Origin of the sequence: Fibrobacter sp. UBA3629 (assembly GCF_002374005.1) — a bacterium.
GTDB lineage: Bacteria > Fibrobacterota > Fibrobacteria > Fibrobacterales > Fibrobacteraceae > Fibrobacter.
On record NZ_DFLC01000042.1, the window covers coordinates 1 to 57,671 of the forward strand.

Annotated in this window: 48 protein-coding genes; 17 read left to right on the forward strand and 31 right to left on the reverse strand. The window is 56.2% G+C overall.

Annotated features, from left to right (window positions below; genetic code table 11):
- The coding region (locus tag B2310_RS12695) for a 2-oxoacid:acceptor oxidoreductase family protein (RefSeq protein ID WP_290732216.1) at positions 1-350 on the forward strand (350 nt) is incomplete at its 5' end.
- Between the two features lies 1 nt (position 351).
- Here B2310_RS12695 and B2310_RS12700 read toward each other — a convergent pair.
- Entirely contained in the window at positions 352-1,473 is a 1,122-nt protein-coding gene (locus B2310_RS12700) for a glycosyltransferase (protein ID WP_290732219.1), read from the reverse strand.
- Positions 1,474-1,475: 2 nt separating this feature from the next.
- Positions 1,476-2,678 (reverse strand): CDP-glycerol glycerophosphotransferase family protein, encoded by a 1,203-nt coding sequence (locus B2310_RS12705; protein ID WP_290732222.1) that lies wholly within the window; start codon positions 2,676-2,678, stop codon positions 1,476-1,478.
- Positions 2,679-2,707: 29 nt separating this feature from the next.
- On the opposite strand from B2310_RS12705, the gene B2310_RS12710 reads away from it, so the two are divergent.
- The 5 genes from B2310_RS12710 to rpoN all read left to right on the forward strand — a co-directional run bounded on the left by B2310_RS12710 (position 2,708) and on the right by rpoN (position 8,790).
- Positions 2,708-4,183, forward strand: coding sequence for an oligosaccharide flippase family protein (locus B2310_RS12710; RefSeq protein ID WP_290732225.1), 1,476 nt, complete (start codon positions 2,708-2,710; stop codon positions 4,181-4,183).
- 70 nt (positions 4,184-4,253) lie between these two features.
- Positions 4,254-5,021 (forward strand): LPS export ABC transporter periplasmic protein LptC, encoded by a 768-nt coding sequence (gene lptC / locus B2310_RS12715; RefSeq protein ID WP_290725201.1) that lies wholly within the window; start codon positions 4,254-4,256, stop codon positions 5,019-5,021.
- Positions 5,018-6,370: a hypothetical protein gene (locus B2310_RS12720; protein WP_290732228.1), complete on the forward strand. Its 1,353-nt coding sequence runs from the start codon at positions 5,018-5,020 to the stop codon at positions 6,368-6,370. The genes lptC and B2310_RS12720 overlap by 4 nt, the downstream gene beginning before the upstream one ends.
- Positions 6,367-7,104 (forward strand): LPS export ABC transporter ATP-binding protein, encoded by a 738-nt coding sequence (lptB, locus tag B2310_RS12725; RefSeq protein WP_173365098.1) that lies wholly within the window; start codon positions 6,367-6,369, stop codon positions 7,102-7,104. Before B2310_RS12720 ends, lptB begins: the two co-directional genes overlap by 4 nt.
- A 9-nt stretch (positions 7,105-7,113) precedes the next feature.
- Positions 7,114-8,790 (forward strand): RNA polymerase factor sigma-54, encoded by a 1,677-nt coding sequence (rpoN, locus tag B2310_RS12730; protein WP_290732232.1) that lies wholly within the window; start codon positions 7,114-7,116, stop codon positions 8,788-8,790.
- A gap of 5 nt (positions 8,791-8,795) precedes the next feature.
- Here rpoN and B2310_RS12735 read toward each other — a convergent pair whose 3' ends face one another.
- From B2310_RS12735 to B2310_RS12765, 7 genes are read right to left on the reverse strand one after another with little or no spacing between them, the layout of a single operon-like run.
- Positions 8,796-9,641, reverse strand: coding sequence for a ribosomal protein L7/L12 (locus B2310_RS12735; protein WP_290732235.1), 846 nt, complete (start codon positions 9,639-9,641; stop codon positions 8,796-8,798).
- Between the two features lie 3 nt (positions 9,642-9,644).
- Entirely contained in the window at positions 9,645-10,628 is a 984-nt protein-coding gene (locus B2310_RS12740; protein WP_173365095.1) for a hypothetical protein, read from the reverse strand.
- A 23-nt stretch (positions 10,629-10,651) separates the two neighbouring features.
- Positions 10,652-11,731, reverse strand: a complete 1,080-nt coding sequence (locus B2310_RS12745) for a hypothetical protein (RefSeq protein WP_290732238.1) — start codon at positions 11,729-11,731, stop codon at positions 10,652-10,654.
- The gene (locus B2310_RS12750; protein ID WP_290725214.1) at positions 11,728-12,687 is read right to left on the reverse strand and encodes a hypothetical protein; all 960 of its coding nucleotides are present in this window, start codon (positions 12,685-12,687) and stop codon (positions 11,728-11,730) included. Before B2310_RS12750 ends, B2310_RS12745 begins: the two co-directional genes overlap by 4 nt.
- A 2-nt stretch (positions 12,688-12,689) precedes the next feature.
- Positions 12,690-14,879 (reverse strand): zinc-ribbon domain-containing protein, encoded by a 2,190-nt coding sequence (locus B2310_RS12755; RefSeq protein WP_290732240.1) that lies wholly within the window; start codon positions 14,877-14,879, stop codon positions 12,690-12,692.
- Positions 14,880-14,899: 20 nt separating this feature from the next.
- On the reverse strand, positions 14,900-15,706 hold the full coding sequence (locus tag B2310_RS12760) for a hypothetical protein (RefSeq protein ID WP_173365092.1): 807 nt from the start codon (positions 15,704-15,706) through the stop codon (positions 14,900-14,902).
- A gap of 2 nt (positions 15,707-15,708) precedes the next feature.
- Complete coding sequence (locus B2310_RS12765) at positions 15,709-16,944, reverse strand: SPFH domain-containing protein (protein WP_173365091.1); 1,236 nt, start codon at positions 16,942-16,944, stop codon at positions 15,709-15,711.
- Between the two features lie 271 nt (positions 16,945-17,215).
- Between B2310_RS12765 and hpf the strand changes: the two genes are divergently transcribed.
- The 4 genes from hpf (at position 17,216) to B2310_RS12785 (ending at position 20,071) form a co-directional block, all read left to right on the forward strand.
- The gene (hpf, locus tag B2310_RS12770) at positions 17,216-17,533 is read left to right on the forward strand and encodes a ribosome hibernation-promoting factor, HPF/YfiA family (RefSeq protein WP_173365090.1); all 318 of its coding nucleotides are present in this window, start codon (positions 17,216-17,218) and stop codon (positions 17,531-17,533) included.
- A 3-nt stretch (positions 17,534-17,536) separates the two neighbouring features.
- Complete coding sequence (gene hprK, locus B2310_RS12775; protein ID WP_173365089.1) at positions 17,537-18,562, forward strand: HPr(Ser) kinase/phosphatase; 1,026 nt, start codon at positions 17,537-17,539, stop codon at positions 18,560-18,562.
- 27 nt (positions 18,563-18,589) lie between these two features.
- The gene (locus tag B2310_RS12780; RefSeq protein WP_290732244.1) at positions 18,590-19,507 is read left to right on the forward strand and encodes an MlaD family protein; all 918 of its coding nucleotides are present in this window, start codon (positions 18,590-18,592) and stop codon (positions 19,505-19,507) included.
- A 90-nt stretch (positions 19,508-19,597) separates the two neighbouring features.
- A complete protein-coding gene (locus tag B2310_RS12785) occupies positions 19,598-20,071 on the forward strand; it encodes a TraR/DksA family transcriptional regulator (protein WP_173365087.1) in 474 nt (157 codons plus the stop codon).
- 9 nt (positions 20,072-20,080) lie between these two features.
- Here the strand turns inward: B2310_RS12785 and B2310_RS12790 are convergent, their stop codons facing one another.
- The gene (locus tag B2310_RS12790) at positions 20,081-21,172 is read right to left on the reverse strand and encodes a serine hydrolase domain-containing protein (RefSeq protein ID WP_290725223.1); all 1,092 of its coding nucleotides are present in this window, start codon (positions 21,170-21,172) and stop codon (positions 20,081-20,083) included.
- A gap of 65 nt (positions 21,173-21,237) precedes the next feature.
- On the opposite strand from B2310_RS12790, the gene B2310_RS12795 reads away from it, so the two are divergent.
- The 3 genes from B2310_RS12795 to B2310_RS12805 all read left to right on the forward strand — a co-directional run bounded on the left by B2310_RS12795 (position 21,238) and on the right by B2310_RS12805 (position 23,583).
- Entirely contained in the window at positions 21,238-21,780 is a 543-nt protein-coding gene (locus B2310_RS12795) for an NUDIX hydrolase (protein ID WP_173365085.1), read from the forward strand.
- Between the two features lie 17 nt (positions 21,781-21,797).
- On the forward strand, positions 21,798-22,037 hold the full coding sequence (locus tag B2310_RS12800; protein WP_173365084.1) for a DUF1653 domain-containing protein: 240 nt from the start codon (positions 21,798-21,800) through the stop codon (positions 22,035-22,037).
- A gap of 76 nt (positions 22,038-22,113) precedes the next feature.
- On the forward strand, positions 22,114-23,583 hold the full coding sequence (locus B2310_RS12805; RefSeq protein WP_173365083.1) for an amidophosphoribosyltransferase: 1,470 nt from the start codon (positions 22,114-22,116) through the stop codon (positions 23,581-23,583).
- Between the two features lie 3 nt (positions 23,584-23,586).
- Here B2310_RS12805 and B2310_RS12810 read toward each other — a convergent pair whose 3' ends face one another.
- Positions 23,587-24,492 carry a protein BatD gene (locus B2310_RS12810; RefSeq protein WP_290732247.1) on the reverse strand — a complete coding sequence of 302 codons (906 nt, stop codon included), beginning with the start codon at positions 24,490-24,492 and terminating at the stop codon, positions 23,587-23,589.
- 58 nt (positions 24,493-24,550) lie between these two features.
- On the opposite strand from B2310_RS12810, the gene B2310_RS12815 reads away from it, so the two are divergent.
- The gene (locus B2310_RS12815) at positions 24,551-25,573 is read left to right on the forward strand and encodes a histidine phosphatase family protein (protein WP_290732250.1); all 1,023 of its coding nucleotides are present in this window, start codon (positions 24,551-24,553) and stop codon (positions 25,571-25,573) included.
- A 91-nt stretch (positions 25,574-25,664) separates the two neighbouring features.
- Here the strand turns inward: B2310_RS12815 and B2310_RS12820 are convergent, their stop codons facing one another.
- The 10 genes from B2310_RS12820 to B2310_RS12865 form a co-directional block, all read right to left on the reverse strand.
- The gene (locus B2310_RS12820; RefSeq protein ID WP_290732253.1) at positions 25,665-27,539 is read right to left on the reverse strand and encodes a glycosyl hydrolase family 8; all 1,875 of its coding nucleotides are present in this window, start codon (positions 27,537-27,539) and stop codon (positions 25,665-25,667) included.
- Positions 27,539-29,734, reverse strand: coding sequence for a cellulase family glycosylhydrolase (locus B2310_RS12825; RefSeq protein ID WP_290732256.1), 2,196 nt, complete (start codon positions 29,732-29,734; stop codon positions 27,539-27,541). Before B2310_RS12825 ends, B2310_RS12820 begins: the two co-directional genes overlap by 1 nt.
- A 164-nt stretch (positions 29,735-29,898) precedes the next feature.
- Positions 29,899-31,323 carry a glycosyl hydrolase family 8 gene (locus tag B2310_RS12830; RefSeq protein ID WP_290732259.1) on the reverse strand — a complete coding sequence of 475 codons (1,425 nt, stop codon included), beginning with the start codon at positions 31,321-31,323 and terminating at the stop codon, positions 29,899-29,901.
- Positions 31,324-31,416: 93 nt separating this feature from the next.
- Positions 31,417-32,433, reverse strand: a complete 1,017-nt coding sequence (locus B2310_RS12835; RefSeq protein ID WP_290732263.1) for a T9SS type A sorting domain-containing protein — start codon at positions 32,431-32,433, stop codon at positions 31,417-31,419.
- Positions 32,434-32,577: 144 nt separating this feature from the next.
- Entirely contained in the window at positions 32,578-33,624 is a 1,047-nt protein-coding gene (locus B2310_RS12840; RefSeq protein ID WP_290732266.1) for a glycoside hydrolase family 18 protein, read from the reverse strand.
- Positions 33,625-33,634: 10 nt separating this feature from the next.
- Entirely contained in the window at positions 33,635-34,696 is a 1,062-nt protein-coding gene (locus B2310_RS12845) for a hypothetical protein (protein ID WP_290732269.1), read from the reverse strand.
- Between the two features lie 9 nt (positions 34,697-34,705).
- Positions 34,706-36,901, reverse strand: coding sequence for a hypothetical protein (locus tag B2310_RS12850; RefSeq protein WP_290732272.1), 2,196 nt, complete (start codon positions 36,899-36,901; stop codon positions 34,706-34,708).
- Positions 36,902-36,913: 12 nt separating this feature from the next.
- Positions 36,914-39,262, reverse strand: coding sequence for a hypothetical protein (locus tag B2310_RS12855; RefSeq protein WP_290732275.1), 2,349 nt, complete (start codon positions 39,260-39,262; stop codon positions 36,914-36,916).
- 12 nt (positions 39,263-39,274) lie between these two features.
- On the reverse strand, positions 39,275-41,794 hold the full coding sequence (locus B2310_RS12860) for a hypothetical protein (protein WP_290732278.1): 2,520 nt from the start codon (positions 41,792-41,794) through the stop codon (positions 39,275-39,277).
- A 9-nt stretch (positions 41,795-41,803) separates the two neighbouring features.
- Entirely contained in the window at positions 41,804-42,544 is a 741-nt protein-coding gene (locus B2310_RS12865) for a sugar-binding protein (RefSeq protein ID WP_290725254.1), read from the reverse strand.
- Between the two features lie 249 nt (positions 42,545-42,793).
- Between B2310_RS12865 and B2310_RS12870 the strand changes: the two genes are divergently transcribed.
- Positions 42,794-44,017 (forward strand): glycoside hydrolase family 5 protein, encoded by a 1,224-nt coding sequence (locus tag B2310_RS12870; protein ID WP_290725256.1) that lies wholly within the window; start codon positions 42,794-42,796, stop codon positions 44,015-44,017.
- A gap of 13 nt (positions 44,018-44,030) precedes the next feature.
- Here B2310_RS12870 and lpxA read toward each other — a convergent pair whose 3' ends face one another.
- Complete coding sequence (gene lpxA / locus B2310_RS12875) at positions 44,031-44,798, reverse strand: acyl-ACP--UDP-N-acetylglucosamine O-acyltransferase (RefSeq protein WP_173381071.1); 768 nt, start codon at positions 44,796-44,798, stop codon at positions 44,031-44,033.
- 34 nt (positions 44,799-44,832) lie between these two features.
- Here lpxA and B2310_RS12880 point away from each other — a divergent pair, with 34 nt between their 5' ends.
- Positions 44,833-45,936, forward strand: a complete 1,104-nt coding sequence (locus tag B2310_RS12880; RefSeq protein WP_290732282.1) for a glycosyltransferase — start codon at positions 44,833-44,835, stop codon at positions 45,934-45,936.
- On the opposite strand, the gene B2310_RS12885 is transcribed toward B2310_RS12880, so the two are convergent.
- From B2310_RS12885 to B2310_RS12900, 4 genes are read right to left on the reverse strand one after another with little or no spacing between them, the layout of a single operon-like run.
- Positions 45,911-47,236 carry a CCA tRNA nucleotidyltransferase gene (locus B2310_RS12885; RefSeq protein WP_290732284.1) on the reverse strand — a complete coding sequence of 442 codons (1,326 nt, stop codon included), beginning with the start codon at positions 47,234-47,236 and terminating at the stop codon, positions 45,911-45,913. The two genes, B2310_RS12880 and B2310_RS12885, sit on opposite strands and share 26 nt — an antisense overlap.
- Before the next feature lie 13 nt (positions 47,237-47,249).
- The gene (locus B2310_RS12890; protein ID WP_173381068.1) at positions 47,250-47,663 is read right to left on the reverse strand and encodes a hypothetical protein; all 414 of its coding nucleotides are present in this window, start codon (positions 47,661-47,663) and stop codon (positions 47,250-47,252) included.
- 15 nt (positions 47,664-47,678) lie between these two features.
- Positions 47,679-49,793 carry a gliding motility-associated C-terminal domain-containing protein gene (locus B2310_RS12895; protein WP_290732289.1) on the reverse strand — a complete coding sequence of 705 codons (2,115 nt, stop codon included), beginning with the start codon at positions 49,791-49,793 and terminating at the stop codon, positions 47,679-47,681.
- A gap of 39 nt (positions 49,794-49,832) precedes the next feature.
- Positions 49,833-50,567: a sigma-70 family RNA polymerase sigma factor gene (locus B2310_RS12900; RefSeq protein ID WP_173365067.1), complete on the reverse strand. Its 735-nt coding sequence runs from the start codon at positions 50,565-50,567 to the stop codon at positions 49,833-49,835.
- Here B2310_RS12900 and B2310_RS12905 point away from each other — a divergent pair.
- Positions 50,557-52,281, forward strand: coding sequence for a protein-disulfide reductase DsbD family protein (locus tag B2310_RS12905; RefSeq protein WP_290732292.1), 1,725 nt, complete (start codon positions 50,557-50,559; stop codon positions 52,279-52,281). The two genes, B2310_RS12900 and B2310_RS12905, sit on opposite strands and share 11 nt — an antisense overlap.
- A gap of 71 nt (positions 52,282-52,352) precedes the next feature.
- Here the strand turns inward: B2310_RS12905 and B2310_RS12910 are convergent, their stop codons facing one another.
- The 5 genes from B2310_RS12910 to B2310_RS12930 are packed head-to-tail and all read right to left on the reverse strand — an operon-like array spanning position 52,353 to position 57,507.
- The gene (locus B2310_RS12910; RefSeq protein WP_290732295.1) at positions 52,353-54,077 is read right to left on the reverse strand and encodes a DUF4832 domain-containing protein; all 1,725 of its coding nucleotides are present in this window, start codon (positions 54,075-54,077) and stop codon (positions 52,353-52,355) included.
- 22 nt (positions 54,078-54,099) lie between these two features.
- The gene (locus B2310_RS12915; protein ID WP_173381065.1) at positions 54,100-54,774 is read right to left on the reverse strand and encodes a hypothetical protein; all 675 of its coding nucleotides are present in this window, start codon (positions 54,772-54,774) and stop codon (positions 54,100-54,102) included.
- Positions 54,775-54,798: 24 nt separating this feature from the next.
- Positions 54,799-55,872 carry a hypothetical protein gene (locus B2310_RS12920; RefSeq protein WP_290732298.1) on the reverse strand — a complete coding sequence of 358 codons (1,074 nt, stop codon included), beginning with the start codon at positions 55,870-55,872 and terminating at the stop codon, positions 54,799-54,801.
- Positions 55,873-55,889: 17 nt separating this feature from the next.
- Entirely contained in the window at positions 55,890-56,681 is a 792-nt protein-coding gene (locus B2310_RS12925; protein ID WP_290732301.1) for a hypothetical protein, read from the reverse strand.
- On the reverse strand, positions 56,668-57,507 hold the full coding sequence (locus tag B2310_RS12930; protein ID WP_349679649.1) for a TIGR02147 family protein: 840 nt from the start codon (positions 57,505-57,507) through the stop codon (positions 56,668-56,670). Before B2310_RS12930 ends, B2310_RS12925 begins: the two co-directional genes overlap by 14 nt.
- Between the last annotated feature and the right edge of the window lie 164 nt (positions 57,508-57,671).

A 57,671-nucleotide genomic window follows, 5' to 3' on the forward strand; every position in this document is an offset into this window, starting at 1 on the left:
TGAGCCAGCGCGGCGGTTCCATCGCTTCTGACGTCCGCTTTGCGAAGGGCGAAGAAGTCCAGTCCCCGATGATCCCGACGGGCGAGGCCGACTACCTGGTGGTATTCGACGAGACGCAGGTCGTGGTGAACGAGGCCTTCCTCAAGCAGGGCGGCGTGCTCCTCACTCCGGCGGACATCGATGTCTCGAAGCTCGAAAACGTGAAGGCCCTGAACGTCGCGATGCTCGGCAAGCTCAGCAAGCATTTCGACTTCACGGTGGACCAGTGGACGGTCGCCCTGAACAAGCTCTTCGCCGAAAAGTTCCACGAAGGCAACAAGAAGGCCTTCATGCTCGGCCGCGAAGGGTAAACTACATTCCGCGAAGGATGGTGTCGAAGATTTCTTCGAGCCTTTCGTTCTGCTTCACGGTGTCGTAATCGCTTTCGATCTTGGCCCGTGCGGCGGCACCCATCCGCGTCCGCAAACTGTAATCGCTCGCCAGTGCGTCCATGCATTCGGCGAGCTTTTCTGTATCCCGCTGGCCGACAAGCATCCCGGTCCTGCCGTCGTCGATGATTTCGGGAAGGCCGCCACAGAACGTGCCGATGCTCGCCATCGCGCTCGCGCCCGCTTCCTTGAGCACGATGAGGCCTGAATCGCGGTCGTTGTTCTTCGCGACAATGCAGGGCGCCACGAGCACGTCGTAGTTTTCGAGCAGGGCGGGCATCAGCTGCGCATTGACGCTTCCCTTGAAAATTACCTTGTCCTGGACACCGAGTTCTGCGGCGAGGCTTTGCAGCTGTTCCTGCAGCGGGCCCTTGCCAATGAGCGTGAGGGTCGATTCCTTGTGTTTGCCTGCAATCTTTGCAAATGCGCGGATGCCGTACTCGAATCCCTTCTTTTCGACCTGGCGGCCTATCATCAGGAATTGCGCGGGGCGTTCGGGACGTGTGAAGGGCGTGAAAGCCGACGTGTCGACACCAAGCCTGTGAATCTGGATTTTGCTTTCGGGTGCGCCCAGCTGCACGAGACAGTCGGCAAGTTCCTGCGAGGCGGGCAGCAGCAGCTGAGCCGTCTCGAACATGCGCTTGTAAGTGCGCTTGTAGAAAAGGTAGTCAACCGGGATCCGCTCGTTGAGGAGGATTCCGACATCGACTCCGTGGAGCGTCACGACAAGCGGGACATCCGCCTTGTTCGCGGTCGCGGCGACAAGCGCCCCGTTGGTGCCGAAATGCGCATGCACGAACTTCGCGCCGCTCTCGCGGATGGTACGGACAAACTTGCCGCTCGGCAGTGCCGCATAGTAGAGCGCACGTTCCAGGGCGCCAAGCGAAGTCACATGGTCGTAGGGGAAATTTTCCCTCGCGGGGTTGAGACCGCGGGCGAGCACGTAGGGTTCGTATCTACGGGCATGCTTCACCTGGTCGTAGATAAAGGTCTCGCTGTAAGGGAGCCAGTTGCCAATCGCCATCGCATAAGGAATCTTTGCCATGCTTACGTCGCCTGCCTTTGATGGAGAAGTTCGCGGATTTTTGCAACGCAAATTTCGGTGTGGGTCGGTTCCAGGTTCGGGAAAATCCTGTTCTTGTAGTATTCAATCTTCGGGATGTACGGGCTTCTGTCCTTCCATGCACCCGACGATATAAATTCCGCAAGCTCATCGACGGTCTTCACATCCTTCCCCAGAACAAATTCATCAAGCGGTATGTAGAAGGATCGCTTGCGGGTGTACCGCTCGATATCGAAGGCGAACCTCACGAACGGGCGGTCAAACAAAAGCCAGTCGATGATGATGCCGGAGTAATCCGATATAAAACATTCAGCTGTCGGCAAAATGCTCCCGATTTCTTGTATGTCGCGAATTTCAAAACAAGGCGCAATGCCTTCAAAGGATTTCTTCCCCGAATTGATGTGCCTTACCAGCGTAAACGTCGTGCCCGTACTTTCGAGATACTGCCGGAGTTTCGCATTCTGCAGCATCTCTATTTCCATGCGGTCAAGCTGTTCGGCATCTACGGGGTCGTCGCGGAATGTCGGAAACCAGAGAATCCTCTTCTCGGGCTTGCCTCGCGCAGCGAGAATGAACTTGTCCACATGGGGGCACCCGCAATTCGCGATAAAAGCATCTGGCGACCTGAAGGGCATCGACATGATGAGCATCTCGCGCTCGTATTCGGAACCGAGAAGCATGTAGTCGAAATTGACTACTTTCTTTTGCATCTGGCGGCGTTTCTTTTCGCTCCAGGTGGCGGCGGCGGGGACGGCAAAATAGCCCGTCTTGGTAAATGAATGCCCGTGGTTCAGGTAGAGCCGCAAACCGGCGCACTTCCTGAAGTATCTGAAGAACTGGTCGATATCGTCTTCGCCGTGGGAATACATCACGACAGGCGCCTTTATCATGGCAAGCCTCGCCTTCCAGGAATTCCTGCGCAATACCTTGTAGCCCTTGCCCTCGAGTTCCCGCGTCAACGACTTGTTTCCAGAAATCCAGACGATTTCCTGGTCCGTCGACCCGGCTACGTACTTGTGCACGGCGGCAGAATTGTCTTCGTAGATTCTTCCGCGGTGGCCGCCGATGACCCATGGGCATGCAGCCTTGGCCCTGCACTCCGCAAAAAGGGGCGCAAGCATCCTGAAGAACATGGCATGCAGGAAATCGAACGGATAGCCGACAAGGAACGACCAGGAATATTTCATACGTGCTAAAAATATTAAATTTGATTCCGATGTCGGACATCAAGACAGACCAAAAATACCTTGTCAAAAGCGCGTTCCTCAATCTGGCGGGTACGGCGCTCAAGGTCATCGCCCCGCTTTTGATGATCGTGGTGGCGCGGGTCTTCGACAAGGCGCTCTTCGGCGTCTATGTCTCCACCCAGCTGTGGGTGCTCACGATGAGCCGCGTGGCGGTTCTCGGCCTCGACAAGGGCCTCCACCGCTACATTCCGCAGAATATCGTGCAGGGGCGCGACAGGTTCGAGGGCATCATGGAATCCGTCAAGCGCACGGTGCTCTTCTCCGTCATCCTCACGGCAGCCGTGCTGATTGCCGCCTATTTCGGCCTGCACAAGCTCTCGAGCGGCCTTGCCATGCTCTCTTCCACGGAAATTTCCATCTACATCCTCTCACTCGTACCCTGGTCCATCCTCCACATTTTCGCGGGCGCCTCCGAAGGAAACCGGAATCCGCAATACAAGATTTTCATCAACGACTTTGCTGTATCGGCTCTTGCGCCGGTCATCGGGCTAGTCCTCTTCTACGCATCGTTCCCGCAGACGCTCGCCCTGCCGGTGGGCCTCTTCGTCGCAAACTGCCTCGGCGTAGTCTGCTACCTTTACCTTATCCGCAAACAATTCCCCGAGATGCCGTGGCGTCCGCGCAAGGGCCTTTCCAAGGACCTGCTGAACTATTCCATCCCGCTCGGGTTCTCGGAAGTCGTGACGTCCTTCCTGCTCCGCATGGACCTGTGGATGGTGCTTGCGCTGCTCGGGCCCGAAGCGGCGGGCATCTACGCCGTGATGGTCACCATCTCGAACGGCCTCAAGACCATACGCCAGAGCTACAACCCGATCCTCCTCCCCGTTGTCGCGGGGATGACTCCCGAACGCCTCAAGACAGACCTCAAGCCCGTTTTCAGCTACTGCGTCTCGATGGTGACGCTGATACAGCTCGGAATCGGATTTTTCATCGTGCTCTTCCCGGAACAGACGATGATGATTGCGGGCAAGTCATTCATTACCGAAGAAAACCCCGTCGCCGTGCTCGGCATCCTCATGATCGGGAACCTGATCAACGGCATGTTCGGCCTTGCAGGGCCGGTCATCAACGGGCTCGGACGCAGCAAGTTCATGCTCCTCATGAACGTGGTCTCGCTCGTGTTCGCCATCGCCATGAACTACCTCCTGATTCCGCGGCTCGGAATCGCGGGCGCGGCGCTTTCCTCGATGGGCTACCAGATCCTACAGGCAGTATGGATGAACATCTACGTCTACCGCATGATAGGTTTCTGGCCCTACAGATGGACCCTCTGGATTCAGGGAATCTGGATCGCCCTCCTCACGGCGCTTTACGTTGTTCTAAATAACGGTTTCGAGCCCGGCCTCCTGGCGAAGGGCGTCTTCTACGGCATCGCCCTCCTCCTTATCCTCGCGACCTTCTACTTCCAGGGATTGGGCGGCAAGAACCCCAAAAAGAACCGGTAATGCCGGATTCCGGCCTTCCCGGGCCAAAATTATGCAATCCGGGGCCCCAAATATTTATACTTTGTGCACGATGGCACGGTTTTTGCAACAATTATCGCGACTGCTCTTGCAACAGCTCCCGGCACGGCTTCTGCATCACCCTCAGAAGGCCGTTTCCGCCCTCCTGATGGCGGCGTGCTTCGCCATGCTCATGGGCTGCGAAGAAATCGAAGAGGAGAAGCCGTGGATCCATGTGGACCGTCCGCAGATGCTCTTTACCGACACGACGCTTTTGGACTGCTACGACAAGGATGTCCTCTCCTGGAAAATGAAGACGGCCTACCTCGAACGCTGGGCCGACAAGGAAGTGGTTTTCGTGCGCCCGGTGCTCGTGGATATCTACGATTCGGTCGGCGAGCGCGTCGCGTTCCTGCGCGCGGATTCCGGACGCATGGACATGAAGTTCACCTACGTGTACGCCTACGGCCACGTGTATGCACTGACCCCGAAGGGAGCTTCCGTCCGTGCGGATTCGCTCCTCTGGAACAAGGGCGACAACCTGGTCAAAACCGACAGCTACGTGCGCGTGGTTTCCGAAGATGGCGACGTGCTGCAGGGCAAGGGATTCGTGAGCGACGCGCACATGGACAACTGGAGGATACTCTCGAACGTGACGGGCATATTCCAGGACGCGGCGAAGCGCATGAAGGAAGAAGACAAGAAGCAGGCGGAAGAACTCGAGAAGAAGCCTCCCGCGCCGCCTCCTGCCGCGAGGGGCCCTGTGCCCGGAGCAGGCGGTGCCTCCCCCGCCACGAAGGGAGCGTCCGCAATCCAGTCGCCGCCGCGGGGGAACAAGTGAAGCGCCTCCCCCTCATATTCCTGATGCTGTTGCTGCTCGCCACGGCGGATGTCTTCGCGCAGAGTTCCCCGCTCATCATGAAGCACGCGGACAGCCTCGCTGTCGCCCGCAAGCGGGGGTCCCTGCTGTTGCAGGGCCGCGTGCTCTTCGTGCACGACAGCGTCCGCTTCCGCACGCAGCGCGCCACCTGGAACAAGGATTCCGAAGTCGTGCAGTGCGACGGCGGGTTCCTCTTCACGCACCCTTCCGGGTACATACAAGCTAGCAACGGAATCTACCGCAAGAAACAGGCTCTCGCGACCGCTTCCGGGAATGTCGTGTCCGGGGATTCCCTCAACACCTACCTTTTCAAGGGCGAGATGCTGGAATACGACCGCGAAAACGAGATCCTCACGATGCCCGTTCAGCCGAAACTTTTCCAGTTCGAGAAGCAAAAGGACGGCACCGTCGATACGACTACCATCGAGGCGCGCAAAATCATCTACAACAAGAAATACTCCTTTGCCGAGGCCTACAACAACGTAAAGGTGACGCAGAAGGACATGGTCGTCACCTGCGACACGGGCTATTTCGACCGCGCGAACGGATGGCTCTCGATGAAGGGCAACCCGACGTTCGACATGAAGAACTACCACCTCACGGGCGATTCCATCTTCCTCGTGATCGACGAGGCGAAAAAGACGCTCAAGTCGGCACTCGTCATCAGGAACGCGTACGGCATATCGAAAGAGGACCCGAAGAGAAACGCCCCCGGCAACGTGACCGAAGCCTTCGGCGACACGCTCTTCTGCGAATTCAAGGACAACAAGATCGAACGCCTCTACGTGAACCTGAACGCGAAGGGGTTCTTCTACGAGACCGACCTTCCCGACTATCGCAACCTCATGGACGGCAACCGCCTCGACCTCTTCTTCAACAAGGGCAAGATGGACCACGCCATCGTTTCGGGCAAGGCGCAGAGCACCTACTTCTACATCAAGAAAGACCGCACCGTCTCGGGCAAGAACGAGGCGGCGGGAGACACCATCAACATCGTTTTCGACCCCCTCAAGAACGCGGTAAAGACGCTCCGGCTGCTTGGCCGCGGCACCATGGCGAGCGGACGCTACGTGGACCTCGAGAAGGAACAGCGCAACAAGGCCGCCAAGGAGCGTGTGACGCGGGATTCGCTCGCAAAGGCGGGCATCACTGCGGATTCCACAGCGACAGCCCGGCAGAAGCCGCACATGCGGACCATGACGCGCGAAGAGAGGAAGGCGGAAACCGACGCCCGCAACGCTCGACGCGCAAGGCGCGCCGCAAAAGGCCGGCAACCCACAACCGAAAATGCGGAGGAAAAGAAGCCATGAAGAACCTGGTAAGCACAATCCGTACAGACAAACTGCGGAAGGTCTACGGCGGACGTCAAGTCGTAAGCGACGTCTCCATCAGCGTTTCGCAGGGCGAGATCGTAGGCCTCCTCGGCCCCAACGGAGCCGGCAAGACGACATCGTTCTACATGATCGTGGGCATGGTTCGCCCCGACGCGGGCCACATTTTCCTCGACGATATCGAGATGACCGACAAGCCCATGTACAAGCGCGCACGCCTCGGCGTGGGCTATCTCCCGCAGGAAGCTTCCATCTTCCGCAAGCTCTCGGTCGAAGACAACATCATGGCCATCCTCGAAACGCAGGGGCTCAAGCGCCGCGAACGCAAGATGCGCCTGGAACAGCTACTCGAGGAATTCAAAATTACGCACATCCGCAAGACGAAATCCATGAGCTGCTCCGGCGGTGAACGCAGGCGCCTCGAAATCGCACGCGCGCTCGCGAGCGACCCCTCGTTCCTGCTTCTCGACGAGCCCTTCGCAGGCATCGACCCGATTGCCGTCGCCGACATCCAGTCCATCATCTCCGGGCTCAAGGAAAAGGGCATGGGCATCCTCATTACCGACCACAACGTCCGCGAGACGCTGTCCATCACCGACCGCGCCTACATCATGTACAAAAGCCAGGTGCTGACGGAAGGTTCCTCGGAATACCTCGCTAACGACCCCGAGGCAAGGCGCATCTACCTGGGTGACAGTTTCCGCCTGGATTAGGAGCACGCGATGAATATGGGAATGCAGCTGGGACAATCCCAGCGACTCGAACAGACGATTTCGCCGCAGATGCTGCAGTCGGCGACCATCCTCCAGAAGACCTCGCAGGAACTGGAGAGCGCCATCGTGCAGGAAGTGGAATCGAACCCGCTCCTGGAACTCGACGACGAAATCCCGGAAAGCCTGCCCGAAACCCGCGACTCCGAGAACCAGGGCGAAGACGAATACGCCTCGGGTTCTTCCGACGACATGGCGAAAGAAGTCGAGTTCGAGTCGGGATCCCTCGAAGACAGCGCCGACATGGACTACGACATCCTCGAGAACACGACGAATTCCGACATGGAACGCCGTCTCTCCGACGGCACCGCCGATACCGATGCCCCGTTCAAGGACCTGAACAGCGCCCCCGCCGACCCCGACGAACTCTGGGACCGCCCGCAAAAAGACCGCGACCAGAGCCTCCAGGACAACCTGAGAAACCAGCTGCGCGACTGGAACGGCACAAGGGAACTCTTCAAGCAGCTGAAGCAGGCGGGCTGTTCGGAGCAACGGTTCCGCGACCTGGTGCAGTACCTTATCGACAGCCTCGACGAGAACGGATTTTTGCAGAGCGCCCCCGACGAGGCCATGGTAAAAATCCTTTCGGACAACGACAAGTTCGTCGTGGAGGCAGAACGCGTCATCCGCGGCGAAATCCCGCTCGAAAACGCGAGCCTCCCCGTGGCCGAGGCGATACACGTGCTGCAGACGTTCAAGCCGCTCGGCATCGGCGCGCGCAACCTCCAGGAATGCTTCCTCATCCAGGCACGCGCCTGCGACAACTTCCCGAAAGTCGCACTCGAAATCGTCGAGAACCATTTCGAGGACCTCATGGCGCTCCGCTACACAAAGATTGCGAAGAGCATGGCGCGGAGTACGGAAGAAGTGCAGAAGGCGATAACGTCGCTCTCGAAATTCTCGCCGCATCCGGGACGCCAGATTTCGAACGCGCCGCTTCAAATCAAGAATGCCGACATGAGCGTCGTCGAAAAGAAGGGGCGCTTCGAAGTCGAATGCACCAAGGCCGCATCCCGCATTACCAAGCGGCTGCACGTGAACAAGCTTTACGCCGACATGCTGAACGACAAGGAGCTGGACAAGGATACCCGCGAATACATCAGCAACAGCAAGCGCAAGGCCGAGGAATTCATCAGCGCGGTCAACGGCCGCTTCAGCACCATGGAACAGGTGATGCGCGCCATCGTCAAGCGCCAGGAGGCCTTCTTCAGGGGTGGCCCCGCGTTCCTCAAGCCCATGATCCTCCAGGATATCGCCGACGAGGTGGGGCGCGACCTTTCGACCATCAGCCGCGTCACCAACGGCAAGTACGTGGACACCCCCTACGGAATCTACGAGCTCAAGCAGTTCTTCACTTCGGGCGTGCGCAAGCAGGCGACGCAGGCCGCAGACATTCCGGCAGCGGACGGCGGCACCCAGGCGGCAGGAGAAGAAATCATCGGCTCCGCGCAGATTCTCGACGCCATCAAAAAGCTAATCGACAACGAGGACAAGAAGAAACCGCTTTCGGACCAGGCCATCGCCGACGCGCTCAACTCGATGGGGCTCGGGGTCGCACGCCGCACCGTGGCAAAATACCGCGAGACAGAACTGAAGATTCTGCCCGCGCGTTTCAGAAAAAGCGTGTAGAAAAACTAAAGGACGAACTTGATAACGACGTTTATCACCACGATGGCGATAACGGTCAGACAGCCGCAGCCGAGGCAGGTATCCTTAAAGCTGGTCTTCTCCTCTACGACACGCGGCTGGGTATTGGGTTGACGGAATACGCCATCAGGCACTTCCTCGCCACCTTCGTCGGGAACGTCATCGTCCTCGCCTTCCCCATCTTCCTCATCTTCATCATCACCTTCATCATCGCCGTCATCTTCGGCAAGCTCGATTGTCACCTTTGCCCCGTAAATATCCTCGAAGACACTCTTCATTGTTTCTGCTTCGTTTCTGGAAACCGATTCTGCAACGACACTGCCCGGATTGTCGACGCATTCTTCGGCTTCATCGGAATCCATTCCAATGTCTGCTCTTGTGAGTTCCTCGATAATTTCCTGCCTATTGTCAGGATTGACTTCCATTAGGAATACGTCGTAGAGGTTGTCGTCGCGTTCGGGCTCCTCGAATTCCTCTATGGAAACAGTCGCGCCGCTCGCCTCGATTTCCCTTTTCGCCTTTTGCGCCTCTTCCAAGGTAAGCCTTGCCGCAACAAGGGCATTCGGGGTCTCGACGTAGTACTTGGCTTCGGAAAGGCCCATTCCAAAGAGAACGCGAATTTTCTTGAGGACCTCCATCTTCCTTGCCGGATCCACCGACTTTATGTAGACGGCGTAGAGGACGTCTTCCTCTTCTTCATCGTCGTCTTCGACCGCTTCCACATTTTCTGTGGCGGCGGCACTTACCTCGGCAACGTCCTGCTTTGCGCCGCACTTGGGGCAGAACTTCGCTCCGTCCTTTATAGTGGCTCCACACTGGATACAAAAGGCCATACTCTACTCCTTCATGATTTTCGACTTGAGTTCTTCAAAGGAAACATGTGCGTCAAGGACAGGGATATCGATCTTGCCGCTCAGGATGTTGAAGAAGAACGGTACGATATGCGCGAGGTTCAGCGGGTCGGAAGCGCTTCCGTCTTCCTTGATGAGGGAATACGACTTCAGCAGCTGGGGGCCGAGGCTCGCCGCGGTAATCAGGAAATGATTTTCCATCTTCTCGAAGTTCACGAGGTCGGCGACAATAATACGGGCCGCCACGGAGTAGCTGTTGACCACGTACTGGTTGCCGTCCTTGTCCGACAGGTTCATGTACTGGGCGTCTTCCTGGAGGTTCATCTCGATGCGACCCGTGTTCGGCTTGGAAGCTTCTCCCTTGAAGAGGGAACCGAGATCAGCCAGGGAGATGTTGTTGAAGATGGTGCCCGGAATCTGTTCGATGGGTTCCACCGAGAACGATGTCGGGTACAGCATGTAGTTGATGCCTTCCGCCTTCACGTGCGACGAATTGAAGAGCCCGACGATGGAATTCTTGATAGTCAGGTTCTTCGAGGCAAAGACGCCACCGAGCACGACCGAGTTCTCGAGCGTCACCGTCTCGGCGAAAATGCTACCGGCGACAAAGCAGTTTTTCAGCGACACCTTGGGAGCGTTCACATCCGAGCCGAAAACGACGCGGCCCGAATTGACGAGGGCCGAGATACGGTCGGAACTTCCGACCGCCTTCGTGAACAGCACCGTGTTCTTGCTGGTGGCGAGCACGTAGATTTCGCTTTCCGCGAATACCGACTTCGCAAAGCGCGTCGGGCCGCTTTCCACCTGCAGCTTGTCGGCATAGACGGCGCCGTCGATTTCCACGTTTCCTTGGACCGTCACGTTTCGCTTCAGTTCCTTGGTGCCGGTAGGGATAATGGAAGATTTGACACGGTTGTCCTTGAGGATAACGTCGTTGCTACCGATGCGGATGTCTGTCATGTCACTCATTTTGATTCTCCGATTTTAAAATTTCAGTTTGCCCCGTCCTGCTTCCACAGGCGATTGATCATCTCGGCAACCCTATTGTTCTTGTTCCTGTTCGCCTCTTCCGTGCCGTCCATCCATTTCTCGGTTTCCGACTGGAAGTAGAAATCCATCTTTTCCTTTTCCTCGCTTGACAGCGGCATTTCTTCCTTGTCAATTTCCTCGAGAACCCTCTTCGACATTATCTGTCGCAGGTTGAACGGAATATCCGATGGAATCTTGGCTTCGGTATAGGTTTCCTGGGTATCGAACCTGTCAGCCGTCACACCCATGACCGGAACATAGGTAAAGTTCTTTTGCTCCGTCGGTTCTCCATGGACAATCGCCTGCATGTAATTCTCGTATTCCCTTTCCTGGTCGAGTATGGTCGAGATACCGGCGATGGCCTCCTGGATGCGGCGGCGCAGCGAAGAAATTTCCAGCTGGATCTGGTAGGCCGGATTCTCTTCCGCAGAGATAAGGGTTCCTGCAACACCCGACTTGATGAACCGCTGCGCAAGGGCGTTCTTCCCTGCCGCATTGGCTTCAAATGCAGGCGCATCGAGGCTACGGATGCGACGGTTCAGCGCTTCGTCCAGGCCGTCGAACAGTTCCAGGTACTGCCTGCTGATGCGGGAATAGTCCCTCTCCATGGTCTCCTTCTGGACAGCGACCAGTTTCGATATCGAATTGATCCGCGCGAGCAGGGCCTCGAACTTGCTGTACATCTCGGCAAGCTGCTGCGAAATCTCGGATTTCACCATGTTGTAGAAGCCGCTGACAATCGTCTGCGAAATCTTTTCGCCAGACTTCTTGATGCTTGCGACCTGGGCCGCATTCATGGCAGCCACGGAGCCCGTCAGTTCCGTCACCGAATTGCGGCAGTCCCTGGCCGATTCATTGAAGGGGGCATCGTCCACATACAAGTCGACATTCACGTCCAGGTAGTCCTTGTCCGCGACTTCGACGGCCCTATGCCGGGTCCGCACGGGACTGTTCTGTCCGCCACCACCGAGGTATTCGGTGATATACTCGGTGTGCGTAGGCACCTGGACGCTAAAAGACTTGCTACCGGCCTTGTAACTCATGTGTTACCTCCGGTAACCCATGATTGCAGGTCGCTCGCGGCGAACATCTTCTTCACTTCCTCCGCGATGCGCGGGTTCAGCGATGCAAATTCAGGAAGCGCCGTCATCGCCTCAAACAGGGCGTTCCTCTTCTCCTCGGAAGAGTTGTCCCACGATGCGTTCCTCGCGCTCTCGAGGCAGGTAGTCGTAATCGTGCCGCGTTCTTTCAACCGGCCGTCTTCCGGCAGGGTCACGTTCCATACGTTGGAATCCTGCTGGTGAAGGCTTTCGGCTTCCGAAACCACCACGGGAACGTATTCCATGGCCGGAGTCTCCAGGGCCCCGTCGCACATGATGGGCTTCATCTTGCTCTCGTAATCCTTCTCCTCTTCCATGGTTCCGGAAAGGCTGTCCAGCGCCATGTTCGCATGCTTCTTCAGTTCCGCGTTGATGAACATCTGTGAAGCCGGCAGCGATTCCTTCGCATAGCAGATGGCCGATGCCACGTTCTTCGTAGTGGACTTGAAAATCAGGCTCTTCTTCTTTTCGGAAAGGTTGACCGCGGGCTTGTTGAGTTCCGTAATGCGGTTTTTCAGATTCTTGTCGAGCGTCCTGAACGTTTCGATATAGCGGCGGCTGATACGCTGGTAGTCCACCTGCGCCGTGAGGAGAATCTCGTGAATCTTCTTCGAGATGCTCTGCATCAACGCGAGCTTGGAATTCGCCGCATTCTCGTGAACAGCGAGCTTCTGGCTAATCTGCGACGCGATCAGGGAATAGAATCCGTAGTTCACGTTCTCGCAAATCTGCTTTGCCGACCTCTTTTCCTGGGCGATAACCGCAGCTTCCATTGCAACCACGGCTCCCGTCGTCCTGTCGACGGAAGAGGTTACCTCGTCCACCTTCCGCGCGAGAGGCCGCACGTCGATGGTGATGGCTTCGGTATGGTCGGCTCCGAATGACGAAAACAGACCCATAATCAAGCCTCCTCGTTATCTATCTGCGCTCCGCACTCTTCGCAGAACTTGGAACCGGCCGGGATCTTGGCCCCGCATTCCGTGCAGAACACGAATGCGCCCGCTTCCGCACCGGAAGCATCCCCGGATTCTTCCTCCGCAGCGGCTTCCACATTTTCCTCCGCAGCGGAAGCGGCGGTATCTACAGCGGTATCTGCGGCAGCCACATCCTCTGCGACGGGAGCATCCTCTTCGGCGGGCAGCGGTTGCACTTCCTTCTCTTCGACACCCATATTCTCGTACTTTTCGAGAATCGAGTCCACTTCCTTGATGAGGTTCAAGGAGAAGTCTTCCATCATGTCCTCGGACACCTGCGGCTCGGGCGGCAGTTCCGCGTTCGCAGCCGTATAGGCGTTGATGGCCAGCAGCGACCTGCGGCGGTCATCGAGTTCCTGGACGCTGTCGGAAGACACGGCGATATCCTTCGCCTCGGCATCGCGCAGCGTCGCCTCGAAGTATTCCACATACTTGAAGCGTTCCGACTTCTGCTGGATATCCTCGGCCACGCGGTCCATGTATTCGGAGAATTCCTCCTGCTGGCGCCTGCACGCCGCAGCCTGCACTTCCATGGCAGCGAGCGCTTCCGCCTTCTTGTCCTTGACCTGCACCTCGCCTGCGGCAAGCGAACCGCTCTGCTTCATATCGTCGAGCGACTGCTGCAGCGCCTTGTACGTATTCAGCGCCGTCATGAATTCCGAGTTCGCGCTCATGAAGTCGCGGATAAGGTCCTGGGCGGCGGCACGGTTTCTTGCGTTGAAGTCGTCCGCGTCACGATGCCACTGCATCAGGTAATCCGTCTTCTGGTTCTCGATATCGTTGTACACGTCGAGACGGTCCTTGCGGTTCTCTTCCATCAGGTTCTCAATAAGCGGCGCGAACACTTCTTCCTGAATCTGGTTCATGGAGAACGGCATGCTGGTTCTCGAGCCGTCCTCGGCAAGCCAGACGGACTGGAACAGGTCATACTTCACGCGCGAAGAAGCCTGCAGGTTGAACGGCTTGTAGGAAGTCGAATCTTCCTTGAAATCGAAGGCCACGTTCCGGATGCGCTCGATTTCTTCGGCTTCCAGGACGGGAGAATACTGGTTGTAGGCGGCCTTCAATACGTTTGCGAAGATGCCGTTGCAGTAATCGATCAGCTTGTCGCAGCTGCTCGCCTTGCTGGCCGAAATCACCTGGATGGATTCGCCCAGGGTCTTCATCAGGGCCTTGTAGTAATCGACATGGCTTGCGCCGCTGGAGGCATCGCTCTGTTCCATGTTCTTCTTCATGATATTGATATCATTGAACACCTTGAGCGACGTATCGAACTTCTTCTCGTCGAACACGTTGACGACCGGATGTCCGGCCGGAGCCTCGCTTGTCGCGAAATTCTTGAGGAAGTTGTCTTCCTTGGAATTGGGCTTCACGAGCGGAAGCGACACCGACTTCCTTTCGCTGTCACCGAGCAGGTAGCGGATATTTCTCACCTGCCTGTCGATGGAGCTCATGTAGTCGTGCATCGTCACGTTCTGCATCGAGGTCGAATAGTCGGCCGTATCGATCTGTTCCGTTTCGTCGGAACCTTCCACGACCGGAATCTTCTTGATTTCCTCGGCCACGGAATTGAGAGTCTCGTTCCATTCTTCCGGCTTGCGAATCGTGGAAAGGCTGAACTTCGTCTGTTCCGTCCCTTCGGTAAGGTCCACGGAGATATGTCCGTTTCCAAACGGCACGTTCATCTCGACCGGGACATAGGCCACGCCAATCTTCGAGACCTTGTAGTCGCGACGGATATCGGCCTTCGCCTGTTCATAGGCGAGAATCTTCTGTTCCGCAGCCTCGACCTTCTTCCCGAGACCCGACAGCTTGACCGCGAACACGATGATGAAGACGACACCCAGGATCATGAGGAAGACGCCCCCGCCCACGGAGGTCGTCGCGGCAAGGATAATACCGCCGATGGCCACCAGGATAAAGATGACGAGGCCCACGATGCTCGGAGTCTTGCTGTCCTTGATCCGGTTTATCTCGTTCCGGGTCTCGTCGATTTTCGATTCAAGTCCCATTTCTTCCGTGACGATTTTTTCGGCAGCGGTCTTATAGTAGTTGAACAGGATTTTGGCCTGGTCCTGGTAGATGTTTTCGGATTCCGCGAATATTTTTCCGGTCATGTTCTAATCCTTGTTTAACTCTAGTTCTTGTAGATAAGTTTTCTCGCCTGGAGCAGGCCAGCAAACGCGTTGATAGCATTCTGGATTTCATCGGCAGACGCCCCGCCCTGCTTGCAAAGGGAGCGCAGTGCAGAAAGGGATTCTACCATCTGGGCCTCGTAATCGAAAGCCTCGGCGCTGTTCGCAGGCGAAAGGTAGCGCAGGTCATTCTTGATTTTTGCGATAGCGTTCTTCTGCTCGGCCGGAATAGACGCATTGGCCGCGCATTCGACTTCCAGCAGCTGCGACTGCGAACGGAGCTGCGCAATCCGCGAAAACTCCTGCGTCTCGCGCTGCTTGACGGAGCCAATCTGGTGCGCGACCAGGCAGCCGAAGAACATCTTCACCATGAAGGCAAAGAATAGGATGAGCTGAATGACGACCACCGCGTAGAAAATCAGGTCGCTGTAGTGAGCCGCCTGCTGCATGATTTCGCTGTTCTCGCCCACCACCTTCTCGATCCAGTCCTTTGGCAGCCCCATGAACCAGCCAATGACTATATTGCGCGAGATGACAAAGATCAGAAGCGCAATCGAGGAGGCGCAGTAAGCGGTTATCGCAAACCACGACGCGGTATAGGCGGCAATCGCCTTTTCCACGTTCTCCGTCTTCGGCAGGATGCTGAAGAACGTGAACGGAGCCATCACCATGACATACATCACAATGATGGAAATGCATGTGAATATGAACTCCCTAGAACACTCGCCATCGCCATGGACGAGGAACAGGGCCAGTATAATCACTCCAAGCCCGAAAGCGAAAATAAATGCTCTAAAAAAGTTCAGCATGTTTACCTCAGTTTGTTGCCGCAGTTGGGGCAGAATTTAAGGGTCGGGGAAACGGCCTGTCCGCAGCGGGAGCACTGGTTGCCACCCATGCCTCCTGCTACCATCGGATCTGCCGAGGCAAGCGGAGTGCCGCAGCTGACGCAGCGACGGGCCTTCGGGCTGTTGTCGCTTCCGCACTTCGGGCACGGCCTGTACTGGTTGCCGCAGAAGGGGCAGAACTTCGATGTCGAAGGGAATTTCTTCGCACATGCGGAACAGAACACTTCGCGGGGAACGGCCGCCATGCCGCCAGTCGCACCGGGCATCATGCCAGCGCCACCCGGCGCCATGCCCTGATTGGCAGCCATCAGCTGGGTCGGGTCGTTTACCGGGTTCATCACGGGGGCACCCTGCATCATGCCGGCTCCCATTCCACCGCCCATGCCGCCACCCATCATCAATGCCATGCCGAGCATTCCCATCTCGCCGCCATTGTTGATAGCGTTATTCGCGGTGTCGAACGCCTGCTGCTGAGCCCAGCTGTAGCCAGCGATATTCTGCGTTGTACGCGCCGTCATCGCTTCCATCACCTTGCGCCCGTCTTCCGTCGTTTCGTCCACATCGATGGAATCGATGTTGAAGGACCTGAGCGAGATGCCGAACCTTTCGAGGAACTCGGCTGCAGGCTCCTTCATAAAGTTGGAGATGTCTTCCAGATAGGCAGAAATGTTCATGATGCTCAGGCGGTTCGTCTGCATGTACTTGCTTACGAAACTGTTGAGCTTCATCGTGAGTTCGGCCCACATGACATTGCTCAGGTCGACAACGCTGAACGACTTTGCCGTCTTGACGACCTCGGTGAGGAAGCACTCGGCGTTGGTAACCTCGATTCCAAAGCGGCCCTGCGAAATGACCGGGATACGGGCGTTGTAGCCGGGATCGTATATGTTGAACTTCTTCGTAATCCAGGGGATTGTCGGGGGGATGCTCTTGTTCACGAACACGACCACCGACTGGAACGGATTCTTACCACCGAACGGTATTCCGAACAAATTCCTCAGGAGCGGCAGGTTCTCGGTGCTGAGCGTGTGCTTGCCAGGGCCAAACTTGCCTAGTATCTGTCCCTTCGAAAACAGAACTGCTTCCTGGGACTCGTTGACGATAAGTTGCGTGAATGTGCTGAGATTTTCTTCAGGATACCTATAGGCAAGCGCGTTGTTGTCAGGCGGCTGCCAGGATATAGAATCGATAATGGCCATGTTTATTCCTCTTCTTCGTAGGGAAAATGTATACTTAAAGTAACAAAATATCTAATCTGAATTTTAATGTTTGCAAAATTTTACAATCAGGCATTCGCCCACTCTTCTCTCCCCGTAACGCCTTATTCCAACTAGGACGATTTTTTTCGCGAAAAAATGAATTTTCACTTGTTTTTTTGCCCAAAAAAGATGTATATACTCTAGATGCGAGGCAAAAAAGGCCCTGCAACAGTAAAATACAACGTAACACTACTTATACGGAGGTATTCATATGGATATTCAGTTTTCTGCTCGCCACTTTAATGCATCTGCCGGTCTCCAGGACCGAATTCAGGAAGAAATGGACAAACTGGCCAAGTTCTACCCGAACATCACGGGAGCCTCCGTCATCCTCGACCACGAAGTGGAACACCAGCGTCACTGCGAAATCTCCGTGAAGATTACGGGTAACGTCGTGGTCGCCTCGGCAGACGAGGAAAACATGGGCAAGGCCGTCGACGTCGCCCTCGAACGCGTCAAGGTGCAGCTCAAGAAGGCCAACGACAAGCAGAACGATCACCGCGCACAGCCCGTTTCCGACCTCGCATAAGCCGTGCCCGAATCCAGATTCAAAGATCTCAACATCCTGCACCGGGAAAAACTCCCGGTGCGGGGCTTTTTTGATAATTACGGCAAGGACCTCCAGCTCGCGCAATATTCTCCCGACGAGGACCTCGATACAAGCATCGCGGAAAGCGGCATCCACCGTCCGGGGCTTGCCATGGCGGGCTACACCAAGGTCTATAGTTCCGAACAAATTCAAGTCGTAGGCCACACGGAATGGAACTACCTCGAAAGCCTCGGCCCCGAGGGCCGCAAGAAGGTGTTCGACTCCCTTTCCGTATTCAGGGCCCCGATGTGGGTGGTGACGCATGCGCAGAAACCGCACGACGAACTCCGCGACATGTGCCACAAGCTCCACATCCCGCTGTTCTCGACCACCCTCCACACCTACGAGTTCAACAAGGGCGCCCAGCGCATCCTCGAAGAATATTTCGCACCGCATGCCGTCATCCACGGAAGCCTCGTCGACGTCTACGGCATCGGCATGCTCTTCGTGGGCGATAGCAACGTCGGCAAGTCCGAATGCGTGCTCGACCTCGTCGAAAGCGGCCACCGCATGGTTGCAGACGACGTTGTCCACATCAGCCACGTCGGCAACGCCATTATCGGCCGCCCCGACCCCATCGTCCGGCACCACATGGAAATCCGCGGAGTCGGCCTCCTCGACATCCGTTCCATGTTCGGCATCCACGCCATCCGCAAGGTGAAAAAGATCGAAGTCATCGTTGAGCTCCAGCCCTGGCAGCGCGACGCGCGCTACGAACGCACGGGCCTCAACGAGTTCGACGAATCCATCATGGGAGTCAAAATTCCCAAGGTGGTACTGCCCGTGGCGCCCGGCAAGAACCTGACCGTGATTTCCGAAGTTATCGCAATGAACACGCTCATGAAGATGAACGGGCAGAACGTCGCGAAGGATTTCAACGAAAACCTGATGCAGAGGATCAAGGCGAAGGGCAAGTGCGGCGAACCCGCGTTCGAAATGGACATAGACCAGTGGTCGCTCTACGAATAGGCGAATCAAATATCTATCTTTCTGCCGATGAACCAGTTCCGAAACACAATCAAGAGCAACCTGTTCCCCTTTATCGTATTCATGATATTGGTGGTCGGGTGCGCGGCGGCGTTCTACTTCTTCCACCCGGCGAGCCCCTACCATGCGCGCTACAGCTTCGTGGTGAGCTACCAGTCCATCGGAACGCTCTCGCCGGGCAACCTCGTACGCGTGAGGGGAATCGAGAAGGGCCAGATCCTGAAGGTGGAACTCACGGACGACGCCGTGTTCGTGAAGGTAGAAGTCTTTGCGGACGCTAAAATTTCGAGGCACTCGGAATTCAGGCTCGTGAACGCGGGGCTCATGGGCGAACGCGAGATGAGCATCCTCACCGCGGACGACAGCGACTGGATTGTCGAGGGCGACACCGTGTTCGGCAATTACGACGACGGCATTGCCGGGGTCGGCAAGGTGCTGCTCGACGCCATCGACGACATCAACCAGATGAAGGACATGGTCGTGGCGCTCAAGGATTCGCTCACCGTGGGCACCTCGGGCAAGCGGATCGACCGCATCGTCAGGAAGGGCGGGCGCATCGTGAAGGCCTCCAAGAACCTGGTGAACGACACGCGCGACCAGGTGCTCGGCGTGGTTTCCAAGGCCGAGGAGACACTCGCGAAGACGCGTGAGGCTATCGACGCCGAGGCAAAGCGCGGGTCCATTACCGTGGACACGGCGTCAGCTCTCCTGGACCGCGTGGACGGCCTGCTTTCGCAGGTGAAGGAGCTCAAGGCGGACGCGGACGCCCTCGCCGCCCGGATTGACGCCGAGGACAACACCGTAGGGCTCGCGCTCAAGAGCGACGGAAAGCTCGCCAAGGAGACCGAAAAGCTCGCCCTGGACATCGACAGGCTTATTTCCGATATAAAAAAGCGCGGTCTCAAGCTAAATGTGGATATTTTTTAATTTTTCTTGTCCTTTTTGTAAAAAAAAAGATAGTTTAGCCCGTATAAAAGACAACCACCAAGATTCACCGACTCTAACAAGGAGTTAACCATGACCGAAAAGAAACCTGCAAAGATGAGCGATGCCGATCTCAAGTTTTTCGAGGAGATGCTCATAGAGAAGCGCCGTCAGCTGGTAACCGCCCAGAGCGAGTCGGAAAAGGCGAACGCCTTCCAGGGCCAGAAGAACCAGTCCGGTGACGGCGGCGATTCCGACAGCGCCGATTCGGCCACCGACTACAACACGCTCGAGACGACCTTCTCGCTCGCCGCGCGCGAAGGCAAGTACCTCGTGTATCTCGAAGAGGCCCTCAAGCGCATCCACAACGGCACCTTCGGCATCTGCAAGGTCTGCAAGCAGCTCATCCCGAAGGCGCGCCTCATGGCAGTCCCCACGGCCACCAAGTGCGTAAACTGCAAGGAAGAGACCAAGAAGAAGGAACAGGAGAACAACCGCATGGAAATGGCGAGACTCTTCGCCGAAGCCCAGAGGAAGGAACTCCAGAAGAAGGCGATGGGCCGCTAGCCTCTCGCCCTACAGCGCGCCGAAGAAGGTATCGGCAAGTTTAGCGCGGAACGCATGGATGCGGTCCGCGTTTTTTTCTCGGTGCGGGTAGGTGAAGTCGGAGAGGAGCACGACCGCGGCGCCTGCGCATGGGTCCGCGACGATGCTCGCACCGGTGAAACCGGTCTTGCCGAAGGCATGCGGGCTCACGCGCGAACCCATGAACTTGCCCTGGGCAAGTTCCCAGCCGAGGGCTGTGCAGGCGTCCGCTGCACTCGAAAACGCACGGGCTTCCGGCAACAGGAACGCATTTTCGCTCACCATCTTGAGAATACCCGCAGGCGCGACGCGGATTTCGCATCCGTCGGGGCCACAGGCTACACCGTCGTCCATCACCATCTTCACGAACTTCAGGAGGTCGGGCACACAGCTGAACATGCCGGCGCTTCCGACCGGGAACAGCTTGCGCAGAACCCAGGCGCTCTCGTCATGGATTTCGCCACAAATCTCGCGCCCGCGGAATTCGCAGATTTCCGTCGGGGCAATCTCTTCGCGCGGAACCGGGTTCGTGTCGCGCGTCAGCGGGTCGTAGCCGCTTCGCGACATGCCGAGCGGCCCGAAGAACCGCTCGTAGCCCTGCTGCTGCAGGTCCTTCCCCGCGATGCGCTGCAGAATGAGCCCAAGGAGCACGCTTGCCGGATTCCCGTAGTTGAAATCGGCACCGGGCGCCTTTGAGAACTGGTAGGTAAACAGGGCGTCGAGAATCCCTTCGGGCGGGAGTTCGCGAAGCGTCTTCATCGGCACGCGGTAATCGAGGCTGTGCGTGAGCAGGTGGAACACGCGGATGTCATCGCGGTAGTTTGTCCGCATTTCCGGTATATAGTCTGCAACGCGGTCGTCAAGGGCGAGTTTCCCTTCGAGAATATACGAGAGGGCGAGCGTAGAGGTGGGGCATACTTTCGTGAGGCTTGCAATGTCGAAAACCGTATCTGCGGGCGTATCGAGTGCAACCGTACGCGTGGTGCCGTCGGGCAGAAGAAACCCCGCGACCGCCTTGTGGAATACACCGGTTTCTTCCGCCTGTTCCAAGAGCCGCAAGATGTTGCTTTCGTTGAATACCATGGGAAACTCCTGCCCGAATTATAGCAAAGTTGACGTTTCCCCTCTTTTGTATTATCTTATTTCCCATGGCAGAAGAGCAAATCGACATCCTGAATCCGGACGGCACCCCCGCGGGCTATTCCTGCGGGCGCACGCGCGTACATGCGGAAGGCCTGTGGCACCGCACGGTACACATATGGGCGTTCAACGGCAAGGGAGAAATCCTGTTCCAGCTGCGGGCCCGCGTAAAGGAAAACAATCCCGGACTCTATGACACGAGTTGCGCAGGCCACATCTCGGCCGGGGATTCAAGCATCAACGCCGCCGTGCGCGAACTGCGCGAGGAACTGGGACTCGCGAAAAGTCCGCGCGACCTCGAATACCTATTCGAGGCGACACACGAAAGTGTGCTCAACGGCGGCAGCTACCTCGACAACGAATACTACGATGTGTACAAGGTAACACTCAGCGACCAGGAGGCGAACTCGCTCGTCCCACAGCCCGGCGAAGTCGACGCCTTCAGGTGGATGACGCGTGAAGAATTTTTCGCAAAGCACAAGCTCCACCCCGAAAAGTTCGTCGACCACCCGAAGGACTTCCAGTGGCTGATGGAGAACGCGGGCCGCTAGCCTACGCAGGGGGAACCATGTCGAAAGCGATTGCAGGGCACCGCTACCGCCACTACAAGAAAGAGACCATGGTCTATACCGTGGTCACGGCCGATGCACTCGACTGCGAAAGCGTGAAGCCCCTCGTCGTCTACCGGAGCGAGTACGAGACACCCGACCACCCGAAGGGGACGCTCTGGGTGCGCGACCGCAAGGATTTCGAAAGCAGGGTGACGCTCCCCGACGGTTCTACCGTCGACCGCTTTACCGAAATCTAAAACTGCGGATGCATCCGCCGCCTAAAATTTCTACCTTTGTGGCAAACAAAAATTCCCTTTTTGACAAGGAGTCTCTATGGGCGGCTTTTGTGGTGTTGTTTCCAAGGAAGATTGTGTCAGCGACCTCTTTTTCGGGACAGACTACCATTCACATCTAGGTACACACCGCGGCGGCATGGCGGTTCTGAACGGCAGCGGCAAGTTCCACCGCTCCATCCACAACATCCAGAACACTCCGTTCCGCAGCAAGTTCGAACATGACCTCGCCGCATTCTCCGGCAAGGTGGGCATCGGAGTCATTTCCGACACCGACCCGCAGCCGCTCGTCATGACCTCCAAGCTCGGAACATTCGCGATTGTCACCGTCGGCCTCCTCACCAACATCGAGGAACTGAAAGACGAACTCTTCCGCAACAACTGCATGCAGCTCCAGTATTCCACCACGAGCGGCATGGTCGGCCCGACCGAAGTCGTATCCGCGCTCATCGCGACCCGCGACTCCATCGTCGACGGCCTCAAGTACGTCCACGAGAAGGTGAAGGGAAGCTGCTCCGTGCTCCTGATGGACAGCAACGGCAGATTCTACGCGAGCCGCGACCGCTGGGGCCGCACCTCGATTATCCTCGGCAAAAAAGAAGGCTCGATGATCGCCGTGCAAGAAAGCTGCGCCCTCCACAACCTCGGCTACGACTACGTGCGCGACCTCGGCCCGGGCGAAATCGCAGAAATCACGCCCGATGGCGACACGACTCTCGTCGAACCCGGCAAAAAGATGGCCATCTGCTCGTTCCTCTGGGTCTACTACGGCTACCCCGCCTCGAGCTACGAAGGCCGCAACGTGGAAATGACGCGCTACCGCTGCGGTTCCGCGCTCGCGAAGCGCACCCCCACCGATGCCGATGCCGCCTGCGGCATCCCGGATTCCGGCACGTCGCACGCCCTCGGTTACGCGCACGAGGCCGGCATCAAGTTCGCGCGACCCTTCGTGAAGTACACGCCCACCTGGGCCCGCTCCTTCATGCCGCAAGACCAGAAGCAGCGCGAACGCGTCGCTTCCATGAAGCTCATTCCCATCCCGGGCCTCATCAAGGACCGCCGTCTCGTATTCTGCGACGACTCCATCGTGCGCGGCACCCAGCTCGGAAAGCAGGCCCTGAAGCTTTATTCACTTGGCTGTAAAGAGACGCACATGCGTATCGCATGCCCGCCGCTCGTTTACCCCTGCAAGTTCATCAACTTCTCGCGTTCCAAGAACGAATACGACCTCATCACGCGCCGTTACATCCGCGACCAGGAAGGCGAGAACGCCGACATCGAGAAGTACACCGATCCGGATGGCGACGCCTACAAGGGCATGGTCGAATACATCCGCAAGAAGCTGAACCTCACGACGCTTGCGTTCCAGCGCATCGACGACGTGATTCACGCCATCGGGCTCCCCGAAGACCAGCTCTGCACCTACTGCTGGAGCGGCAAGGACTACGCCGAAACCGGCGACTGCTACCACTGTCCCTGCCACCAATGCCAGGAAGAAGAAGAGAAGTAAGGACTACTCCTCTTCTTCGATACCCATAAGCTTCATCGCGGCCTTCCAGGTTTCGCGATTTTCGAAACCGTCGCGCTTGCCGCCACCATAGCGCGCATGCGCGAACTCGTTGACAAGGGATTCCCACCCTTCGAGCTTGCCGTCCTTCACCATTGCATCCAAATTAACGGACGCAGCCGCGGATTCGTCGACGCCATCCATTCCCAGACGCTGTGCGACATAGCCCTTGCAGACATTTTCCAGTTCCAGGAGCCATTCGCGGCTGTCGGCGGTGTTCACGCGCTGCTTGAGCACCAGCATCCGCTCGCGCAGGGCATCCTGAGCCGCATTCCTGGCCGCGAGAGCCTCCCGCGCCTTGTTACGGCGCCGCATCCGCCAAAAGCCCGCAAGGAGCACGCACACGGCAACCAGGGCGCCAACGGCAACAGGCAGCGGATTGAAAGGCTCGTCCACGCGGATGGCGACACTTTCGCTCCGCAGGTCGAGCGGCCGCCCCACCTGCGTCGGGATCTCGAAACGCATCGCGGGGACATTCAGGTTTCCCGTATCCTGCGCCACGATCTTGTAGGTAAACTTTATCGAAGCGATTTCCTTGCCGTCCTTCACGGCTCGCGCCGATTCCTGCGACACCCCCACCTGCGTAAGGCCCTTCGCGTTCGCGGAACTCGCAGGCACGACCAGCAGGGCGCTTCCCTGCACGCTCCAGCTGACCGTCACCGGGAATTCGAACGTGTCACCCACGGTAATGGCAGGCATCCCGCCTTCGGGTCCCGCCGTTATAGAAATTCCCAGCTGCTCGGGCGTCGGCATCGCCATCTCGGGAGCGAGCGCCGCAGAATCCACCGCAGCACTATCCTGTAATGCAACATCGGCAGGCGCACCTGCCATATTCAAAGAATCATTTTCCATACAGGGAGAATATACAAAAAAATTTTATTATATTATTTTCAAATAGGAGTCCCGAAATATGACTATTTCCAAAAAGCGCATCCTGACGTGCATCGCCGCCGCGTCTATCCCCCTATTCTTTGCCTGCAGCGACGACAAGCCGACATCGCCCTCTGGCGGCGACAATCCTGTCGTGAGTTCGGCAGCCGCGCTTCCCGAATCGGCAGCAGGCCAACCCGAGGCGACATCTTCCAGCGCAGAAGGCTCCGAAACCATTACCCCCGAATCCTCGGCCGGCCCGGTCGTTGAATCCAGCTCCGCCACGGAGGTCGTGCCCGAAAGCAGCAGCGCCCGCTTCCGCGAGCCCACCGAAGAAGAAATCGCCCAGGAACGCATCTATACAGCCAATTCCGAAACGACCGAATTCGTGGAGCTCCCCACACTCTACAAGAGCCTCGACCCCACCGACCGCGTGGCTTTCGTCATCCGCCACGCCCAGCGCGAAAAGAGCACCGGAGTCGAATCCCAGCTGACCGAAAAGGGCATCGAGCAGGCCAAGACGCTCGGCAGCCACCTCGTCAGCGAAGAAGCATTCTCTTACGGCTCCACCGACTTCATCCGCACGCGCGCCACGGCCCAGTACATTTCCGAAGGCCGCGGCCAGGTATTCCCCGAACCCATCGTGCTCCCCGAACTTGTCGCAAGCACCTTCGTCGCGGACCAGGAAAAATTCAAGACACTCATGGGCGAAGCGGGATACATCGACGAAGCGTTCATGTATTCGCAGTGGGCATTCGACGGCGACTTCGCCGAAGCCTTCAACGATCTCGAAAAGACGGGCGTCCAGATTATCACCCAGGCAATCCTCCCGAGGATGTCCACCGAGAACCGCGTCAACTTCTTTATCAGCCACGACATGTTCCTCGGTCCTCTCGTCGCCTACTGCACCAACCGCAAGCTCACCATCCTGCGCAAGCACGCCACGGCCACCGAAGACTGCACGAACTGCCGCTGGATCAAGTACCTCGAAGGCATCGCAATCATCGTCAAGGCCGACGGCACACGCAAATACGTCCCCGTCTCCGGCAACATGATGAACTAGGAAACAAGCCCGAAAAACGGGCCAGCCCATTTCGCATAACATAAAACCCCGACTGGTGTCGGGGTTTTAAAGTTTCTAGGAACGGGAACCGCTATTCGGTGATGCGGATATTGCGGACCCAGCTGTTGGAGCCTTGCTTCACCATCAGCACGTAATTGCCCTGCCTCTGGTTCAGGGAGACCCTTTCGGAGCCGGTCACGCTGAACTTGGAGACAACCCTGCCCTGCATGTCCATCAGGGCCGCAGAAGCCGTCTGGGAGCCCGGCAACTGAATCAGGAGGGACTTGCCATCCACGCTCACGTTCAGCTTGTCCAGGCCAGACTTTGCGACATCTGCGATGGGTGCGGCCGACTCGACCAGATCCTTGCCATCGGGGCCCACGAGCTTGAGGCCGCTAATGTCGACCTGCGGGTCATCCCAGTTGTTGAGGGTCAGGTACAGGAACGCATCGGTAGTCGTAGCGGTAAATTCGCAGGTGATATCGATAGGCATCTTCTTCATGGCGCCGCAGTACTTGTTGCTGAGGCTATCGCCATTGACTGCATAGGTCAGCCAGAGGGAAGATCCCGGAGTCTGCGAAGCGCTGAACGACAACGTGTACTTGGAACCCGCCGTAAGGCCGGTAAGATGGCGAACGACCTCGCGGTGGTCACCCTGGATAACATTACCCATGTGGACACTCGTGTTGGTCTCGTTTTCAAGCACGACAGAGGTAGAATTCCAGCCGAAGGCGCCCGAGTTCTTGTGGTACTCGATAACCTCGTTGCAGGATTCCGGAACCACGAATTCCTTCGGGGTCACGGGAGTCGCCTTCGCAAAGTTCACCATGTTGCCGCTCATCAGGAGGCCCGTCAGCAAACGCAAGTTGGAATGGAAATAACCCGGCTGCTGAGCCATCAGGGCGCTAAAGTTCGTGTTCAGCAATTCATGGTAGGAATCGTTTACGATAAGCACGGAGCTCAACGAACCGATCGAAGAACCGTTCGCCTTGCAACCATTGCTCTTGCAGGGTTCGCCGTTCAGGTTCGCCGTACCATCCGTCTTCATGTTGATGTAGAGCTGGCCAAACGTCTTGGTGCTCACCCACTTCGCAAGCTTTTCGGACAAATCCTTCGCCTGGGAGTGTCCATACCACGCATAGCTCCAGGCCCAGCGCCACGGGGCACGCACGGCATCGTAGTCATAGCCGGCAAAGTTATAGCCGTTGTTACCGGTGATGGGAGAATAGGGACTGCCCATATTCGCCCAACCGGACGGGATACCCGTCGAAGAATTGCGGTTTCCCAAAAGAATATTGTAGTTGGTCGAAATCGCCTTGCTCCAGAAGCTCGCGTCATCGACATCCTTGAAGATTTCGTATGCTGCCGGACTCACGTAGCTCGGGTTCAGGTACGGGTCCCACTGGTTACCCACCTTGTGGCGACCGTCACTGGCAAATTCGCTCGTACGCATTTTAGCAATCAAGGTCTTCGCGTCATTCAGGTACTGGGAGTTCCCGAACTGGTGATAGGCCATGACAAGCGCGAACGCGACATCTTCTTCGGCGTCAGTTGCGCCACCAGAACCGACAGTACCACCAAAGCCCTGGATCTTCCAGTCCATAACACCGTTGTTAGAATGAGCCTTGTAGTAGGCCCAAAGCTTGTCAAACTGACTCTGATAGCTCTTGGTGTTGCTACTGAAGTAAACGCAGAGGATCATGCCGTAGCCGATACCTTCCGAAACGGTATACTGGTCTTCATCAAACTTGATGCGGGCCTGGTTGCCGCTTTCTTCGTAATAGGCCTTCAGATAAGCTTCGAACTGGTTCAGGAGCATCGTAGATGCAGTCTGGCCAGAACAGTTCCAAACATCTGCAATATTGGAAGCATAGGGATAAGTCTGGGCCTGCGGGTAAGGGAACTTAACCGCCGCCATAGAAAGCGAGCTTACGGCCAGAAGGCCTGCAAGGAATAACCGTTTCATTACTTATTCCTCCAACGAATAGTCTGCATCGCAGAACCGTCCTTGACAGCCACAATGTAGAGTCCGCGCGGCACATTGGCAAGATCGACCGTGTTCGTGCCCGCCTTCATGTAGCGCGACACGTTGCTCACGACGTTGCGGCCGGCGACATCCAGAACCTGGACCTTCACGAACCCGGAGCGCTTCACATCCACTACGAGCTGGTTACCGTTCATGCGGACCGTCGGGGCAAGGTTCTTCTGGGTCTTCGGAGCTATGAAGTTCTGCCCCTGGATTTCGGCCCATGCCTGTGCTTCCATCGCGACATCGCCCGTCCCGATAACAATCTTGATGTAGCTGAGCAGGGACTCGTACTGGTCATTTTCGGGAGCTTCGGCCTTGATAATCACGGTCGCATTCTTGCCACCGGCAATCAGGTTCACGCCCTGCTGTTCGGCATAGCCCGCGGGGTAGATGGTATAGGTGACCGGAACCTTGTGCGCTTCCAGCGTAAAGACCTGCGTCGTGGAATTCAGCGCCACGGTCTGGTCCTTGAAATACTTGGTATTGAGCGTCTGCTCGGCCTTCAAAAGCGAGAAGGTAATCGTCGTATCGAGGGCACGGTATCCAGAAATGGCCTTTGCCGTCGCATGGATATTAGCTGTCCCCCTGGACTTGAATGTCGCAATCCAGACCTGCTTGCCCTTGTCGCCGTAGCATTCGGAACTCGTGCAGGTCGCCTTGGCCACAGAGATAACGCTCGGATTGTCGGATTCGTAAGTGACATCGGAACCTTCGACGGTCTTTGTCACCTTCATCTTGTATTCAAGCTTGGCCGAGGAGTTGCCCGTAAAGTTGTTGCAGGCACCGCCGCCGGTAACGCGGCAGGTGATGGCGGCCTGTTCGAACGTCTGAGCAGGGACCTGCGTAATCACGACGACCGACTGGGAATTGTCGTTGCCCGTCATCACGGCATAGCCCGCACCGTTAATCTTGATGGTGCCGTTTTCAACCGTCGCGACAGTCGGATCACTGGAAGTATACGTGCAGGAACTTACAGCCTTGCCCGTAATGGATCCATCCATTTCGGACGCCGTGGCTCCCTTGAACGCGCAGGAACCCGTGTTCTTGCCGGCGACAAGCGAGTCCGCCCAGTTCTTGTTGTTGTACTTGGTCAGGTAGCTCTTGACAAGGTTGCCCGACGTGGTATAGGTAGCATTATTCAATGCAGACTTAGAATTGAGGAGAGTCGAACCGGAGAACATAGCAGAAGCTTCGCTCTTGCCGCCAATGGTTTCATGGCGCAGGGACCAGTTGCAGTTCGGAATCTGTTTCTGCTCCATGTAGCTTGTCCAGTTGTTAGTTTCGCCAGAACTCACATTTCCCGTACCGTTGGCATCGGTCGTACCCCATTCCGTAATGAAAACAGCCTTTCCATTGTTCAAGCAGTTTTCGATATTTCCCTTGAAGGAACCCACGGAATGCGATGCAGCATAGAAGTGGAACACATACCCAGAGTTGGCGTCATTCACACCCGAGCAGGAACCCATCTGCGAATAGAAGGGCGTGCCCACAAGAGCCAAGTGCTTGGACCCGTTATTGCGGATAGCACCAATCACTTCGTTTGCATAGCTAGCAATGGTTCCCATATCGGTATTGACAGGTTCGTTATAGACTTCCCAGATGATGTTCGGAACATCCTTGTACTTGGCTGCCATACGGCCAAAGAAATCCTTCGCATAGCTCTTTTCGCTCTCGGCGCGGTGGCTATGCCAGTCAACGATGATGTAGATATCGTTTTCGATGGCAGCCTTCACCATGTTGTCGAGCTGGGCTTCCTTGCCTTCCTTGTTTCCCAGATAGGAGTTTGCGGAAATAATCGCATCGTCGCTATTGGCCTGGCAGTCGCCGCCATTGCTGTTGTAGCACTTGATGCCCATCGCAAAGCGGAAAACGTCGATGCCGAGCTTTTCGGCAGCCCAGCTAATCACGGTCGGGTTGTAATACTGCGATCCCGTAGCATCGGACCAAAACAGGCTCATGCCGCGAAGCATCACCTGCTTGCCGCTAGCCTGACTTACAATTTTGCCGCTCTTGACACCCAGCGTTCCATATACAGAAACAGGGCCTAGACGCAGTGGCTTTGCATCTACCGCAGCAGACGCAAACGTCACTGCGCAGGACAACATCGCTATCGATAAAAGTTTTTTCATCATAAACTCTCCCGTTTTTTTGCAATCCACATCCGATTACAAAAATAACTTTCAAAGCCCTAAATTACACCACACATTCAGAAATTCTTTGTTTACATCAGTAGACAAATAGGGGCTTTTGTGAAGAAATTCACACAATCCTGGAACTCAGCGTTCCAAAAAAGTTATCAAATCTTAACAAAGCCGCCGTTCATCAACGTGCTGTACATGATGGTCAGGATTTCCTTGAAGTAGGTTCCCGTGTATCCCACCGCCTGGTATGCCTGCACCTTCTGCGTAAAGTAGTCGAAGCAGGCATTGTGCCATGTCGGGTTCACCCCGAATCCCATCAAGCAGTACATGCCGATATAGTGCTCGCCGGCCGTCTGGCTCGTCGAAAGCGCACCCGTGCTGTAGTTGTACGACGTGGACGGAAGCGAAGCCGGGTTGTTCGCCGTCGCGGTCGATATGAAGTTCGCCATGGCGGTCAGAATCTGCTGCGATTCGGCACTCTGGTACCAGTAGTAGTCCCACGCGATACGCCACGGGATACGAACGGATTCCTTGTCGAACAGCATGTAGGTGTTCGCGGCAGAACCGTTCTTCGGGTCGGCCGGCTGACCGGCCGCATTGGACCAGTCCGGGAACAGCGGGACGGCGCCCGCGTTCTGGATGTTAATCATGTAGGCGTAGTTCGCAGCAAGGATCGCATCCCAGCCACCCGTCGGGTCAACTTCCGCAAACAGGCGGAGCGCTGCCGGGGAGAGGTAGCTCAGGTTGTAGACGTCCTTGTTCGCCCACGTATCACCCGGGCGGATCAACAGGTTGTTGGGATTGAGTCCCTTGTTCTTGATGGAGGCAATCAGCGCGACCGCATCGTTCAGGTAGAGCGGGTTCTGCCACTTCCTGGAGGCAAGGATCAAGGCAGTAGCCACGTCAAGGTCGGCATCGAGGGCGGCAGCCGTAGATACCGTAGCGCTAAACGAAAGGAGTTCCCAAGGCATCAGGCCGTTGTTGTTGTTGTCGCGGGCGATGATGTTGTAGGCCCAGAGGGCGTCGAAGAGTTCCTTGTCGCCATGGAAGTAGGCTATAAGCATGCCGTAGCCGATACCTTCCGAAACGGTACAGCCGAGCTTGTTCGCAAGCGCCGCCGTAAGGGAAGTACCCTTCCAGCTGGACATCCCCGTAAGGGCGCACTGGTTCTTGTTTCCGCCATCCCAGACGACACGGGCGGGGTTCGTATGGAACGCACCCATCTTTGCCGTGAGAAGTTCCTTTGCGCGCGGACCTTCGAACAAGTCGTAGTTCAAGGTGGAGCCGCCCGTCTTTTCGTCTTGCAGCGTCATAATCCAGCGGGCCTTCCAAGTCGCATACAGGGCCGTCGCATTGGCGATGTTCGCATTGGCGGCAAGGCTTACTGTCGCGGGGGCCACGGCGGCGGAACTCTGGGGCGGAATTATTCCGCCATCAGCAGACGATGCGGGCAGAGGACCCGGGCCGGTAGCATCCGAAGACACGGGAACCTGATCGTGCGGATGGGTCGGATTGTCGCCTCCGCAAGCATAAAGACCAAAAGCCAAGGGCATCGCCAACAGGAGATGGGAATAACGCATAAAGCCTCACAATTTAAAATTTTCCATAATATATATAAAAAAAGAGGCCCCGTCTAAAGGGGACCTCTTTTTTTAAAATTCCTGTAAGTTAAATCACTTTACGAGAATCTTCTGGCTCATGTGGACGGCCTTGCCGGACACGCGGACCATGTAGACACCTGCATCGAGGGAGGAGAGGCTGATGGAGGAAGCGACCTTGCCGCTCTTCACAACCTGGCCCTGGAGGCTCACGATTTCGTACATGCCGTTGTTGATGCCGGTGAAGGAGAGCATGCGGTTGGCAACGATGGCCTTCACGCTGCTAGCGGCAACAGAAGCCTTGATGGCATCAGTGCAAACGGCATGGCCGTCACCGTCAGCCTTGCAACCGAAAGCCGGTTCAGGCTTGATAGCACCAGCACCCGTGCAAGTACCAGCAGGACCAACTTCGAAGATACGGAGCTGACCGTCAGCTTCGGAAGCACCGCCGTCGAGCTTGAACTTCACGGACTGGGCGGCCTTGAAGGCGTCAGCGCAGGAAGAAAGCTTGTTGCCTGCAGGAGCCCAAGTCGGCTGAGAGAAGTCGGCAATCGTCTTGCTGACCATCGTCGGAGAGGTAGCCTTCGTGAGGGTCACGGAGCAGGAAGCATCGCCGGACTTTTCTTCGGCAATTTCGAGCGTGACAGCGTTATCAGCCGTGTAGGTAACACAGAGGCCACCAGCAGCGGAAATGTCCAAAGGAGCCTTTGTTCCGCCCACGATGTTGAAGCCGAAGCCAACGAAGTTGTACGGATATTCAGCCGTCTGACCAGTAGTGGTCGGATCTGCCAGGTGGTACTTGATGGTCACGTAACCGAGGTTTTCGATTTCCGGAGCGATCAAGGAACCATAGTAGCCCGTGGTATCGTACGGATACATGGCATAGGAACCACCATTGTCGTTCTTACGGTCATCGTAGTCGTACCAGTAACCCATGGTGGTGGATTCGCATTCGCCGTATTCGTAGACGCAGTCTCCACCAGTGTTCACCTGCTGGTCGGAGCCGTTGAACCAAATCGACGTATTTACCGTCTGCGCCATTGCAAGGGAAGCAACGGACGCGATTGCTGTTGCAAGGATTTGCTTTTTCATAGTATCTCTCTCTTTTTTATTTCCCGACACCGGGAAAAAGGGTTTGTGGTTAAATATATATTCTTTTCAAAGAAAAAAAAGTGGAAATTTTGAATTTTTACAATAGTTTGTGATTTTTCACACTAAACGACAGCGTTTTCCCGACTATTTCCTCTTCTTTCCGGAGTAATCCACCCCGGGGCGAAGCTGCAAGCCAATCGTGACCATCAGGGAAACGATGCTTTCGTTGTGGTCCTGGCTCAGATCGTAGGCGGCAATTCCTGCCAAGCCTTCGTCCTTCACCAGGCCGCAAAGGGCCTTCATCGAAGGGATTCCCGTAAACACGATCGTTTCGGCATCGCTCACGGCCACTTCGGAAGCCGAGGATTCGTCGAACGAGACCTTGTAGTCGGGCGCTTCGAACTTCTTCATCAGCTCCTTGTAGGGGATGAACCCTTCGTTTCCGCTGCCGACTCCCTGATGGGAAGAACCGAGACCCGAAGCCCCAGCAAAGGACTTACCGTAGAGGGAGACCACCGGGACAATCTTGTCCTTGGAAACGCCCTTGCCGGCGAGACCGTCGACAGCGCCTGCGATATCCTGCTTCGAGAGGTTAGGCTTGACCGAGGATTCGGAATCGCTCATCTGGTCGCCGAGCATCAGCACCACGTAATCGGCCTGGTTGAGGGCATCGGAATAAGCATCCATGGAACTTGCGTAGGTGAGCACGGCCACTTCCTTGGAAGAAAGCTTGGACTTGAGCGCACCGACCAGCTTGCCGATAGCGGCAGCGTCTTCGCCCGTGGCGTTCTGCCAGTCGAGCTCGACACCGCCGAGGTTATATTTCTCGACCCATTCGGCAGCGGCGTCGCAGAAAGCCGAAAGCTTGGAATCGTCTTCGGCGATTGCCTTCAGGTTGCCTTCCACTTCAAAGCCGCCAATTGAGGCGATGAGGGAGACCTTGTTTTCGGCGGCTTTCTTCGCCAGTTCTTCGAACTGCGGGGCATCGTTCTCGTCGGCAAACGCGATCGAGCCGTCTTCGGCCGGAGCCAGGGAGGCGTAATGGATATGCGTCACGAACTGGTAGCGGACATCCTTCGGCATGAACTGGCTATACTGGGCCCAGTAGGGGAAATAGCCGATGACCTTAAACGGAGCCGCAATGGCGGCGGCGGCAAGGGCGGCAATAGCAAGCAATGACATCTTCTTCATAATAACCTCTCTACGGATTCTCGATCAAGTAAACTTCCCAATCGGCTTCGTTCCTGCAATACAGGTCGGCGGAGAAATCCCACACGCGGTCCTTGTTGCCTGCAGGAGCCACGGCATTCTCGCTCATCGGCTTGATGGTCGTCTTCTTGTTTATCTTGTCCGTAAAGACAGAATCGACCTTGATGGAATCGGGCTTCTCGGTTGGAGGGGGCTTGATGGTATCCGTGATGCTCAGTGTAGGATCTTCTTCGATCTTTTTGCCGCAGGCCATCTCGGAAACGCAAGTATCGCCATTGGAAAGCGCATACTTCCACGTGGATCTCTCGGGCTCGATCAGGAGAATCGTATCCTTGAACACGTAGGTCTTGATACCGTCCGGAATGGTGTCATATACCACCTGGACATCGAGCTTCTTGATGTTCGCTTCGCCTTCATGGCAGAAGCGGTAGGGACGGCCCTCGTAGCGGCCCGCCATAATGTACTGCTTCTCGATGAGGCTAGAATCGACCTTGACGGATTTCAGGAATGCGAGATCCTGAGTTGCCGAAAAGCCGTAGCGGTGGAACTTCTTGAAGGCTTCGCGGTATTCCATGGCACGGGGGCCATTGAGAGCGTCAATCGTGGTGTCCCCCGTCACCGGGTCGACAATGAACATGCCGTTGACGAGCGCGGACATTCCCGGCCACCATTCTTCGTCGAGAAGCGCGTAATCCGTGAATATCGTCTTGACGGCGACAGAATCATCGAAAAACACGGAAGCCTCGTCGGTCATGGAGATAGTGTACTTAGACACCTTGAGGGTCGCGTTCGAGGAATCTTTTGAGGTAGTGGCAACCTGCAGCAGGGAATCCAGCATCTTTTCGCGGATGACCGTCAAATAGGCTTTGTTGGAATCCGCAACCGCGGCTACACTCTGGTAAATACCCAAATCGGGGTTTGCCCTCGCATATTCCGAGAGCGAAAAGTCATCGGGCCAGTTTTCGGAAATGGGGGCGTCGATGCTATCTGCAGAGCAGGCCCCAAGCACGAGAGCCAAGCCCAGACCCAAACCAAGTTTAAGTTTCGTATTCATATCCATCTCCTAGAACAAAATCGTAACGTTGCCCATGAGCAACAGTTTGTCCAAGCTCAGTTCTGCACCTGCAGAAACAGGTGTCACACCATCTTCGGCAAGGCCGTTCACCGTGTAGTTGACCTTGTTGGTCATGAGGCCACCCTGCAGGTCGAGCTTCGCACCGGCGGCAAGCTTGATCTGGAGGCCGCCCATGGCGAGCATTTCGTTCACGTCGTTGATGACGACCGTACCGGCTTCGTTCAAGGCGAGGCCGTTATCGCCGAATTCCTTCGTGAGCATCTGCAAGCCACCGAGGACCGAGAACGGGCCCCAGACATCGGCAGTGAGGCCACCCACGAAGCGGGATGTCTTGCGCTTGAGGTTTGCGCTCTCTTCGCTGCTTTCGAAGGAGCCCTGGAGGATCAGGCGGCGGTCGAGGCCAAGGAGCGGTGCCGCATTGAAGCCGAGCCCGGCACCGATGGTCGTGAAGTCGTTGTCGGAAGCTTCCGCATTATACTTCGAGAAGCGGAGGTTCAAGGTCACGACATCGTTCCAGCCGGCATTCGCGCTCACGGCAAAACCCTTGCGGTCCGGAGTGGCAAGGCCCATGGGCATCGCCATGTTCACGGACGGGTCCACGAATTCCTTCGCCGCCAGGTATTCCTGGTACTTGTAGGCGACCGCGTTGTAGCCGTTCTTGTAGAAGTGGCCCAGCTTGTAGTTGTTGTTCAGGCGGCCGAAGGTGTAGTAGGAGTCCTTCCTCTGATGAGTAGCATCGCCCTGGTCGAGTATGGCTGCCCCTTCGTTCTTGCTCATCAAGTTCTGCTGTTGCAGCACGTTGGTGTTGTAGAGGGCGAAGTACATGTTCTCGAGGCTTCCGTAACGGAAACGTTCCACGACGGCCTCGTTCGCACCCGTAATCAGCGCTTCGCCGTTAAGGATGGACGTGTTGCCTTCGTAGTAGCTGGACGCAGCCTGTTCGGACCAGAACTCCTCATCGTTCATCACGATGGTTCCCAGCACATCGAACTTGATTTTTGCAATGTTGCCGTTCACATAGGGCGACACGTTGATGGCCATGCCCTTGCGTTCGTCAATCTTGCTCTTGTGCCAGTTGTATTCGGTCGTCGTGTTTCTGTAGACATAGAAGAGCGTATCGTAGTCGATAGCGTTCGTATCGTCGTGAACAAAGCCGTTCTCGTCGAACTTTTCGTAGCCGATGCCGTAGACGCCCAAGGATTCAATCGTATCCTGGCGGTAGGCGTCTTCGCTGTAGGTCCAGCGGGAGCCCGCGATTTCGGACTTCAAGCCCGCATGCAGCGCACCGCCCATGATCAGGTCCTTGGAATCATAGTTCAAGATTCCGGAATAGACCATGTTGTCTTCGTAGTACATTGCCGCAATGTGGGAGTCGTCGCGGGAACGCGATGTCTTCTCGCGGTCGAACGTGTAGACGAAGTTTCCGCCGAGGGTCACGCCGAACGCTTCGACGCCGAGGTTCGAGCCGGCAAGGTAGCGGTCGCTCCAGTCGAAGTCGAAGAACACTTCGTCGTTCTTCTTGGCGATGTTACGGATACGGGCACCCGTCATCTGCACATAGAGATTGGAGAGGGGGCCGAGATCGAAGCTGTTGTACTTGAAGTTGAGACCCTGCAACAGGCGGTTGGAAGACGTATCCAGGGAGCGCATGGCAAGTGCATCCACTCGCTTGGACGCGAAAATCTCCGGTTCCTGGAGGATTTCGGTCTGGGGCACGTAAATCGTCAGCGGGGTATAGCCGACGCGCATGTATCCCAAATTGAAGTCGACGTGCTTGTTCAGGATCTTGCCGTCATAGCTGAACCAGTGGCCGATGATCGGGTTCACCGATTCTTCGTAGGCTGTCTGCCAATCCTTGTGCAGGCGGAGTTCGACCTTCGCTTCGGTCTCTTCGCTCGGGCGAGCCTTCACCACCAAGTTCACATCGGAGAACGCCTGGCTTTCGCGAGAATCCATCCCGCCCAGGAGCTGGTCGGAACTCAGCGTAGAAGAAAGGACGCCGGCCTTGGCCGTACCACCCACGCGAAGCCCCATCACGGAAGCATTGGCAGAATCAAGCGTTCCGACAAGGCTCTTCTGCTTTTCTACCAAGGTAGAATCCTCGGCATAGGCAAAAGCCATGGCTCCGCACAGGAGAAGCGAAATCTTGGAGGTCATCTTAAACATATCCTTATACCATTTCATCTTGCGTCCCCCTTAAAATTTGACGTTCAAGACTGCTTGAACCACAGCTTGGGAGAATTTGTGCGTATATTCAGGAACAGTGACGTTCTTGCCGCTCTCGGGGTCCTTCACCACGTTGCCATCGGCATCGCGCACCATGATATCGGCGTAATCCGGCATGTTGGATCCGAGAACTCCGGAAGTCGTATTGTAGGTATTTTCGGTCGTAATCCAGCCGTAGTTCAGGGCCAGGTAGACGCCGTCACCCACCGTGTAGTCGAGACCGGCCATCCACTGCATCTGCTTGCCCTTCAGGAGCGGATTCACATATCCCGGAGCGCCCCTCATGGAAGAAACCGCATCGAGAGTCATGTCAATCATCTGCAGGCCGGCGCTAAAGCCGAGGCGCGGCATGTACTGGACATAGAGCCCGGCATTGATGAAGTCGAGGCTCAGCTCACCCTTGTCGGGGACAGGGAGGACGGCCTTGCCATCGTCCGTCAATTCCTGGGTCTTCACGGAATGCTTGTAGCTTCCGGAAAGTTCGAGCGGGCGGCTAAAGTTAAGCATCTTGAAGACATCGAACTTGAGCCCGGCACCGTATTCCATGAACTGGGCTTCCTTCATGATGACGTTGTCGCTCTTGTCCTGGTTGAGCATCGAGAACAGGGCGCCGACTTCGACGAAGTCCTTGAAGCCCACCTTGAGGTCGGCCTTGATACCGTTCCTGTTCGGAGTCGCAAGACCGTTGGGCAGGCTCATCTGCACCGCGGGGTCAAGCATCGTGCTCAAAAGCATCAGCTCCTTGCGGGTGTACACGTAGTTGCTCCAGGAATTCTTGTTGAACGGAGCAATGTTGTAGCTGTTGGTCTGACCCTTGATTGTCGGGTCGTCGGTATTCGCGAGCTGGGTAGAAACCGGAGTGAACTTCGGGTCGAAGTAATACAGGGCTCCGAAGGTGGAGTAGAGCGGGGAATTCACGCCGAAACGGATCGTGTTCCCGTCCTTGTCCGTATTCAGGATGCGCGAAGCGAAGAACTGCGGAGACTGGGCAAGGTTGTTGTACCAGTTGCTGTCGTTCTTGATGTAGTTCACGGAAAGCTGAAGGTCGAGGCCCATCGGCAGCTTGTAGCCCGCGTTCAAAGTCGCGAGGATAGCCATGCCGTTGTCGTCGATTTCGTTTCTCTGGATAACGGCAGCGCCCGTCGCAGGGTCAACCGCAGGAGCGCCCGTCGTGGGATCCACGACCGTCACGTATTCGTAGAGCTTGTCGTTGGACATGGCGAATTCGCCCATCACGTCCAAGGTGAGCGCGCTATTCTTCATGATTCCGGCGACATCGGCACCGACGCGGCCAGCCATGATCGTGGTGCGCTGCGGTTCCGTTTCAAGCGGGTTGATAAGGGCCGTCTGGTATTTGCCGGCACTGAACTGGGTCGGGTTGTTGACCTTGTCCATCAATTCCGTGTCGGTCGCATACTGCAGCTGGCCGTTAACAATCAATTCGTGATATTCCGGACGGGAAGTGAGCGTGAACGAGGAACTGTCGTCGAACACGTACATGCCGGTAAAGCCGACGAAGACGTTCTTGTTGACCGGCAGGTATTCAAAGTTTCCACTCAACAGCCACTTGTCCATGTTGGCGGACTGGTAGGAGCCCGGATAAATCATACCGTTGTTGATGATGGGATCGCCACCGTTCGGCAGGAGGTTGCCGTTCGCACCCGAGAAGTCGAGCAGCTGAACGCGGCGGAGACGGGCAAAGATGCCTTCCGCGCGGAGTTCACCGGCGTAGCCGCCAAAGTCGTGGCGGAACTGGAGGTTCATACCCTGCAGGTTACGCTGGTTACCTTCGATCATGGCATCGCTAATCGCCATGTCGCGGCCCCTGGTGAAAATCAGCGGCTCGTAAAGGAGGCCATCGATACCCGACGGGGAGAACAAGGTCAGGGGGCTGTACTGCTGGCGGAAGTCACCGACCACCCAGTAGAAGTCCTTGCCGACATTGCCCTCGATATTCAACCATGCGACCGAGATGCTCTTCGCGGAATTCGCGAAGTAGTTCTGCATGCCCGCCTGGAAGCGGAGAATCATGTTGAAACGGGCCGCGTCGTAGGGGCGGAAATGGAAGTCCAAGTCGGCCGTCACGAACTGGGAGCGCTCGACATTGGGCATCTTGTTAATTTCGGCCTTCTCCTGGTCGGAAGACATGTAGGAGTTGACGAGCAAGCCCTTAACGCTTCCGCCTATTTCCAGGCCGCGCTTTGCTTCAAGGGAATCCTGCTTCGCTTTCAACAGCTGGTTCATCTCGTAATCCGACTGTGCGGACGCGACAGAAGCAGTGACAAGGAGAGATAACAATATTTTATACATCATTTTCATACCATTAACCCCTTAGAACCAAACCTTTGTTTCGGCAGTGATGAAGTGACCGCTCCAGTTGTTTTCGGGAACGTAGTTATCCGTATGCGTTGCCCACTTGTAGCGCATGTGCAAACCGGCACGGGCAGAGAAGTCCCAGTCGAAACCGATACCGAGAGCTGTCTGGTAGTAGCTGAGAGGAGTCTTCGTGTAAGTCGTCTGGGTTGTCGGAATCAGGTTGCCGTAAGCGCCGGCGCTGTTGATGCCGCCGACCGACACATTTGCATCCTGCACGGTGTAGCCATACTGGGAACGCCAGCATTCAAAGCCGACCTGGCCAACCAGGTGAATCGTCGGTGTCAGGGCGAACGTCGGTTCGAACAAACCGTAGAAGCTCCACAGCATCATGTCGGACTGTTCTTCGCTGTAGGCGATCGGGGCAAAGGTCTTGGAAATGCCCGAGATGGAGACATAGCCGGCCATCATCAGGTTGCGGTCCGTTCCGACCCAGTGGCCAATATCGTAGCCACCATCAATGGAGAGGTAGGTCGACCACTTGACGTGTTCGGGAACGGTCTCGGTCTTGAGCTGGTCCGCATTTTCATAGGCAACGAAGGATTCCCAGAGTTCCCAGGTTCCGCCGTAGAGGCCGCCGCGCTGGCGTTCCATCTTGCGGGCCGGGGTCAGCACGCCGGCACGGTTCACGTAGCCGTTCGGGGCAGTGGAGTTACCCGAGTCCGCCCAGAAGAGGGCGTTGTACTTGGTCCAGGAGTTGGAGCTTTCCCACATGTTGCGGCCGTTCAAGCGGTAGTTGAACAAGAGCACGTCCTTGCCCTTTGTGACCTGGCGGTGCTGGCCGTACTGGACGCCCAAGCGGCCGCGGTTGAATTCGGGTTCGAACTTCACGTTCACACCGGCCATGTTGGGGCCGTAGCGCAGGGAACCACCGTTCAGGTAGAATTCATCCTTGCGCCAGCTGCGGAAGCGGGACGGATCCGTAATGCCGTAGGGAGAGAAGAAATCCTTGGAGAAGTATACGGCTTCGACTGTTGTCGGCAGCCATTCGAGGTGCTTGTCCTGAATCTTGACATAGAGGCCGAATCCAGGGCTCGACGTGGCGGAAGAACTGGAGTCGCGGTTGTAGGAGCGCTTGTTCTCGGTGCCTGCGTTATGGAAGTAGGTCGAATCATCCCAGCTCAAGCCCACATCGGCCATCAAGTAAAACTTCGGGTTGATGTTTCCCTTGATATCCATCGTCACGATCTGGTTGTTTTCCAGATGCGGTTCGCCATCGAACTTGAGCTTTGTCCAGGGACCGGCGAATTCGTCTTCGTCGATGAGGCCCTTGTCGTAGAACACGCCCATGTAGTTCGCGCCGAGCGTCATGCCGTCGAAGAGCTTCGTCTTCGCAAGTCTTGCGTGGTAGACATCGCCGCGGAAGTCGTAGTTACCGTCCATCTCAAGTTCGCTGGGCTGGCCACCGTAGAGGCGCAGACCGTCGCGGGTGCCGGCATCCATGTCCTTGGGCTGCGAAATCATCGCCTGGGCGACAAGGCCGAAGGGCATGTTGTACACGTTCATGAACACGCCGCCGAACGAGCGGTTGGTCCAGAAGGCACGGCCGCCTTCCTTGACAGGCTTGAAGGACTTTTCCTTATAGTAGGTAGAAACCGTCTTTTCTTCTTCGAAGGTCTCGTACTGCCAGGCAAAGCGGGGCATCGTCTCGCGTTCCCACATGGTAAGGGGAGAAGCGCAGGCCCAGATCACGCCGCCCGCAGTCACGTAGGCGCCAAACACGGACGAACGGATATCGACGCCGAAGTTCATTTCTTCTTCGATTGAAGCCGGCGTGTAGTCGGTGTTGTGGTCGAACGGGACGCGTTCCCAGTGGAAACTCGGGTTGGTGTTCGGGTGGTCGGCCAGGTAGTTGGTGTAGAGGCCGGTCAAGTCGAAGGGGAACGTCATGTTGGTCCAGAGCGTCATGTAGGAGTTCGGCATGAGGACCATGTTCATCTTCAAGGTAGCATCCACGAGGGTGCGGGCCTTGTCGTCGCCATAGACGGGGGCGATTTCGGTGTAATCGAAGTTCTTGACACGGAACGCCATGTAACCGGAAACGGCGAGCGGGGCGTCGTCCTTGCCAAGCAAGGTGGATTCCATGTTGTTCGCGAGGGTATCCAGGTTTTCCTCGATAGCGGCAACGCGCTGTTCCGAGGTCATTTCCTTAGGCACGTAGACCGGGGCAATGGAAGGTTCCTTCGCAGGAGCCGTTTCCACGGCGGCGCCTTCGACCTTGGGTTCTTCGGCAGGAGCCGCAGGTTCGGCCTCGGCTACCGGTTCGGGTTCAGGGGCGGGTTCGGCGGCAGCTTCGGCTGCAGGTTCGACCGCCTGTTCGGGTTCGGCCTCGGCAACCGCTTCGGGAGCTTCCTCGGAGGCAGGTTCCTCTACTGCAGGGGCCTCGCTCTGGGAGCTTTCTGCGGCATCGATTTCCTCGGATTCCTGGGCCAGCAGGAACGAGGAAGAAAGCAACATAGCAACAATTAAATTACGCATAAAACCCTCTTAAATCTCGTTGCGGAACGGGTAATAGGCCGGGCCTTCGTAAGCCTTGCCATGTTTCTTGATGACGACATCGTCAATCCAGACCTTGAAATATTCGTTTTCATCCTTGCGGACTTCGATACGGAAACCCTTGAAATTGGCCCAGTTGAAGGGGAGCATCACTTCGCGGGTGTTCTTCGCATCCCAGTAGACACCGGTATTGCCGAACAGCTTGAGGGGGATGCTGAAATGGGTCCATTCCGTAGTGATTTCGCCGAGGCTCTTGGAACGGAGCTTCACCTGGAGGGATTCGCCGCCGCTCTTCACGCCGTCGTCGACAAGCACGAACAGGGCGTTCTCGCCACCCTTGGCACCCTTGATCCAGAATTCGAGGACGCCGTCTTCCATGTACGGGGTCAGGTCGACAGAACCGGCAATACAAATAGCCACGCCGGAATAGTCGCTTGCAATCAGCTCGATTTCCATGGAAAGGGCGCCTTCCATGGCATACTTGTCCGTAAGAACCGGTTCGGGGTTTTCACGCGGGTACTGGTAGGTATATCCACCGCCGCGGGGAATGGCTTCACGCATCACGACAGTGACAATGTCCTTGTCCGGACGGAACGGCTTGCCTTCTTTGAGGACAAAACGCCCCGCATCGCGGTCACGATAGCTACTGAAAGAGGCCGCATCCGCTAAAGAAACGGCAAGAAGCACACCCAGAGTGCACTTCAGTAAAGACGAGATTCTCATATGTTTCATACCTTAAGGAGTCTCCAAATACAGACAGAGCTAAAATATAATCTTTTTTCGAAACCATAGATTCCGAAAAAAAGACAGATTTCAAAGTCTCTGCCTAAAAATAGCTCTTTATGGCCTTTACCGAATCAGGCCTTTACCGGAATTATGGTTTCGGGAGTAAACACAAATGCGTAAAAAGGCCGTTACATCACCGAAAATAAAATTAGTTTTATACCCGTACACCAACCACGATGGATTAGGGTCGCCTATATGAAAAAAATTCTTTACATCGCATTCGCTCTTTCCGCTTCGCTTTTCATGCAAGGCTGTGACGACTCGTCCAGCGCGTCTTCTGAACCGGAATCATCCTCCGCAAAGACAAGCGTGCGTTCCTCTTCGAGCGTCGAAATAGAGTCCTCGTCCGAGACAAGCGACGACCTCCCCAACTACAGCCGCGCCATCGCCGTAAACAAGGCGCTCGGCCACGGCATCAACTTCGGCAACTCCTGGGAATCCGGCGTAGACCCGACAAAATCATGCCCTGAAGGGGAAGAGACCAACTGGTGCTTCGTCGAAGGCAAGGTCTACACCTACCTCGACGAAAACTGGAGCAACCCCATTCAGGACGAATGGTTCCAAAAGGCCAAGGACGCGGGCTTCCAGTCCATCCGCATGCCCGTCCGTTGGAACCAGACGGCACTTCACGAGCCCCCCTACACCCTGCAGCCCGAACGCGTCGAAGGCGTGAAGCGCCATGTCAAGATTGCAAACGGCCTCGGCATGCCCGTCATCATCAACCAGCACCACTTCAACGAACTCTACGCCAATCCCGAAAAATACATGGCCGCATTCTACGGCATCTGGGAAAACATCGCCGAGGAATTCAAGGATTTTGACAACGACTCGCTCATCTTCGAAATCCTCAACGAATCCAGGGAAAAGTCGGACTCCTATCTCGCCCAAATGACGGACAGCGCCATCAAGATTATCCGCAAGACCAACCCCGGCCGCACCATCATGATTGACCCGGGCAACTGGGGCAAGTTCGAACAGATGGACGTGTTCGCCGACATCAAGGACAGCAACATCATCATCGACGGTCACTACTACGAGCCCTACAACTATAGCCACCAGGGCCACAACACCGACTGCGCCAAGAAGGTTCTGTGGAAGGCGAACGACCAGGAAGCGACCCTGAAAATCGTGACCGACCTCAAGAGCTACATGAGCATGGCGAAGAAATACTTCCCCGGCAAGAACGGGACGCATATCCCGCTGAACATCGGTGAATTCGGAGCCTCCTCCAGGTGCGAAGCCTACGGCCAGGACGACGCGAACAGGGCGCTCTACATCAAGTCGATTGTCCAGGTCGCAAACCAGCTGGGCTACTCCTGGCACATCTGGGGATTCACCGGGGTCGGATTCGACATCTACAACAAGAGTACCGACGAATGGTACCCGGAAATCCTCAAGGGTCTGGGACTCGACAAGTAACGGATTCCGGTATTCAGGGGCGAACGAGAGAACCGCCCCAATGCTCGTCGAAAAAGGCTTGGAACAGAGGTTCCGGGCCTTTTTTTAGTTCCTCGACAACTTCGGCGACCGGGCGGCCGCTGCGGTAGAGTTCGCGGTAGGCACGGGAGAGCGCTTCGACGCGGGAGTCGGGGAACAAATCGGGATGCAGGCGGAGCGCATGCAGGTTGAGTCCGCCGTAGCGGATGGGGTTCCCGCACGCCTTGGTGCAGGGGGGCACGTCGCGGTCCACCTTGTGCGTGCCGCCCACGAACGCGTAGGCGCCCACCTGGTTACGCTGCTGGATTCCCGTAACGCCCCCTAGGGTCGCATACTCGCCGATGCGCACGTGGCCGCCAATCTGGCAACCGTTCGCGATGACGGCGCCTTCGCGGATGTCGCAGTCGTGGGCGATATGCGAATACGCCATGACAAGAACCCTGTCCGCAATCCGGGTGCAGCCGCCGCCCTGGATGGTGCCGCGGTTGACAGTCACGTATTCGCGAAGGGTGCAGCGTTCGCCGATGCTTACGCGGGTCGGTTCGCCCGCATATTTTAAATCCTGCGGAGGAGCGCCGAGGATAGCCCCGTCAAATACGTGCGTATCCTTTCCGATGGAGACGCCTCCATACACATGCACGCGGGATTCCAGGACAACGCCCTCCCCGATTTCCACGCCGGAATCCACGATGCACCACGGGCCGACAACGGCAGACTCGTGTATTTTTGCCTGCGGGCTTACAAATGCGGACGGGTGAATCATGGCGGAGAATATAGCATTTTCTATATTTCTGCATATGGGCGGTATCATTGTCGCATGCCTCACCGCACTCTACGTGCTCCTGTTCCTATTCTTCATAATAGGGCTTGTCCGCACGCACCGTTACAGGGGGCCGAAGGCGACCCCGAGCGTCTCGGTGGTGGTGCCGATGCGAAACGAAGAGGAATTCGCGCAGCGCACGCTCGAAGCCCTCGCCGTGCAGGACTACGCGGGCGAATGGGAAGTCATCTGCGTGGACGACCGCTCCACGGATTCCACGAAAGAGATTCTCGAGAAGTTCGCCACCACGCACCCGCGTTTTAGGGTGCTGTCGCTACCGCAGGACTTGCCGGTTATCGCAAGCCCCAAGAAGCGCGCCCTCGAAAGCGCGTTCAAGATTGCAAAAAACGAAGTGCTTTTGACGATGGATGCCGACTGCATCCCGCGCAAGAGCTGGATTACCGCAATGGCGGGAAGGTTCGTGGACGGCATTTGCATCGTGCAGGGGCCCAAGCAGAACAACGGCAGCCGCACCATGCCGCACCTGTACCAGAAACTCGAGACGCTCGGCTACACCGCGATGGAAGCCGCCGGATTCAGCTGGGGCCACCCGATTGTAGCATCAGCCGCATGCCTCGCCTACAAGAAAGACCTGTTTTTCAAGGTGGGAGGGTTCGGCGACCTCATCAACCTCTCGAGCGGCGACGACGACATGCTCATCCACAAGATGATGAAAATCCCGGGCACGAAGGTCTGCTACAACCTGGACAAGGACGCAGTGATCGAAACGGCGCCGGTGCACACCTGGAAGCAGCTTTTCAATCAGCGCGCTCGCTGGAGCAGCAACGGCACGAACTACGAGAGCAAGGCTTACGTCCTGCTGTTGACATTAATTTATACATACTACATCTGGATGTTCATCAGCCCCTGGTGCGTGACATTCCTGGATTGTCCATGGCAATGGTGCGCATTCAGCATCGCCCCGAAAATCGTCGTGGATTTCGTGTTCCTGATGATAGCGTCCTGGAAGCTGCATTCCAAGCGCAAGATGCTCGCCTTCTTGCCGGTAGAGATTATCCAGATTCCGATGATCGTGTTCGCCGTGCCCGCAGGCATTACCGGCATGTTCCGGTGGAAATAGCGGCGCGCGCCCATTCAACGGCTTCTTCGCCGTTCGTAATCTTTCCGTCGAGCTGGTGTTCGAAACTCGCCTTGATAATTTCGCCCATCTGCCTGCCGGGCGCAACGCCCAGGTCCAGGAGCATCTTGCCCGTAAGGTAGGGCTGCGGGGCAGATTCGAGCAGGCCGTGTTTGGCGGCGGAATCCCACAGGGCAGCCGCGAAATCCGAACCTGCGGGAGCGCCGCCAGCGAAGTATTCGCGCGGGACGCTTTTCACAAGCAGGCAAAGGAGTTTGAGTCCGTCAAGCTTCACGGCGAGGCGGCGAAGCGCGGGGATATCGCCTACGATAGCCGGGTCAAGCGAGCGAAGCGTTTCCAGGAGCGGCGGCACGACCTTCAGCAGGTGAACTTCGTTCGTGATGCGTTCCAGGAACCTGAGGGAGATTTCGGCACTGCCGCTCAGGAGTGCTGCAAACGCGAATTCCATCGCCTGCGCATCGGTAAGCGGAGCGGTGCCACCCTCATTCGAGTTGCGCAGTTCCGCCATGTTGTCAAGAATTCCACCCAGCGCTTCCCAGGAGCCTTCGAACGGGCGGATTTCAGGGAAGTATTCGTCGAGCCTTATGTCCAGAAAGGCGCGGAGCCCGAGGGACGGCTTGCCCGGTTTGAGGAGCCACTTCTTGAATTCCTCGAAAAGGCGCTCTATGCTCAAGTCATCGAGCGACAGCGTGCGGCAGAGTTCAACAGTCTCGGGAGCAAGCACGCACTCGAAACGGCTTGCGAACTGCACCCCGCGCAAGATACGCAGGGAGTCTTCGGCAAAGGCCGGACCCACATGGCGGAGCGTATGCGTCTTCAGGTCACCGATGCCGTTATACGGGTCGCAGAGCGTGAGTTCCGGCAGTTCCATGCCCATCGCGTTGATGGTGAAATCGCGCCGGAGCGCCGCCTCCTTGAAACTGAGTTTTTCGTCGGTATGCACCACGAAACCGCGATGGCCGTAGCCCACCTTGCTCTCGGTGCGCGGAAACGAGAAGTCGAGCGACAGTCCCTTCATGGCAAGGTGAATCACGCCGAACGCCTTCCCGACCAGGTTCGTGCGGCCGTACTTCGAGAGGATCGGCACCAGCGCGTCTTGCGCCATATCGTAGACTTCGATGTCGTAGTCGCGGCATGCTTTCCCCAGGAGCGCATCGCGGACCCAGCCGCCCACCAAATAGGCACGGCCACCCGCGTCGCGGATATCGCCCGCAATTTTCAACAAACGGTTCGGCAGTTCCGGCTCGAACCACTCCCCCGCAAGCGTCTGGATGCGTGCCATCTGCTAGACCGCCTTACTGGAAATTGCCCGCATCGGCAGCGGAAGTATCGGCCGCCTTGTAGCGGTCGTAGATGCTTACAGTCTCCTCGCCCGAGGAATCCTTCAAGGCTTCCGATACGGAAATGTCGCCTTTCGCGGAATCGGCAGAAACAGAATCCGCCAGGGCGCTCGCTGCATAGCGTTCGTAGATTCCCTGCCTCGTCTGGGTATCTTCGCCACGCTTTTTCGCTTCTTCCGCACGGCATTCGCGAAGCTCGTTTTCGATATAGGCGCGCTGGTCCGGAGAATACGTCTGCGTATCGAGCCTGTACTGGATTTCGGAACATACGAGGCCCTGGCGTTCGCCGGCGCACGCCGCAAGGACGGCCGCAATGGCAACTGCACCCACAAACGAAAGCGATATCCCGATATTCCTCACATTACGCATAGTTCCTGCCCTCCGTCAATGGACCACAAGAATTTTTCCCTTTACTGTTTTTTGGGAGGTCCGGACAACGTAATAGTAAACGCCGGGAGCGACAAGCTTGCCGTTTTTCCCGTTTCCGTCCCATTCCACCTTGCCGCCATGGACATCCTTCCCCGCAAACGACCAAATGAGCGAGCCGCCGCGGTTGTATATGTCGACACGGGCACCTTCCGAGATATTGTCTATCGTCAGGTAGGGGAAAACAGTCGGCCTGAACGGAATCGGGTACGCCTTCACTTTCGCTTCCGCAGAATCCGTCATGAAAACCGAAGCGTCGCGAAGGTCATTCCTCCTGTATCGGGAGACCCCGTTTTCATGCGTAAACCAGACCATGCCGAGTTTCTTGTCCACGGCGACATCCGAGACGTTGTCCGCCAGGAGCCCATTCCGGGACGTATACTGGGTCACAGACAAAGTATCAAAACTTTCCTTACGCACTTCTAGCCGGTACGCTCCGCGGTTCGAAGAACCTATCCAGAGATTTCCGTGGGGATCCAAGTCAAGGGACGTATATTCTGCGCCCTGGAGACCATTCATCGAAACCGGCTTCCGGACCGTGTCCTGGCCCAATTCCATGTAGCCGACACCCGAGGTCGTCACCAGCCAGAGTACGCTGTCCTTCTCGTTGAGGGCGAGGTCTACCGGAGTCCTGTTGTCGATGCTCGCTATAGTTTTCCGCTCTACCCCCACCAGCCTTCCGCCGTTTCTGGAAGGCGCCGGAATACGAAAGACATCGAGGGCCCCGATGGCAAAGACATCGAAGGCTTCACGAGCGGAGACATAGACGATCCAGTCGTCCCCATCGAGCGTCGCCACCAACGGACCTGCGCGGGTCGTACTTCCAATCCCTGTCGCACAACTCACCTCACCATCCTTCGTGATATACAGGAGGCTGTATTTGCCCTTCTCCACAGATATTCCCGCAAGGAAGCCGGACCCGTCAGGAGCCTCCGTAGTGCCGACCGTCACCGAGTAATGGTCGGCAAACTGCTCCATGCAACTTTCAATCCACGGAGTCAAGAAATAGTGCGGTTCGTTTCCAAGACCCCTGTAGACAAACAGGCCCATTCCCCAAACATGGTATAGCAGCACGCCGTCATCCAAAACCGAAAGGACCTTCATTCGGTTCGCATAGGCTTCCATATCGTTGCCAAGTCCATTGTACATGACTATAGGCTCGCTCCAAATGGATCCGTCACTCAAGGCGATACTTCCCGAGGGGGACGCAGCAATGGCCCCACCCTTAGGAAGCGCACGAACTTCGTACGCGGACCCCAGCTGGTAGATTTCGTGTTTGGAAAGGTCCTGCAGCCGTCCGTTTTCGTACTTGAAAATTTCAGAGGGGCCGACAAGATAGGAAAAGTCTTTCCCTTCAAGCACCCAGCGAATGCGGCTAACACCGTCCCTGTACAGGACTGAATCCGTTAGGGTCTTGCCACCGACGACAACATGGAGAGAGTCCCAGCAGGCGACACAGGTCTCGACGGGCTTCCACGTCTCCGGGTCGGCCAGACGCTTGTCCGCGGCCAGATTTTTCCAGTCCATGACACGCACGAAAGAGCCACGCACCGTCGAAACAAAGAGCGAATCGCCCCTGATTTCAATGCGTTCAGGAGGAGAGAGCGACAAGGAGACGTTTGCAACGCGCTCCAGGGAAATAATCGAAGATTTCGTTGACACGTCAAAAAAAGCGATTACATCTTCGAAGGGGATTACCAGTATATTTTCGGCCGACGCGACCATTCCGGGGATTACGCGGGACTTCCGGGAAAGGAAGGAACGGTTCTCGACGACCCATGAATCCCCGGCATACCTCGCCACCAGGCCATATTCGGAAATGGCATAGGCTGTCCCTTTGACCATGGCGACCCCATAGAATACGGACGTTTCAAGCCCCTTCTCCGACGTGAAAAGAAAATCGCCTTCCGAAGTCCTGTAGCGCATGCCCCCATCGGTCGCCAGCATCAGGACATGCTCGATCCGGATTGCGTCCCTTATGGGAAACGGTTCGGCAAACCCCTGCCACTCATCAGAGGCAAAGGCGGACGAAATCAGTCCAAGGAACAGGGATAGGTATATCAAAAAACGCACGACATAAAAATACGAATTTATCGGGCGGCAAAATAGTCCTCACGCGACCGTAGCGCCGTTTAGCGACCCATCGAGTTCGGCATCCACCATGTTTCGCATCTTTTTCAGAGCGAAATAGCGGCGCTTGCGGACCGCATTCTTGGAAAGCCCCAGTATATTGCACTGCATCTCGGTAGAAATTCCGCCCAGGAAAGTCATGTCGATAATCATTCTCTCTACCGGATTCAGGATTTCGGCTGCCCTTTCAAGCAGGCGCAAGGCTTCTTCCTGACCCTGCGACTCGAAAAAGACAGAATCCTCCAGCCGAAAGGGGATGTAGTCTGGCGAACGTTCGGCGACATACGACATCGGGGAAAAACGGGACCTTGCCGGCACTGAATCTAGAAAGGTATTGTGCAAGACTTTCACGAGCCAAGACATGACCTCGTCCCTCGACATGAGAGCCTTGGCATTTCTGCAGAATTTCAAGGCAACCGTCTGGAAAAGATCCTTGGCATCATCAATATTATTGCATTTTATCTCGCATAGCCGAAAGATGATGTCTCCATGTTTTTTCCAAGCCTGCTCCACCCACTCCCGAGCCTGCGTTTTTTCTAGATTTTGATTAATCATCGTCCATAACCAAATATTAGGCGTCAAATTTATGAATATCGGTGCATTTTTCAAGGCAGAAAAAAATTTTGCAAACAACTGTTGCCCTTTGGCAACAATCGTTTGCATTTTGTCAACTATTGTTGCCTCCGCATCCGCCCAAGAGTTCAACATGAACGCCATGGAACCTCCGGAAGCGTCGATGCACTATTCGGAAGGCGCCCTTTCCGAGAACTCGGAAATCACCGTCGATATCGTCATCCCTGACAACTGGCATGTGAACGCGAACGTCGCGGCCGACGAATTCCTGAAGCCCTCGTCCATCGAGATTGCTGCTCGCGGGATTGAATTCGGCGAGCCCAAGTGGTCCGAGCCCATCAAGGAATACAACGAGGTGCTCGAATTCGAGAACCTCGTGTTCAAGGGACACTTCCAGATTAAGATTCCCGTGAAGGCGGTTGCCGACGGCTACGACAGCCTCACCACGAACGCCACCTTCCACTACCAGGCTTGCGACAACTCCATCTGCCTTGCGCCCGCGAGTGTGGACATTCGCATCGGCAAGAACAAGGCAGGAATTTCCAAAGCCAACAGCGCCGCCGATTTAAAAAAAAACGATGAAGGGAACGGGACTCAAGAATCCAACAACGCCGCATCCGTAGCGCTCCTGCTCTTTTTCGCGTTTGTCGGCGGCATAATCCTGAACCTCATGCCGTGCGTGCTGCCGGTTCTCTCGCTCAAGCTGTTCAGCCTTATAAAGCAGGCGGGGCAGTCACGAAGCAGGCTCGTGGCGCTCGGCATCGCGACCACCGCGGGCATCCTCGCAAGCTTCTGGACGCTCGCCGGAATCGTAGCCGCCATCAAGGCCGGCGGTGGCGCAGCGGGCTGGGGAATGCAGTTCCAGAGCGCAGGTTTTATCGCCTTCATGGTAGTCATACTCACCGCATTCGCGATGAGCTTCTTCGGAGTGTTCGAAGTCTGGCTCCCGGGTAGCGCCACCACGAAGATGGATGCCGCAGGCCACAAGGCCGGGCTTGTCGGGGCGTTCTTTACCGGAGCGCTGCTCGTGCTGCTGAGCACGCCTTGTTCCGCTCCCTTCCTCGGGACCGCGATGGGATTCGCGTTTACCGCATCGACACCCGTACTCTTCTTGTTCTTTACTGCCGCAGGTCTCGGGCTTGCACTCCCCTACCTGCTGGTGAGCGCTTTCCCCGCCACGCTGAAGGTTTTACCGAAACCCGGCAAGTGGATGGTCACGTTGCAGAAGGCCATGGGCATCCTGCTGATCGCGACCGTCGCATGGCTCCTGTGGATCGTAAACGAGCAGGCCGGCGGAAGGGGCGTTGCACTCTTTGTAGGGTTCATCCTCGGTACTGTCGTCGTCAGTTTTGCCATCGGCAAGTTCGCACCTCCGGGTTCATCGTTTGCCAAAGAGGTTCGCTTACTCATTGTATGCGCCCTCGCATTTGCCTTCGCCTGGTTCGCCTACATCGCCCCACAATACGAAAAGGTTCTGGACGAACGGTTCAACGCCCGCATGGCCCAGCAGGTACTTGAAGACGGCTGGTACCGCTACACGCCGGAACTCGTCTCGGAATTCGCGAAAGCAGGCAAGACCGTATTCATCGACGTGTCGGCAGACTGGTGCCTTACCTGCAAGGCGAACGAGGCAGCCGTCCTTAGCGACCCGGCGCTGTTGCAGAAGCTGGACAGCGCGGGAGTCGTGCGCATGAAGGCGGACTGGACCCGCGAAACGCCCGAAGTGAACGAACTGCTCTACAGCATGGGAAAATCCGGCGTGCCCGCCTACGCGATTTACCCGAAAGGTGATAAGAGCAAGCAGGTCGTGTTGCCGGAACTCTTGACGAGCGGGCTGATTCTGGAAGCAATTCCGTAACATAAGACTAGGGAGGGGCTCGTACGACGGCCCCTTTCGGCGCATATAACTCGGGTCAACACCCGCGGACTTTATTTTTTTAGAATCTTCGCGCCGTTCAGGCGGTAGGATTTTTCACCATCGCGGACAATCGCATTGTGGCGCACCCTCTGCACGAAGGGGGCGTTTTGCTTCTGTATGTCGCGGGTCGACAACGAGCGCGGTATCGAGGATTTGACACTCTCATCGAAGACAACTTTTCCGATGAAAACACCGTTGCTTATGCGGTTTCTCGTTTCGTCGTTCGCAAAGTGGATGCATTCTTTGACCGGGTCGTCATTACAGACCTTCAAGTACACTTCCAACGGGATGCCCGTCCAATCTTCGGGAGATTGGTTTTTCAAGGAGCCCAATTTCGCTTCGATCAAAACTTCATTGTTGCCATCAAATGTCATCACGGTATCGGCACCCTTGATTTCAATTTTGCGGCTATGCACTTTCATAAAATCAATAGAATCAGGGAGAGGAACTTCATAGTAAATGTAAGCCAAAGTATCTAGCATACCCACTTGTTGCGTCCCATTAACAACTAGTGAAGCCTTCACCTTATGAGTCAAGTTCCCAAAGCCCACGTTCTGGATGCGCAGCTTCGCCTTGAAAATACCATCGGCGCCAACCGTATCGCTCATCCACGATTCACGCAGCACGAAGCGGTAACCCAAATGGTCGTTGATATACTTGAATCCCGAAAGCGAATCGACACGCGCCGGGTCGTAATCGAAATCCTTCTGCTTGAAGGGTGTCTTTTTCCAGCCGTCGATCAGGTTGTTGTTCCACTGGATGTTCAGGTAACTCGTATGCGTGCGGAAGCCCTCGTAAGAGAGAAACTCCGGCGTATTGATGACCTGGTAGCCATCTGCCGTCGTAAGCGCCTCGCCACCATAGGGCGTGTTGACGCTGTACTTCTCGAGCCAGGCCACGCCTTCTTCGCGACAGATAGAAGTCTTGCAGTCGGCGCCCCAGGTGCCGTAATCGTATTGCGTTCCCAAGTAGCCGTCATTGAACATTCCCACGCGGTACATGGTGTCGCCTTTGGCCTTCGCAATCTCCGCAAACTTCTCGCCATCGATGTGAAAGTCGACTCCCCAGTTGTCAAAGCCCAAGACCTTCGCCGAATAGTTTCCTGTGCGCGTGAGGATTTTCAATTCGGGTGGAGTATTGCGCAGCATCAAGTTCACCGCCTCGGCCACGCGGTCATAGGTGATACTTGTGTCAGAATGCATCTCGCCGTAGGCGCCGTGCATGCCCATCTCGAGCGCTACAATCACGTCGGTATTCTTCGAGAGCACGGGAGCGAGCTGTTCCACATGCTTTAGTACCCACTCGTGAGCCGGAGTCACGTTGCTCCTGCCATTATACCACGGATCGTAACAGATGCGCACAATCACACGCCCGCCAAAGTCGCGAATGTTGTCGAAGGTCTGCTGCAAAACGTTCAGGGCGTCTTCGGTGAGATCCTGGTTCTTGCCGCGAATCGTATCGCGTTTCCCGCCCGTTGTGTCAATCGAAAGCCACGCGTTGCTGCTGAATTCCGAAATTTCCGCACGCAAGTGCAACAGCTTGCCATACGGCTTTTCAATCGCCTTACCGCCCGAAGGCTTTAAATGCAACACCTGCGGCGTATAGAACCCGCGATCGAAATTTTCGAGCGTCGCCATGGCATCGGTCGTGTCAATAGACTGCTTCACAAGACCCGCCGCAAAGAGCGGAGCCTGCAAGAACGCAGCCGCGACAGCTGCCAGCACAAACCTTCTCATAGGAACCTCCTTCTATTTTTTCTCACCCATCAGAGGAGGCGGGGTAAAATTCCGCCCACTTGCCGTCCTTGCACTGGTAGGGAACATAAGTGTTGCTTTTTCCACCCGCCTGTTCCCCCCAGACATTCTGGATATCGCCTTCGGCAAGACAGCTTTTGCCTTCGGAGGGTATGGAAAGCGTCCAGGTTCCGCCTTCACACGTATATTCTGCATGCCTTGCACAATCGACAGTCACCGTACCCGACATGCACGGAGTCAAGCTGCACCCCTGCGAAATTACACAATCGTTGTCGGTGATATGGGAGCAGGTCTCAATCTGGGAAGCCGTCCAACGGCCATCTCGGCATACATACACGTCGTCAGTGTTGCAGTCGGGTTGCATCGTTCCCTCTTCTTCCTGCGCACATATCGGAATCTGGTAGACGATTTCTTCGCCAGGATCCATGTGTGGCATATGAACACACTGTTCCAGGGAGCGCGAAGAACTGGATTCCTCAACGGAGGAGGGACCTTGTTCCGGGCAATATCGCTCAATATGATATGTATGGCAAAGGTCCTCGACAGTGTACCCGCATTCCGGAGTGAGCGCTTCGCACTGGTTGGAACCAGAACTGGAATCGTTTCCGCAGGCGGCGAGTCCGAACGCGGTGATTACGGTCGCAGCCCCGAGTCTAGCAAACAATATCTTTTTAAACATGACATTCCTCCTTTTTTTACTGGATTACTCTTCCGCCAGTTTCGGCACAAACACGTACTCGCCATTGCGGCACTGGTAATCGCAGTCGCCCCGATGTATCCATTCATGCTCAGCGTCGTTCACGTCGCACGGCGTACGGACGACGGCTGCATCGACACAACTCAAGGACTCGTAGGCGCCCCGGTACTTTTCCCACTTGCCTTCGTAGCACATGAATATTGTATGGTCCCTCGCTCCGGCGGTTTCTACGTAACCTTCCAGGATGCTGCCTTCCACCAGGCAGGTATCCCCTATGGTGGGGTTGATTTGCCGCCAGAAGCCTGCATTCAAGCATTCATATTCAATGTTTCTAGCGCAATCGACAGTCCTTGCTCCCGCATCCTCGCGCGAGCATTTCTCTCCTTCATGTCCGTTTTCGGCTCCGATTATACGGGTGCAGGACTGCGTTTCCTTCATGGGCGTCCAAAAGGCGTCGGCGCACACGTACTCTTCACCGCTCCCGCAGTCGATGACTGTCCTCGGGGCGTTTGAATTGCAGGGCACGCGACCGCAGTTTGCGGAATCGCCTGTGCACGGAGTCAGCGCCACGTTCAGGCACTGGCTTTTGTCTGCCAGGTTCCAGTACCTATTTTCGCACTTGTACACACCCCCGGTGATGCAGTCTTCCGCCATCGCCCCCTCGTCATAGCATTCGTTACAGGGCCTAAAAGGAATGGGACAATCGGGACCGTCGCAGTTCTGGCACATGCGTGCAAAGTTGATGCATTCTTCGGCTATGGAAGAACTCGAAACGCAGTACCGCGCCTGTCCCATATTGCAAAGCTGTTCTGCGGTCCACCCGCACGAAGTATCCATCGAGAGGCATACCGGCAAAGATGAGGAAGAACTTTCGATTTGGAACTCGGAGGAAGAAAGTTTTTCGGCCTCGGAAGAAGATTCCGGGACATTCCCTTCGGAACTCGAGAGGGCGCTACTGTCGGAACCTACATCCTCACCCGATGTCGCCGGGCCGCTGGAACTGTCGTCACAGGCGACAAGCGCAAACAGGCAGAATACCGCTGCAGCAACCGGCACTCGAAAAGTCTTTATCGATTTCATGGTTCTCCTCCTTGATTTTATTTATCCGAAAACCATTCCGAATTCAACCGCAGCTCCGCGCATTTGTCCACAGGCATATCGACGTTGACAGCCTCATGCACGATTGCAGGGCACGAATCCATTTCGCCACAGTAGCGGAACAGGAACCTGAACATCATGGATTCTGTCGTCATCTTGCAGCCGGGTACCGCGATATCGATTACGGAAACCGTATCCTTCGCGACGCCGGAAAGTATAAATCCGGCGAATCTGGAATCGCCCTTGACCGTCATCATGTACAGTCCGCAACCACCATCCATGATACCCTTCCTGACAGAATCGGCCAGGCCCGCATACTCCAGAGCCGCATCCGGGAACAACACCTCCAGCGCATCGATACTGCGCGCGTTAAACTGATGAGGACACGAACCATCGAATTCCGTACTATATCCGGGCGACGAAGTTTGTCCGGGTTCGACCGTCGACACAGGGGGAGAGGAATTCCGCTCTGCCTTGGCGGCAAGCAAGCCGCCATCGAACCGGAGGGTATCTATCCCGAACTGCGCGAGATAGAAATTCAGCGAAGACGAGTCAACTTTTACCGGCCCATGCTCCACCGCTTCCGAAGAATCGGCAGGAAATGACGGAACACTGCTGGACGACAGCACGTAATCCAGCGAATCCTGTCTGCTGCTCGACATGCTTTCCGTGGCAAATTCGTTGGGTTCTTCGGCCGTGCCCGCGACATCCGTGGACCCACACCCGATACACAGGCATGCCGCAATCACGGCGACAAACGCGAAAGGAATGTACAACTCAGACTTCTTCATTTTCACACTCCTTCACTTTCCTGCTCAAGGGGAAAAGCTGCAAGTTCAAGCGGTAGACCTGGTCGATATCCTTGTCTTCGGCGGCAACGGCGATAACCTGGCGCCGGAATTCATCGATCAGGCTCGCGATGCGCTCGTAGCTCCTGCGCGAAAGCCCCATGGTGACCCCGCTAAAATGGCGCTCGTCCACGGGAAGGTCCACTGCGGGTGTCGCAAGTTTCGACATCTGGCGGTGCATTCCACGAAGCGCGAGGCGGGTCGCATCCGGCGTGCCCGCAATCGATGTTTCCGCCTGCACAAAGGCATCGCGCCCTTCCCTTTTCAGGAGCCCCACCCTCGTGAGGAAATTAAGGCTCTTCTGCACATCCGCCGCAGACACTTCGGGATTGCACATCTTCGCAATTTCGCCAGGAGTGGCCCCCGGCATCAGCGGGGCGAGTTCGCGCACTACAGGGTTATGCCAGGAATCGTAGAATTCAAAAAGTTCACCTTCCATCACACGGATCTTGTGGACCCGGGCAATGGCAAGCATGTTCTCGTAGGCGGCCTTCTTCTTCGCCTCGGTTTCAGTCTGGCCATATTCGACCATGGCACGGAAATAATCCATCTCGAACCCGACAAGCCCCATGGCCTGTCCCGTGCGCTCCACCCCGATGCGGCTGAGTTTGCTCTTGCCGTCGCAGACCACCTTCATGTACGAGGACGAAGTAAAACCCGCAATTTTCGAGAACTCACGCCACGAAAAAACAGAACGACGCTTGCGTTCATCGTAGTAGTCCCGCATGTATTGACGGAAATCAGAATATTCGACAATCGGTTTCATCATCCATAATTATACATCTTTTTTCCAAAAAAGCAACACCACCATGCAACAAAGATGCTTTTTTTATTAAAAAATCACTAATTTTAGCATCTCATGCGATTTTATATCTCTTTACGCAACATCCCGTTGCATAAAGAAAGAACCCCATTGCACAAGCAACAGGGTCC

Coding starts and splice junctions, on each gene's coding strand:
- B2310_RS12700 (WP_290732219.1), bottom strand. CDS start 1,473: ATGGCAAAGATTCCTTATGCGATGGCGATTGGCAACTGGCTCCCTTAC.
- B2310_RS12705 (WP_290732222.1), bottom strand. CDS start 2,678: ATGAAATATTCCTGGTCGTTCCTTGTCGGCTATCCGTTCGATTTCCTG.
- B2310_RS12710 (WP_290732225.1), top strand. CDS start 2,708: ATGTCGGACATCAAGACAGACCAAAAATACCTTGTCAAAAGCGCGTTC.
- lptC (WP_290725201.1), top strand. CDS start 4,254: ATGGCACGGTTTTTGCAACAATTATCGCGACTGCTCTTGCAACAGCTC.
- lptB (WP_173365098.1), top strand. CDS start 6,367: ATGAAGAACCTGGTAAGCACAATCCGTACAGACAAACTGCGGAAGGTC.
- rpoN (WP_290732232.1), top strand. CDS start 7,114: ATGAATATGGGAATGCAGCTGGGACAATCCCAGCGACTCGAACAGACG.
- B2310_RS12735 (WP_290732235.1), bottom strand. CDS start 9,641: ATGGCCTTTTGTATCCAGTGTGGAGCCACTATAAAGGACGGAGCGAAG.
- B2310_RS12740 (WP_173365095.1), bottom strand. CDS start 10,628: ATGAGTGACATGACAGACATCCGCATCGGTAGCAACGACGTTATCCTC.
- B2310_RS12745 (WP_290732238.1), bottom strand. CDS start 11,731: ATGAGTTACAAGGCCGGTAGCAAGTCTTTTAGCGTCCAGGTGCCTACG.
- B2310_RS12750 (WP_290725214.1), bottom strand. CDS start 12,687: ATGGGTCTGTTTTCGTCATTCGGAGCCGACCATACCGAAGCCATCACC.
- B2310_RS12755 (WP_290732240.1), bottom strand. CDS start 14,879: ATGACCGGAAAAATATTCGCGGAATCCGAAAACATCTACCAGGACCAG.
- B2310_RS12760 (WP_173365092.1), bottom strand. CDS start 15,706: ATGCTGAACTTTTTTAGAGCATTTATTTTCGCTTTCGGGCTTGGAGTG.
- B2310_RS12765 (WP_173365091.1), bottom strand. CDS start 16,944: ATGGCCATTATCGATTCTATATCCTGGCAGCCGCCTGACAACAACGCG.
- hpf (WP_173365090.1), top strand. CDS start 17,216: ATGGATATTCAGTTTTCTGCTCGCCACTTTAATGCATCTGCCGGTCTC.
- B2310_RS12780 (WP_290732244.1), top strand. CDS start 18,590: ATGAACCAGTTCCGAAACACAATCAAGAGCAACCTGTTCCCCTTTATC.
- B2310_RS12785 (WP_173365087.1), top strand. CDS start 19,598: ATGACCGAAAAGAAACCTGCAAAGATGAGCGATGCCGATCTCAAGTTT.
- B2310_RS12790 (WP_290725223.1), bottom strand. CDS start 21,172: ATGGTATTCAACGAAAGCAACATCTTGCGGCTCTTGGAACAGGCGGAA.
- B2310_RS12795 (WP_173365085.1), top strand. CDS start 21,238: ATGGCAGAAGAGCAAATCGACATCCTGAATCCGGACGGCACCCCCGCG.
- B2310_RS12800 (WP_173365084.1), top strand. CDS start 21,798: ATGTCGAAAGCGATTGCAGGGCACCGCTACCGCCACTACAAGAAAGAG.
- B2310_RS12805 (WP_173365083.1), top strand. CDS start 22,114: ATGGGCGGCTTTTGTGGTGTTGTTTCCAAGGAAGATTGTGTCAGCGAC.
- B2310_RS12810 (WP_290732247.1), bottom strand. CDS start 24,492: ATGGAAAATGATTCTTTGAATATGGCAGGTGCGCCTGCCGATGTTGCA.
- B2310_RS12815 (WP_290732250.1), top strand. CDS start 24,551: ATGACTATTTCCAAAAAGCGCATCCTGACGTGCATCGCCGCCGCGTCT.
- B2310_RS12820 (WP_290732253.1), bottom strand. CDS start 27,539: ATGAAACGGTTATTCCTTGCAGGCCTTCTGGCCGTAAGCTCGCTTTCT.
- B2310_RS12825 (WP_290732256.1), bottom strand. CDS start 29,734: ATGATGAAAAAACTTTTATCGATAGCGATGTTGTCCTGCGCAGTGACG.
- B2310_RS12830 (WP_290732259.1), bottom strand. CDS start 31,323: ATGCGTTATTCCCATCTCCTGTTGGCGATGCCCTTGGCTTTTGGTCTT.
- B2310_RS12835 (WP_290732263.1), bottom strand. CDS start 32,433: ATGAAAAAGCAAATCCTTGCAACAGCAATCGCGTCCGTTGCTTCCCTT.
- B2310_RS12840 (WP_290732266.1), bottom strand. CDS start 33,624: ATGAAGAAGATGTCATTGCTTGCTATTGCCGCCCTTGCCGCCGCCGCC.
- B2310_RS12845 (WP_290732269.1), bottom strand. CDS start 34,696: ATGAATACGAAACTTAAACTTGGTTTGGGTCTGGGCTTGGCTCTCGTG.
- B2310_RS12850 (WP_290732272.1), bottom strand. CDS start 36,901: ATGAAATGGTATAAGGATATGTTTAAGATGACCTCCAAGATTTCGCTT.
- B2310_RS12855 (WP_290732275.1), bottom strand. CDS start 39,262: ATGAAAATGATGTATAAAATATTGTTATCTCTCCTTGTCACTGCTTCT.
- B2310_RS12860 (WP_290732278.1), bottom strand. CDS start 41,794: ATGCGTAATTTAATTGTTGCTATGTTGCTTTCTTCCTCGTTCCTGCTG.
- B2310_RS12865 (WP_290725254.1), bottom strand. CDS start 42,544: ATGAAACATATGAGAATCTCGTCTTTACTGAAGTGCACTCTGGGTGTG.
- B2310_RS12870 (WP_290725256.1), top strand. CDS start 42,794: ATGAAAAAAATTCTTTACATCGCATTCGCTCTTTCCGCTTCGCTTTTC.
- lpxA (WP_173381071.1), bottom strand. CDS start 44,798: ATGATTCACCCGTCCGCATTTGTAAGCCCGCAGGCAAAAATACACGAG.
- B2310_RS12880 (WP_290732282.1), top strand. CDS start 44,833: ATGGGCGGTATCATTGTCGCATGCCTCACCGCACTCTACGTGCTCCTG.
- B2310_RS12885 (WP_290732284.1), bottom strand. CDS start 47,236: ATGGCACGCATCCAGACGCTTGCGGGGGAGTGGTTCGAGCCGGAACTG.
- B2310_RS12890 (WP_173381068.1), bottom strand. CDS start 47,663: ATGCGTAATGTGAGGAATATCGGGATATCGCTTTCGTTTGTGGGTGCA.
- B2310_RS12905 (WP_290732292.1), top strand. CDS start 50,557: ATGAACGCCATGGAACCTCCGGAAGCGTCGATGCACTATTCGGAAGGC.
- B2310_RS12900 (WP_173365067.1), bottom strand. CDS start 50,567: ATGGCGTTCATGTTGAACTCTTGGGCGGATGCGGAGGCAACAATAGTT.
- B2310_RS12910 (WP_290732295.1), bottom strand. CDS start 54,077: ATGAGAAGGTTTGTGCTGGCAGCTGTCGCGGCTGCGTTCTTGCAGGCT.
- B2310_RS12915 (WP_173381065.1), bottom strand. CDS start 54,774: ATGTTTAAAAAGATATTGTTTGCTAGACTCGGGGCTGCGACCGTAATC.
- B2310_RS12920 (WP_290732298.1), bottom strand. CDS start 55,872: ATGAAATCGATAAAGACTTTTCGAGTGCCGGTTGCTGCAGCGGTATTC.
- B2310_RS12925 (WP_290732301.1), bottom strand. CDS start 56,681: ATGAAGAAGTCTGAGTTGTACATTCCTTTCGCGTTTGTCGCCGTGATT.
- B2310_RS12930 (WP_349679649.1), bottom strand. CDS start 57,507: ATGATGAAACCGATTGTCGAATATTCTGATTTCCGTCAATACATGCGG.